We start from the raw sequence: 54,883 nt of genomic DNA, 5'->3' as shown, positions 1-54,883 counted from the left end.
ACCATGCCGTCGTCGACGGCGTTGAAGGCGTACTTGAGCATCCGGATCGCCGTCGGGGACTTGCCGAGGATCGTCTCGCCCCAGCGGATCGCCTCGCGCTCCAGGTCCTCGTGCGGCACCACCCGGTTGACGGCACCCATCTCGTAGGCGCGCTGGGCGGAGTACTCCTCGGCGAGGAAGAAGACCTCGCGCGCGAGCTTCTGGCCGATCTGCTTCGCGTAGTAGGCGCTGCCGTAGCCGCCGTCGAACGACCCGACGTCGGCGTCCGTCTGCTTGAACCTGCCGTGCTCGGCGCTGGCGATCGTCAGGTCGCAGATCGCGTGGAGGGAGTGACCACCGCCCGCGGCCCAGCCGGGCACGACCGCGATGACGACCTTCGGCATCATCCGGATCAGCCGCTGGACCTCGAGGATGTGCAGCCGTCCCATCGAGGCCTGCGCGGCAGCGGGATCGACGCCCTCGGGCGGAGCACCCTCGTCGCCGACGTACTGGTAGCCGCTCCGGCCCCGGATCCGCTGGTCGCCGCCGGAGCAGAACGCCCAACCGCCGTCCTTCGGGCTGGGGCCGTTGCCGGTCAGCAGCACGACCCCGACGCGCGGGTCCTGGCGGGCGTCGTCGAGGGCGCGGTACAGCTCGTCGACGGTCCGCGGACGGAAGGCGTTGCGCACCTCGGGGCGGTCGAAGGCGACGCGCACCATGCCGCCGGAGACGTGCTTGTGGTACGTGATGTCGGTGAACCGCTCGGCGATCGGAGCGGTGGTCCAGACGTCGGGGTCGAACAGGTCGGAGACGGCAGAGGGCATGCTCCGAACCTACCGCTGGGCTCCTGCCCGGGCCGTCGCGTGCGGGCTGTCTAGTCGCCGCCCATCCCGGAGAGCATCTCGGGAGCGACGATGACGAGCAGGACGATGAGGATCACCGGGTTGGCGAAGAACGCCAGGACCACGCCGATGACGCCGTACCAGCGGCCGAACGAGCCGACCGCGGCGATGAAGCCCAGGACCGCGGCGACCAGGGTGAGGAACACCACGACGAAGCAGATGCCGAACGCGAAGGTCGTGTCACCGCCCACGAACACCGCGAAGGCGCTCGCGTCCACCGCGGCGCCGACCACCGCGAGGCCGAGGGCGATCTTGCCGGTGATCGGGTTCTTCCGACCCCGAGCTGCGGGCTGCCGGGTGACGTCGACGGTGCCCTGACGCATCAGCCGCGCGAACTCGTCCGTCGCCACCGAGCCTCCTCGTCCGTCCCGACCGGCGATCCTGATCGGCGCCGGCACCGCCGACCGGTGGTCGACCGCAGCGATGCTAGTGCGCTGCCCTGGCGGTCCCCTCGGAGGAACCGTGAGGCGCCCTGGACGCTCCTGCGAAGATGGCCGGGTGCCCGATGTGACCCCGCCGCACCCGTCCGTCCCCGCCGACGTGCCCGAGCTCCGCGACCTGCTCGCCACAGCCCGGGTCGTCGCCCTGCCGATGCGGGTCCGGTTCCGCGGCATCACCGTCCGCGAGGCGCTCGTGTTCCGCGGACCCGCGGGCTGGACCGAGTTCTCCCCCTTCGTCGAGTACGACGACACCGAGTCGGCCGCCTGGCTCCGCGCCGCGGTCGACTTCGGCTGGACCCGGCACGATCCCGGCGCCGACAGCGTCCTCGTCAACGCCACGGTGCCCGCGATCGCCGCAGCGGACGTCGCGGACCTGCTCCGTCGCTACCCCGGCTGCACCACCGCGAAGGTGAAGGTCGCCGAACCCGGCACGACCATCGAGGACGACGTCGCCCGGGTCGCCGCGGTCCGCCGCGTGATGGGCGATGACGCCGACGTCCGGGTCGACGCGAACGGCCTGTGGTCGCTCGACCAGGCGACCACCGCCCTCGAGCAGCTGGCACCGTTCCGACTGCAGTACGCCGAGCAGCCCGTCGCCACCGTCGCGGACCTCGCCGCGCTGCGCACCCGGGTCGCCGGTCTCGGAGTCCGGATCGCCGCGGACGAGAGCGTCCGGAAGGCGTCCGACCCGCTCGCCGTCGCCCGTGCCGGCGCCGCGGACGTACTGATCGTCAAGGCGCAGCCCCTCGGCGGGATCACCGCGGCCCAGGCCGTGATGGCCGAGGCCGGACTGCCCTGCGTGGTCTCCAGCGCGATCGACACCTCGATCGGCCTGGGCATGGGGGCGTTCCTGGCGTCGCGGGCGATGGCACCCGGCTACGCGGCCGGACTGGGCACCGCGGCGATGTTCACCGGAGACCTCACCGCCGAGCCGCTGCTGCCGGTCGGGGGCCGCATCGCCGTGCACCGGATCGAGCCGGACCCCGACCTCCTCGACCGGTGGGCGGCCTCCCCCGAGCGGACCGGGTGGTGGCTGGCGCGGCTCCGGCGGGTGCACGCGCTGCTCGTGGGTCGGCCGTAGGTCCGCGGCACGGACGGACGGGAGGCCCGACACCAGCTGGTGTCGAGCCTCCCGTTCGTCTGCGGCCCGTCTGCCGAGCCGGGCCGTCCGGTCACAGACCGGAGTAGCTGTGCAGCCCCTTGAAGAAGACGTTGACCACCGAGAAGTTGAACATCACAGCGGCGAAGCCGATGAGCGCGAGCCACGACGACCGGGCGCCACGCCAGCCGCGGGTCGCCCGGGCGTGGATGTAGCCGGCGTAGAGGACCCAGATGATGAACGTCCAGACCTCCTTCGTGTCCCACCCCCAGTAGCGACCCCAGGCCCGCTCCGCCCAGATGGCACCGGCGATGAGCGTGAAGGTCCAGAGCACGAAGCCGACGAGGATGACCCGGTAGCTGAGCACCTCGAGCCGGTCGGCGTCGGGCAGCGTCTCCATGAAGCGGAGACCGCGCGAGACCGGACGGCCCTGGCGGTACGTCTGGACCAGCTGGGACACCGCGAGGCCCGCGCCGAGGGCGAAGAACCCGGTGCCGGCGATGGCGACGAAGACGTGGATGACGAGCCAGTAGGACTCGAGCGCGGGCACCAGCGGACGCACCGGCACGTAGTAGTTCACCGTCGCGATGCCGAGCAGGATGATCACCAGACCGGTGATGAACACCCCGAGGAACTTGAGGTCCTGCCAGAACTGCACGAGCAGGAACACGGCGATGATCAGGCCCGTGCCCGTCAGCGAGAACTCGAACATGTTGCCCCACGGCACACGGTCGGCCGCGATGCCGCGGAGCACGATCGCGCCGATGTGGACGACGAGGGCCAGGATCGTCATGGCCATGCCGACGCGCTCGAACTTCGAGCCACGCTGGCCACGGCCCCCGCCGACGTCGTCACGCTTCTGCTGGACACGCTCGAGGACGACGGTGCCGCCCTGGACGGTCGCGACCGTGGTGGCCGTCGCGTCGTCGCGGTCCGAGGACGAACCGCCGCGCGTGGTCTCGAGCCCGACGTCGCCGGCACGCTTCGCCATGTCGAGCGCGAAGGAGATGAACGCGATGACGTAGACCGCCATCGCGGAGTACGTCAGCACGACCGAGTAGGTCGCAAGGGTCGTCGTGTTCACTTGCTGATCCTAACGCCGAGGTCCGACATGTGCTTCTGGGCGATGTCCGCGACCGCGCGTTCGAGGTTGGGGTCCTCGCCGCGGGCGAGCCCGGCGTACTCGAGGTCGAACCCGCCGTCCTCGGCCCCGGTCCGGCGCACCGCCTTGACCCACACGCGACGGCGCGGGACGAACAGCGAGGTGAGCAGGCCGAGGACCGACAGGATCGCGAAGAACGCGACCCAGAGCTGCGACGGGTCGTGGTGCACGTCGAGGGACACGTACCGCTTGACCCCGTCGAACGTGATCGAACCGGCGCCGTCCGGCAGTTGCTTCGTCTGCCCGGGCTTCATCGCGATGCTCGCCGTGTCGGACTGCCGGCCCGCGATCTGCTGCAGGCCCTTCGTCGAGAGCTGGTAGACGCTCTGCGGCACGCCGTCGTCGAGGCCGAGGTCGCCGGTGTACACCTGCAACGACAGCATCGGGTTCTTGACGTCCGGGTAGTTCGAGGTGAAGGCGCCGGCGTTGGTGCCGCTGGTCTGCTGCACGGCGGTCGGGTAGAAGAACCCGATCATGCCGAGCTGGTCCGGCGACGCGTCCGGCACCTTGATGACACCGGTGGAGGTGTAGTTCCCGTCCTCGGGCAGGAACGGCACGACGTCCTGGAACGCCACGTTGCCCTTGCCGTCGCGGACGGTGACCTGCATCGCGTACCCGTTGCCGAGCAGGTAGACGTTCGTCCCGCCGATCGCCAGCGGCTCGTTCACGCCGAGGCGGCTCGTCTTCGCGGTGCCGTCCTTCGTGCGCGCCGTGACGGTCGCCGAGTAGTCGGTCGCCTGGCCGAGGGCGTCGAGGTTCGTCTCCTCGTACTTCGTCGTGAACCGGTCGAGGGTCAGGTTGTAGCCCTTGAGGTCCGACTGCGAGAACCACCGTCCGGGGTTGAACGAGTCGTACGAGCCGAGGACGTTGGTGAACGTCTGTCCCTCGACCAGGAGCCGCTGCCCGGTGTAGCTGAACCCGCCGCCCAGGCCGACCGCGAGCAGCACGCCGACGAGCGCCGCGTGGAACACCAGGTTGCCGGTCTCGCGGAGGTACCCGCGTTCGGCGCTGACCGAGTCACCGAACCGCTCGACGCGGTAACCCGACTTCCGCAGCTGCGTCATGGCCGTCGTGACCGCGTGGTCGACGGACGGGAGGCCCGTGGTCGCGCCCGCAGCGCCGCCGACGGTCTCGGGACTGATCGTCACGGACCGGTAGCCGGCCAGGCGGCCGAGTCGCGCCGGGGTCCTCGGCGGCCGGGTGCGGAGCGCCTGCCAGTGGTGCCGGGTGCGCGGCACGATGCAGCCGATGAGCGAGATGAAGAGGAGCAGGTAGATCGCCGAGAACCACACCGAGGTGTAGGTGTCGAAGACCTGCAGTTTCTCGAGCACCGGGGACAGCTGCGGGTGGCTGTTCTTGTACTGCACGACGCCGTTGGGGTCCGCCTGGGTCTGCGGCACGAGGGAACCCGGGATCGCCGCGAGGGCGAGGAGCATGAGCAGGAAGAGCGCCGTCCGCATGCTCGTCAGCTGCCGCCAGGCGAACCGGAGGGAACCGACCAGACCGAGCTTCGGCTGCGTGATGCCGTCGGTGTCGCCGGCCACGACGGGCGTGCCGTCGACGTGGTCGGACGGGCGCTGCGGGTCGGACGACCTGTCGGCACCGGTGGTGCCGGCGTCCGTCCGGCCGTCTTCGCCGAGGTCAGACCGCGGGGACATAGCTCTGGATCACCGCCCCGACGCTCGACATGACGGCCGACCAGATGCCGGTGACCATGAGCAGACCGATGACGATCAGGATCGCTCCTCCGATGATGTTGACGGTGCGCATGTGCCGCTTGACGACACCGATCGCGCCCGAGGCCCAGCCGGCGCCGAGGGCGACGAGCAGGAACGGGACGCCGAGTCCGATGCAGTACGCGATGCCGAGCACGACGCCCTGCCAGGCGCTGCCGGACTGGAAGCTGATGAGGTTGATGGCCGCCAGGGTCGGGCCGATGCAGGGCGTCCACCCGAGTGCGAAGACGATGCCGAGCAGCGGTGCGCCGAGCAGGCCGGTGCGGGGGGTGAAGTTCGTCTTGACGGTGCGCTGCAGGAACGTGAACCGGCCGATGAACACCAGGCCCATCGCGATCACGACGATGCCCATGAGCTGGACGATGAGGTCACGCCAGCGCACCAGCCAGAAGCCGACGGCGCCGGCGGCCGCGGACCCGAGGACGAAGACGACCGTGAACCCGAGCACGAAGAGGAGCACGCCGAGCAGCACCCGTCCCCGGGAGTGGCGGGTGCCGTCCGCGATGCCGCTGACGTAGCCGAGGTAGCCCGGCACGAGCGGCAGGACGCACGGCGACAGGAAGGACACCAGCCCGGCGAGCGCCGCCACCGGCAGGCCGATGAGGAGCTGCCCGCTGAAGATCGCGTCCGCGAAGGGGTTCCCGCTGGACACGGGTCAGGACGCCTTGCCGGTGAGCTCGTCGTCCACCAGGGTCTTCAGGATGCTCGGCCCGTCGACGGCTCCGAGCACGCGGGCCGCGACCCGTCCCTGCTTGTCGAGGACGATCGTGGTCGGCACGGCGTTCGGGGCGATCTCACCGGAGAGCGCGAGCTGCATGGTGCCGGTGCGGGCGTCGAGCACGGTCGGGTAGTGGACGCCGAACTTCCGCTCGAACGCCTTCGCGGTGCCGGCCTCGTCGCGGACGTTGACGCCGATGAAGTGGACGTCGTCGTCGGCGAACTCGTCCTGGACCGTGTTGAGGTGCCCGGCTTCGGCGCGGCAGGGCGGGCAGCCGGCGTACCAGAAGTTGATGACCACGACGTCGCCGCGCATGGCCTTCGCCGAGAGTTCGTCACCGTCCATCGACTTCGCGGTGAAGTCGATCGGGTCGGTCCGCTTGTCGACCGCGACCTCGGTGACCGCTCCGGTGCCGGAGATGTAGTTCTGGGTGCTGCCCTTGCCGTACTGCTGGGCGAGTGAACCGTCGGCCGAGGTGCACCCGACCAGCACGAGTGCGGCGGCGAGGGCGATCGCGGCGGCCCCGGTGGTCCGGAGACGTGCGGTGCGGACACGGCTCGATCGGGTTGTGCGGGTCACACTGCTCCTTCGTCGACGGCTGACCCGCGGAGGTCGGCCGCCGGGTCCGCGTACCCGACCTCGGTGAAACGACCGGCGGCGGTGTCGGGTACCCGCTGGAGGCTCGTGATGCTGGACAGGTCGCAGCGGCGCTTGCGCGGGTCGTGCCAGAGGGGTTCCCCCGCCAGGCGTCGGTGCACCATCCAGATCGGCAGTTGGTGGCTGACGAGGACGACGTCCCCGCTGTCGACGCTCTCCCACGCGGTGGCGACGGCGGCGAGCATGCGGTTCGCGATCGACTCGTACGCCTCCCCCCAGCTCGGTCGCCAGGGGTTCGCGATCCACGGCCACTCCGCCGGGCGGCGGACGGAGCGCTTGGTGAACCCGGGGGGCTGACCCTCGTACCGGTTCGTCGGCTCGATCAGGCGTTCGTCGAGACGGACGTCCAGGCCGTACGCGGCTGCCCATGGAGCGGCGGACTCCTGCGTGCGCTGCAGCGGCGAGGCGACGATCGCGCGGACGTCGACCCCGGCGTCCTTCCAGGCGGCGGCGGACGCCCCGGCCATCCGGGTGCCGAGCTCGCTCAGACCGAAGCCCGGGAGCCGCCCGTAGAGCACACGGTCGGGGTTGTGGACCTCGCCGTGGCGCACGAGGTGGATCGTGTTCGCGGGCATGGGTTCCAGTGTAGGTCGGTCCGGCTCACCCACCCGCCGCACAGCAGATCCACGGCTGCACGACCGTTCAGCGGGCCGTCACCCGAGGTGGCCGGAGAGCCGTCCGTGCAGGGCGATCGACGCGGTGTCCAGGTTGACGACCTCGACGCTCGAACCGTGCTTGGCGAACCGCTGCTCGACCCCGTCGAGGGCGGCCACGGTGCTGGCGTCGAAGACGTGCGCGTCGGTCATGTCGATGACCACGTGTTCGGGGTCCTCGGCGTACGAGAACCGGGTGACCAGGTCGTTCGACGACGCGAAGAACAGGGCACCGCGGACCCGGTAGCGGACCGTGTTCTCGTCGACGGGCTCGCGGACGACCTCGACCACGTGCGCGACCCGGCGGGCGAAGACGAGCGCGGCGACGACGACACCGGCCAGGACCCCGGTCGCCAGGTTGTTCGTCGCCAGGACCACCAGCACGGTGATGACCATCACGGCGGTCTCCCCCAGGGGCATCCGGCGGAGCGTGCGGGGCCGGATGCTGTGCCAGTCGAAGGTCGCGACGCAGACCATGAGCATGACGGCGGTCAGCGCGGCCATCGGGATCTCGGCGACCACGTCGTGCAGCACGATCGTGAGCACCAGGATCGCGGCCCCCGCGGTGAAGGTCGACACGCGCGTCCGGGCACCGGCGGTCTTCACGTTGACGACGGTCTGGCCGATCATCGCGCACCCGCCGGTGCCGCCGAAGAAGGCCGAGGCGATGTTCGCGATGCCCTGGCCCCACGACTCCCGCCAGGCGCTCGACCGGGTCTCGGTGACGGCGTCGACCAGCTGGGCGGTGAGCAGGGTCTCGATGAGCCCGACGATCGCGACACCGAACGCGTACGGCGCGATGAGCCGCAGGGTGTCGAGCGTGAACGGCACCGTCACACCGTTGAACCCGGGCAGCGCGGTCGGCAGCGCGCCCTCGTCACCGACGGTCGGGACCGCGACACCGAACAGGATCGTGATGCCGGTGATCACGACCACGGCGATGAGCGGTGCCGGGACAGCCCTGGTGAGGAACGGGACACCGATGATGAGCCCGATGCCGAGCGCGGTCAGCGGCCAGACGACGAACGGGACGTCGTCACCGAACAGGTTGGGCAGCTGCGCGGTGAAGATCAGGATCGCGAGCGCGTTCACGAAGGCGACGTTCACGCTCCGCGGGATGAAGCGCATCAGCCGGGCGACCCCGAGGAACCCGAGCACGAGCTGGAAGACGCCGCCGAGCACGATCGTCGGGACCAGGTAGGCGACGCCGTGGTCGCGCACGAGCGGGGCGATGACGAGCGCGACGGACCCCGCGGCGGCGGAGATCATCGCCGGACGCCCACCCACGATCGAGATGACGATCGCGAAGACCACGCTCGAGAAGAGCCCGACGGCCGGATCGACACCCGCGACGACCGAGAACGAGATCGCCTCGGGGATGAGGGCGAGCGCGGTGACGATCCCGGCCAGGACCTCGCGGGTCAGGAGGCGCGGCGAACGCAGGGCGGACAGGACGCTCGTCGCGCCGGGGACGGTGCTGGTCATCGACATCGGCGGCGACTCTACCGCCACGTGAGGGTTGCCGCGACCCGGGCACGCTCTCCACCGGCTCTGCCACGATGTCGACATGACCGCCCCCGACGCCCCCGCCACCATGCACATCGGCGAACTCGCCGAACGCACCGGGATGTCGCTCCGGTCGATCCGGCACTACGACGAGGTCGGGCTCCTGGTGCCGAGCGGTCGGACGTCCGGCGGGTTCCGGGTGTACACCGCCGGGGACCTCGAGCGCCTGCTCGTCATCCGCCGCATGAAGCCGCTCGGGTTCACGCTCGACGAGATGGCCGGACTGCTCAGGGTGGTCGACGGACTGGCCACGGCGGACCCCACCGAGGCACCGGCACTGGCAGCACGGCTCGACGAGTTCCTGGCCGACGCCCGAGCCCGGCACGCCAGGTTGCTGGAGCGGGCCGCGATGGCCGAGGAGTTCATCGGCACCCTCGGACGACTGCGCTCCTCGGTCTGAACTGCGCTCCTCGGTCTGATCCGTCCCGTCGGCTACTGCTGCCGGTGCGAGGTGGCCAGGCCGCAGCACCCGGGACCCTCCGTCATGGGTCCCTCCCCGTGTCGTTCCGCGACCTGGCCACGACGACGACGGTAGGAGCCTGGCGGAGCCGGGACGGGCCTCCCGTCCGTCCTTGTGGATGAGTGCTGCGACCCGTCCCGCTGTGCAGGAGAGGGCACCGACGAACCGCAGCACTCCCCGTCACCCCACGGACGTGCCCGGCCGGTAGACTCGACGACCGTGATCGAACGCACCCGCATCGCCGACCTCGCAAGCCTCCCCGACGGCCCCGTCTCCGTGGCCGGATGGGTCGAGACCGTCCGCGATCAGAAGAAGGTGCAGTTCGTCGTCCTCCGCGACGAGAGCGGCGCCGTCCAGCTGGTCAACCCCGCCACCCGTGAAGCCGTCGAGGGGGACGACACCTCCGCCGCGGCCCTCGCCACCACCGAGTCCGTCTCGGGCCTGGCGCACGGGTCGTTCATCCACGTGACCGGCACCCTCAAGCACGACGAGCGCGTCAAGCTCGGCGGGCTCGAGGTCAAGGTCGGCACCCTGACCGTGGTGAGCGCCGCGATCCCGGAGACGCCGATCGCCGACGACTCCTCGCTCGACAAGCGCCTCGACTGGCGCTTCCTCGACCTGCGCAACCGCAAGCAGAACCTGATCTTCCGCATCCAGACCACGCTGGAGCACGCCTTCCGCACGTACTGGGTCGAGCGCGACTACATCGAGATCCACACGCCGAAGCTGATGGCGTCGGCCTCGGAGTCCCGCGCCGAGCTCTTCCAGCTCGAGTACTTCGAGACCACCGCGTACCTCGCGCAGTCGCCGCAGAACTTCAAGCAGATGGCGCAGCCCGCCGGCTTCGGTGCCGTGTTCGAGATCGCGGACGCCTTCCGCGCGGACCCGTCCTTCACCTCCCGGCACGCGACCGAGTTCACCAGCGTCGACGCCGAGTTCTCGTGGATCGAGTCCCACGAGGACGTCATGGCGATGCACGAAGAGGTCCTGGTGGCCGGCATCACCGCCGTCAAGGAGAAGTACGGCGACGCCATCCAAGAGGTCTTCGGCTTCGAGCTGCAGGTCCCGTCCACGCCGTTCCCCCGCGTCACCCTGGCCGAGGCCCGGGAGATCGTCGCCGACAGCGGCTACGAGGTCGTCCGCGCCGACGGCGACCTGGACCCCGAGGGCGAGCGTCGCGTGTCGGCCTGGGCGAAGGAGCACCACGGCTCGGAGTTCGTCTTCGTCACCGACTACGACGCCTCGATCCGCCCGTACTACCACATGCGTCACGCCGACGACCCGACGCTCACGAACAGCTACGACCTGCTGTTCAACGGCGCCGAGATCTCGACGGGCGCCCAGCGTGAGCACCGGGTCGACGTCCTCACCGCCCAGGCGGAGGAGAAGGGCCTGGACCCCGCCGAGCTCGGCTGGTACCTCGACTTCTTCCGCTACGGCGTCCCGCCGCACGGTGGCTTCGGCATGGGTCTGGCCCGTGTGCTGATGCTCATGCTCGGCGAGCCGTCCATCCGCGAGGTCACCTACCTGTTCCGCGGCCCGACCCGTCTCACGCCCTAGGCACTCCGGCGGCGCGAACCGCCTTCGCACAACAGGAACCGGCTCGAACCACGCACATCCGTGGTTCGAGCCGGTTTCCGTTGTGCGGTGCCACGGCGCACCGCGCGGGGGCGTCGGCGCCGAACCGCCAGGGCCGGAGTCAGTCCTGCCAGTCGATGGCCGCGCGACTCGTCACCATCGCCCGGATCTCGGCAGCGGCGGCCTGGTGCTCGGGGTGGAACTGGTACTCGTCGAGCCCGGCGAGGTCGTCGAACGTCGCGACGACCGCCAGGTCCTGGTTCTTCCCCGGGTAGGCGACGTTCTCGACGACCTCGAGCGACCGGATCGACCCGATGACGCCGACCAGACCGGTCAGCAGCTCACGGACTCGTGCGACGGCCACCGCACGGTCCAGGTCCTCACGCAGGGTCCAGGAGACGACGTGACGGATCATGCGTGGGCCCCCGCGAGTTCGATCGCCCGGGCGAGTCGCTCGGCGTCGACGTGCCAGTTGCTGTGCACGCGGCCGTCGACGAGCACGACGGGGATGTCCTCCGCGTACTCCTCCCGGAGTGCGTCGTCATCGAGGATCGACCGCTCCTGGAGGGTCGTGCCGGGGTGGGCGGACACGACCTGTTCCACGACGGGTCGCGCGTCGTCACAGAGGTGGCATCCGGGCTTGGTCAGGAGCGTCACAGCGGGCATGGCACCAGGGTAGTCCGGCGGGACCTCCGGCTGCCGAGCAGCCCGGCATCCGCGGAACGGCAGGCATCGAGGCCGGTCCGGCCGGCGACGACCGGGCCCGGGAAATGCGAAAGCCCCGGCGAACCGGGGCTTCTGCGGCAAGTCTTGCGACTTACTTCTTGTTGCGACGCTGGTGACGCGTCTTGCGAAGGAGCTTGCGGTGCTTCTTCTTCGCCATGCGCTTGCGACGCTTCTTGATGACAGAACCCATGTGGACCTCGCTCGGACTGATGGTGATGTACGGACACCGGGCCGATGAAGCCGCGGAAAATCAACCTGCCCGAGTCTACCGGAGGGCTGTCGCGATGTCGAACGGCGCCGGGACGGACGATGGACGCCCGGGGCGGAGGGGTCGGGGTCAGCCGACGTCGGCGATGCCGCCGCGGAGGAGTTCCGCGACCGCCGACTCGGGGACCCGGAAGGAACGACCGAACCGGATGGCGGGGAGCTCACCGGCGTGCACCATGCGGTAGACGGTCATCTTGGAGACCCGCATCATCTCGGCGACCTCCGCGACGGTGAGGAATCGCACGTCGTCGAAACTGCCGGTCATGATCCGCCTTCGGGTGGCTTGCTTGTTGTGACCTGTGTGGTCTCTGGACACTGTAGAGGCGCGTGAGCCTCGCTGTCCAGCAGCTGCTCAGTCGTCCTCGGGCCGCTTCGTGAACCGGCGCCGGCTGCGGTCGACGACACGCTCCCAGCCCTGCTGTGCGCCGGTGAACGCGACGGTCGCGCGGTGCGACGCCTCGGCCATCACGCGGCCGAGTTCGGTGCCCACCTCGACGGTCGCCTTGCCGGCCGGACCGCTCCGACGGAAGGACACCGGCTGGCCGTCGAGCGTCCACGACGTCGTCGCCGGTGTGCCGTCGGCGTCCACCGCGTTCGTGAACGGGACCACCCACTCCTCGATGCCGAGCAGCGGTTCCGGGTCCAGGCGGTAGTAGCGGTGCTGGCCCTCTTCGCGGCTGGTGACGAGCCCGATGTCCCGGAGCACCCGGAGGTGCTTGGACACGGTGGGCTGCGTCACGCCGAGCCGCAGCACGAGTTGTCCGACACTGAGCTCGCCGCCGGTCGCGTCCGCCCCGTACGCGGTGAGCAGTTCGCCCAGCAGTGCACGCCGGGTCGGGTCCGCGACGACGCTGAAGATGTCGGCCATGGGGAGAGGCTAACCGCCGCGGTGCGGATGTACCATGACGCTCTGTCCCGCCCATGTCCTCGGAGGCATACGATGCTCGACCGCACCGAGCCGGTCCCCGCCCTGGGCACCGCGTCGGCCCGGCGACGCCCCGGCCGGATCACCACCGCGCTCCGATCGTCGCCCTCCCGCCTGGCGATCCTCGTCTTCATCGTGCTGATCTTCCTGTTCACGGTGCTGTTCATGACGCCGATGGCCGCGGCGGACGGCACGACGACGCACTTCTCCGACGCCCTGTTCACCGCGGCCAGCGTCGTCTGCGTCACCGGGCTCGCGACGGTCGACATGGCGACGCACTGGTCGGTGTTCGGCAAGGTCCTGGTCGTCATCGGGACCCAGATCGGTGCGCTCGGGGTGCTCACCTTCGCGTCGATCCTCGGCCTGGTCGTCACGCGGCGGCTGGGCCTCCGCGCGAAGCTCATCGCCGCCGGTGACTCGAACCCGCTGCGGACGCACCACGGCGCCGTCCCGGAAGGACAGGCGGTGCGGCTCGGTGACGTCGGCACACTGCTGCTCACCGTCGCGGTGAGCACCCTGTCGATCGAGATCGTCCTGGGCCTCCTGCTCCTGCCGAGCGTCCTGGTGACCGGCCTCCCGTTCTGGTCGGCGGTCGGCGACTCGTTCTACTACGCGGCGATGGCGTTCACGAACACCGGGTTCGCCCCGAACGCCGACGGACTCGACCCGTTCGCCCATGACTACTGGTTCCTCAGCCTGCTCATGGTCGGCGTCGTGGCCGGCTCGATCGGCTTCCCGGTGATCCGCACACTGACCAAGCAGCTGCGCTCCCCCAGGCGCTGGCCGATCCACGTGAAGCTGACACTGGTGACGAGCGGCATCCTGCTGCTCGGCGGTGCCGTCACGTACATCGCACTCGAGGCCTCGAACCCCGCCACCTTCGGTCGTGAGGGTGCGGGGCGCACGGCCTTCCAGGCGCTGTTCCTGTCGACGATGACCCGGTCCGGTGGCTTCTCGCTCGTCGACTTCGACGAGCTGCACGGGTCGAGCCTCCTGGTCACGGACATGCTCATGTTCATCGGCGGTGGCTCCGCCTCCACGGCCGGCGGCATCAAGGTCACGACGCTCGCGGTGCTCTTCCTGGCGGCCGTCGCGGAGGCCCGTGGCCGGCAGAGCATGGAGGTGTTCGGTCGCCGGATCCCCAGCGACGTCCTCCGCGTCGCCGTGGCGATCGTCCTGTGGGGTGCCACCATCGTCGCGGTCGCCACCGTCGTGCTGCTGCAGATCACACACGAGCCGCTCGACCGGGTCCTGTTCGAGGTGATCTCCGCGTTCGCCACGTGCGGGCTGTCCTCCGGGGTGTCCGGCGACCTGCCGGACTCCGGGAAGTACGTGCTCGCCGCCACGATGTTCCTCGGGCGGGTCGGTACAGTGACCATCGCCGCCGCGCTCGCAGCGAGTCAGAGCCGGCAGCTGTTCCGCCGTCCCGAGGAGAGGCCGATCGTTGGCTGACCGAAACCGCACGCACCACCAGCAGGGTCCTGTCAGCCACGACGCGCCCGTGCTGGTCATCGGCCTCGGCCGCTTCGGCGCCGCCACCGCCGGGCAGCTCGAGCGTCAGGGCCGGGACGTCCTGGTCGTCGACACCGACGCCGCCCTGGTGCAGAAGTGGTCGGACCGGGTCACCCACGCCGTGCAGGCGGACGCGACCGACATGGACGCGCTCAGGCAGATCGGCGCGCAGGACTTCGCGATCGCCGTCGTCGGGACCGGCTCGGACCTCGAGTCGAGCGTGCTCATCACGGCGAACCTCGTCGACCTCGGGGTGCCGCAGATCTGGGCGAAGGCGATCAGCCGGTCGCACGGCACGATCCTCAGCCGCATCGGCGCGAACCACGTGGTCTACCCGGAGCGCGAGGCCGGCGAGCGGACGGCGCACCTGGTGTCCGGCCGGATGCTCGACTTCATCGAGTTCGACGACGACTTCGCCGTGGTCAAGATGTTCCCGCCGCGAGCCGTCCGCGGCCGGGACCTGGCGACGACGGTGATCCGCACACGCTTCGGCCTGACGGTGCTCGGGATCAAGCCGCCCGGGCAGGCCTTCGTGCCGGCGAACCCGGACAGCGTCATCGGCGAGGACGACCTCATCATCGTCTCCGGCACCGAGACCGACCTCGAACGGTTCGCCGCGCTCGAGTAGCCCGGTCGGCTGGCCGCCCCGCCGTCAGAGCCGGGACAGCTCCTCGGCGCGCGCGACGGCGGCCCTGGCGGCGCGTTCGAGCGTCCCGGCCAGGTCCGCGTCCTGCAGCACGGCGATCGCCCGCTCCGTGGTGCCCTTCGGGCTCGTCACCGCCCGGCGCAGGTCCGCCGGCTCACTGCCGGAGCGGGCGAGGAGCTCGACGGCTCCCCGGACGGTGCCCTGCACCATGGTGCGCGCCTGCTCGTGGGTGAACCCGAGCGCCTCGGCGGCCTGCTGCCACTGCTCGACGAGCAGGAAGACGTAGGCGGGTCCGGAGCCGGACACCGCGGACAGGGCGTCCAGCTGCGACTCGGGGACCTCGATGACCTCGCCCGAGACGGCGAACACGTGCGCGGCCAGCGCCGTCGCGGCAACGTCCGCCGACGCTCCGGCGCTGATGCCGGTCACCCCGAGGCCGACGCCGATCGGGGTGTTCGGCAGCGCGCGCACCACCCGGACACCGGCGGGCACGTGGGCCTCCATTGTGGTCGTGGTCACGCCGACGGCGACGCTGACGACGACCGCGTCGGGCGCGAGGTCCGCTGCGACCTCGTCGAGCAGGTCCACGATGCCGAAGGGCTTCACCCCGAGCACGACGAGCCCAGCGCCGCGGACCGCTGCCCGGTTGGCGTCGGGATCGGTCTCGGTCGCGGTGGCGTCGAGCCCGGCGGCACGGTGTGCGTCGGCCGAGGACTCCGAGCGGGTGGTCACCACGACGGCGTCGGGCGCCACGCCGGCGGCCAGGAGGCCCTGCAGGACCGCGCCGGACATGGAACCGACGCCGAGCATGGCGACGCGGGGCAGTTCGATGGTCATGGCCCCCAACCTAGCGAGGACCGGCAGCCTAGGATCGTGGTCCAGGTCGGTGAGAGAAGGGGTCGGACAGCCACATGAGCGCTTCCGGAGGGACGAAGGCGATCTTCGCCGCACTCGGTGCGAACATCGGGATCGCGATCGTGAAGTTCATCGCCGCGGCGATCAGCGGATCCGCGTCGATGCTCGCGGAAGGGGTGCACTCCCTCGCGGACTCCGCGAACCAGCTGCTCCTGCTGCTCGGCGGCCGGAAGGCGAAGAAGGCCGCGGACGAGGAGCACCCGTTCGGCCACGGCCGTGAGCGCTACGTGTACGCCTTCGTCGTCTCGATCGTGCTGTTCTCGGTGGGCGGGGTGTTCTCGCTCTACGAGGGCATCGAGAAGTTCGCTCACCCGCACCCGCTCGAGAACTGGTGGCTGCCGATGGTGGTGCTCGTCATCGCGATCGGGCTCGAGGGCTTCTCGCTCCGGACCGCCCTCAAGGAAGCCGCACCGCACAAGGGCGGACAGTCCTGGATCCAGTTCGTCCGCCGCGCCAAGGCCCCGGAACTGCCGGTCGTCATGCTCGAGGACACCGCAGCCCTGATCGGCCTGGTCTTCGCGCTGTTCGGCGTCGGTCTGACGGCCCTCACCGGCAACGGGGTGTTCGACGCGATCGGCACGGTCCTCATCGCCGTGCTGCTCATCGCCGTGGCGCTCGTGCTCGGCGTCGAGACGAAGAGCCTGCTGGTCGGCGAGGGTGCCGGTCCCGGCGACGTCGCCCGCATCAAGCAGGCCGTGCTCGACGGCCCGGAGGTCGACTCGATCATCCACCTCAAGACCCTCTACCTCGGGCCCGAGGAGCTGATGGTCGGCATGAAGGTCGCCGTCGACGGGGACCGCCGTCTCGGTGACGTCGCCGCCGGCATCGACACGGTGGAGCAGCGCGTCCGTGCAGCCGTGCCGATCGCCCGGGTCATCTACATCGAGCCGGACGTCCGCCGAGACGGCCCGCACCCGTCGACCGAGGCGATCGTCCTGCGCGCAGCCGACTGACGGCGCTCATCGACGCGGGCTCAGCGCCGCTCGGCGAAGAACGCGTCGAGCACCGCGGCGCACTCGTCCTCGAGCACGCCGGCGACCACCTCGGCCCGGTGCGGCAGCCGACGGTCCCGCGCGATGTCGTAGACGCTGCCGCTCGCACCGGCCTTCGGGTCCCAGGCGCCGAAGACGATCCGGGGCACCCGCGCCGCGAGGGCCGCGCCCGCGCACATCGGGCACGGCTCGAGCGTCACGACGAGGGTGTGCCCGGCCAGGTGCCAGTCACCGGTGACCGCCGCGGCGGCGCGGAGCGCGAGGACCTCGGCGTGCGCGGTCGGGTCCTGGCGGGCCTCCCGCTCGTTCCGTCCGACCGCGACCACCGCACCGTCCGCGTCGAGGACGACGGCACCGACCGGGACGTCGTCGGTCGTGAGACAGGCGCGGGCCTCGTCCAGGGCGCGTTCCATCGCGGGGACGAAGGGCCGGTGCGCCGGGTGCTCCACGCGTGCTCCGATCGTGCGGTGGGACCGCGACCGCCGGGAGTGGTGCGGCACGGTACGCTCGACCCTATGCGAGTCCACGTCGCCGACCACCCGCTCATCACCCACAAGCTCTCGGTGCTCCGCGACCGGACCACTCCCTCCCCCACCTTCCGGGCCCTGACGGAGGAGCTCGTCACGCTCCTGGCGTACGAGGCCACGCGCAACGTCCGGGTGACGGCCACACCGATCACCACCCCGGTCGCGCAGACGATGGGCGTCGCGATCGCGAAGCCGCGTCCGCTCGTCGTACCGATCCTCCGCGCCGGCCTCGGCATGCTCGAGGGCATGGTCAAGCTCGTCCCCACGGCCGAGGTCGGGTTCCTCGGCATGGCCCGGAACGAGGTCACCTTCGAGCCGCAGACGTACGCCGAGCGCCTGCCCGACGACCTGTCGAACCGGCAGTGCTTCGTGCTCGACCCGATGCTCGCGACCGGTGGGACACTCGCCGCCGCGATCGACTTCCTGTTCGAGCGCGGTGCCGTCGACGTGACCTGCGTCTGCATCCTCGGCGCGCCCGAGGGTCTCGCCGCGCTCGAGAAGGCCGTCGGCGACCGTGACGTGACCATCGTCCTGGGTGCGCTCGACGAGCGTCTCGACGAGAACGGCTACATCGTGCCCGGCCTCGGCGACGCCGGCGACCGCCTCTACGGCCTGGCCGAGTAGCCACCGCACTGCTCCACCGACGGGAGGCCCCCACCGGACCGGTGGGGGCCTCCCGTCCGTCGTCTCCGCGACTGTCCACAACCGTCACCGTCCGCGCGGACGGTTGACACGGCGTTGGTATACCGCCGATACTCATGCCATGACTGCAACCGTGTCCACTCGCGCCCTCCACGAGGCCTCGGGGACCGTCGGCATCATGATGCCGACCACGGCGGTCATGCGTTGTCGAATGTGTGCCTGATCGGTACCCGTTCCAGCCGGATCCCCCGCGACACCACCCCCGTCGCGCGCGTGTGATCCCCCGGTGACGACCCCGTCGACGACGCGCACCACCGTCACGAGGTCGGACCCCGCTCCCCCGGATCCGCCCCGGTCCCCACGGACCGCAGGACGCCTCGGCGAACGCTGTCGCAGCGACCGCCGTCGTGGCCACGGCTGATCCGGCCGACGCATTCGACACCGGCCGAAGCACCACCACACCGCTCGGCCCCCGCACCACCCGGAGACCGCACCATGTCGCTCACCATCGCCCAGCCCCGCACCACCCCCGATCTCCGCAGCGCCGCGTCGACCACGACCGACCTCGGCAGCGTCACCCCGATCCGCGGCCGTCGCCCCGCAGCCCTGCCGACGCAGCCCGCCCGTCCGGTCACCGACCGCGCTGCCGTCCCGACCAGCCCGGTCGTCGCCCCGGCCCGCAACCGTGCGCTGCCGGAGGGCACGGAGGCCCGCGGGTTCGCCCTCTACGTCGGACTCGACGAGGCCGCGGCCGCTGCCGCCGGCACGACCCTGGCCGCCGTCGTCGAGCAACTGAAGGCGTTGACCGCCCAGCTCGTCCCGACCGCCGAGACGTACGCGGCGGTCGCCGTCGCTGCCGAGGGCTCCGGCGGGCGTGACGTCGACGTGGTCCGCCTGGCCCTGCAGGACCGCTCGGCGGTCGCGGCGCGCAAGCAGACCGAGAAGCCCGAGCCGGAGGAGACCGGGGTCGTCATCGACATCTCCCGGAAGCGCGTCGTCCTCGACGGCGAAGCGGCGCCGCTCACCTTCAAGGAGTTCGAGCTCCTGCAGTTCCTGGTCCTCCGCGAGGGCCGCACGGTGGACCGCTCGGCCATCATCGAGGGTCTGTGGTCCGACGGCGAGGACGAGACCCCGAACGAGCGCACCATCGACGTGCACGTCCGGCGCCTCCGGTCGAAGCTCGGCGCCTTCGAGGAGATCGTCCGGACGGTCCGCGGCGTCGGGTACCGGTTCGACCGCCACGCCGACGTCTCGGTCCGCTACGCCTCCACCCCCTCCCCCGACCTCTTCTGAACCTGCTCTCGTGCGCCGATCGGACAACTCGCAGGATTCGTCGGCGAGGCGCCCTTCCCCGGCGTTACCGCACCGTTATACAGTCGGTCGTGCAGACGGTGTTTGCTGTGGCATCGGCTGTGGAATGTGATTGCAGGAATCTCTTGGTGCAAGGGAGCGGGCCGGTCGTCCACCAGGACGGCCGGCCCGCGTTCTGTGTCCGACCCCGTCGGTAGGGTGGTGGTCCACCAGACGGAGGGAAAGACCCGTGAGCGATCACCGCAGCGAGAAGGCCACAGCGGTCGCGGCATGGGAGTCGTTGTTCCGCGCCCAGGTCACCGTCATGCGGAACCTCAACACCGAGTTCCCGTCGGCCGAGATCTCCTTCAACGAGTACGACGTGTGCTTCAACCTGTCGACGCAGCCCGGCCGTCGCTGCCGGATGCGTGACCTGACCGGTCACCTCCTGCTCACGCAGCCGAGTGTCAGCCGTCTGGTCGACCGACTCGCCGCGAAGGGCATCGTCGAGAAGCAGCCGGACCCGACGGACGCCCGCGGGGTGATCGTCGCCCTCACGCCGCACGGGTTCGACGTGTACCGCGCGGTCGCGGTGCAGCACGCCTCCACCATCGCGGCGCAGGTCGGCGCCGGGCTCGACGACGCCGAGCTCCGGACGCTCACCGAGCTCTGCACGAAGCTCCGCGTGGCCGCAGCGGCGACCACGACGACCCGTCGCTCGGTCGGGAGCCCGGCATGAGCGGCTCCGTCGTCTGGCTGCGCGACGACCTGCGACTGGCGGACAACCCGGCGCTCCGCTCCGCCACCGACCGCGACGGACCGGTGACGGTCGTCTACGTGCTCGACGAGCAGAGCGACGGCATCCGCCCGTTCGGTGCCGCGGCACGGTGGTGGCTCCACCAGTCCCTGAGCGCGCTCGATGCAGACCTCCGCGAGTACGGTTCGCGGCTCGTGCTCCGTCGCGGGCCGGCGGCCGAGGTCGTCCCCGCCCTCGTGACGGAGACCGGTGCGGACGCCGTGTTCTGGAACCGGCGGTACGGCCTGGTGGAGCGAGAGCTCGACGCGGGCATCAAGGCTGGCCTGATCGCCAGCGGTACCGAAGCGCACAGCGCCGCAGCCAACCTGCTCTGGGAACCCTGGACGGTCCTCAGCGGCAAGGGCGAGCCGTTCAAGGTGTTCACCCCGTTCTGGCGTGCGGCACAGGCGATGCCCGAACCCCGGCACCCGTGGGCCGAGCCGGACACCATCACGGCACCGCCGGACGTGGCGTCCGACGCCCTCGACGACTGGGCTCTGCTGCCGACGGCACCGGACTGGGCCGGCGGCATGCGGGACTCCTGGACCCCGGGTGAACACGGCGCGTCCGACCGGCTCGAGCGGTTCATCGACGAGGCCCTCGCCGACTACGACCAGCGGGACGAACCCGCGCAGGCCGCGACGAGCAGTCTGTCCCCGCACCTGCGCTGGGGCGAGATCAGCCCGTACCAGGTCTGGCACCGGATGCACGAGACGCTGGAGCCCGACCAGCGCCGGGCCGCACCCGCGTTCCTCCGGCAGCTCGCGTGGCGGGAGTTCAACTGGAACGAGTACTTCCACTGCGACGACATCGCGCGCACCAACGTCCGGCGGGAGTTCGACGCGTTCCCGTGGCGTGACGCCTCGGAAGCAGAGCTCGACCGCTGGCGGCACGGCACCACGGGCTTCGACCTGGTGGACGCCGGCATGCGGGAGCTCTGGCACACCGGCGCGATGCACAACCGGGTCCGCCTGGCCACGGCGAGCTTCCTCGTGAAGAACATGCTCGTCGACTGGCGCACGGGCGAGCAGTGGTTCTGGGACACCCTCGTCGACGCGGACGCTGCCAACAACGCGGCGAACTGGCAGTGGGTCGCGGGCTCCGGCTTCGACGCCGCGCCGTACTTCCGCGTGTTCAACCCGGACCGGCAACTCGAGCGCTTCGACCCGCACCGGGAGTACGTCCGCCGCTGGGTGCCAACCGACGAGGAGCGCCCGGAGCCGATGGTCGACCTCAAGGCCACACGGCAGCGTGCCCTCGACGCCTACGCCGAGATGCGGCGCGCATGACCCGGCCGTCACCCGCGGTGATCGACGTGGTCGACACGCTGCACCGGCAGCGCGTGGCGGACGGCATCGCACCGAGCAGTGTCTGGGGCGTGTTCGACCGGGACGGGCTCGTCGCCTCCGGTGGCGCCGGTGACCGCGGGGACGGCACGGTGCCGGACGCCGACACCGTGTACCGGATCGCGTCGTGCACGAAGAGCGTCACCGCGACGACGCTCCTCGGTCTCGTCAGGGAGGGGCTGCTCTCCCTCGACGACCCGGTCACCGACTTCGTGCCGGCGTTCCGCTCCGTCGTCCTGCCCACGGCGGACTCCCCCACCCCCACGGTCCGGATGCTCCTGACGATGTCGGCGGGCTTCCCCACCGACGACCCGTGGGGCGACCGTCAGGAGAGCATCTCCGACGACGACCTCGACGACGTGCTGCGCGCCGGACTGCTGTTCGACTCGGTCCCGGGAACGCGCTTCGCCTACTCGAACCTTGGGTACGCGCTGCTCGGCCGGGTGGTCGCCGTCGTCGCCGGAGCACCGTTCACCGCCGTCGCCACCGATCGGGTCCTCCGGCCCCTCGGACTCGACGACACGGTGTTCGCCGCACGGGACGCCCGGGGCCACGTGGTCACCGGGTACCGACGGCACGGCTCGGAGTGGGAAGCTCTGACGACCCCGGGACCGGGAGCGTTCTCAGCCATCGGTGGGCTGTTCTCCACGGTCCGGGACCTCGCTCGGTGGGGTTCCTGGCTCGCCGCCGCGTTCGAGGGCACGGCGCCGCCGTTCCCGGGACACCCTGCGGCAGCGGGCACGGCCACGGACGGCGACCAGGCCGGACCGCTGGGGACGGCCGAGCGCCGGGCGATGCAGCAGGCGATGCGGATGATCCCGGCCGAGGCCCTGCCGGGTTCGACGCGGGCGACCGGGTACGGCTCCGGCCTGTTCGTCGAGCACGACCCCGTCGTCGGGTCGATCGTGTCGCACTCCGGCGGCTACCCGGGGTTCTCGGCACACATGCGGTGGTCGGTGTCGACCGGCATCGGTGTCGTCGCCTTCGAGAACGCCACGCAGGCGAAGGTGTCCGCAGCGGCCGCCCAGGCGCACGACCTCGTCCTCGCGGACGTCCGGTCCGCCGGGGGTGCTGCGGCGACGCGGGTGCCACCGACCACGGTGTCCCCGGAGACGCGAGCGGCGCAGGCAGCCGTCCAGGGCCTCCTGGCCGACTGGGACGACGAGCGGGCCGCGACGATCTGCACGCCGAACGTCCCGATGGACGTGCCGTGGGACCGCCGACGTGCGGCGCTGGCCACCGCGGTCGAGGCGGTCGGCGCCGACCTGCGAGCGACACCCGTCGCCGAGGGGTCCAGCACGCCGACGCACCTGCGGTGGTGGCTGCCCGGAGAGCGTGGTCGCCTGTGCGTCGAGATCCGGCTCGCGCCGCTCGCCGCGGGACTGGTGCAGACGCTGACCGTCCGGGCGGAGCCGACGCCGGCCTGACCTCGGAGCCCTGAGGCGGGCCCGCAACCGGGAACACGGCGGTCGATACCGTCCGGTAACATGACACATGTCCGCTCGGTCCCCGTTGCGGTCAGCCGTCCCACCACCGCCCCGGAAGAGACCATGCCACGCAAACCGGACCCGACGCTCAAGCCCGCGATCGTCTGCAAGGTCACGGACCACCTCCACAGCACCCGGATCGAGGACGTCTCCGTCCGCAGCCTCGGTCGGGTCCTCGGGACCAGCGCGTACCCGATCGTCTACCACTTCGGCTCCCGAGACGGCCTGATCGACGCCGTCGTCGAGCACCTGAGCGGCCCGGTCCTCGCGGTCTGCCTCGATCCCACGTCGGACGAACGGGGGCTGGCCGAGTACGTCGTCCACGTGTTCGGCGCCCTGCACGTCAGGGAGCGCTTCCTGGCGGCACGCCTGACCTTCGAGCTCGGCGCGGTCGAGTACCTGTCGGGTCATGACCGGCACCGGCGCCTGCACCGGACGCACGTCGAGACGCTCACCGCGTGGTGCCGGGAGCACGGGGCATGCGACGACGAGGCGGTCCGGCTGGCCCGCGGCGCCGTCCTCGCCGCCCGGGGAGTCCAGTGGGGTGCGGTCCTCGACGGCGACGTCGTCCACACGGACGACGCCCTTCGTGGGGTCGCTCGGCGGCTGGCGGCCGAGATCGGCGTCGGTGTGCGCTGAGCCTCCGTCAGGACGTCACGCGATGACCGCATGACGGGAGGCCCGGTACCAGCTGGTACCGGGCCTCCCGTCATCAGGTGGTCGCCTCAGCGACCCGCGTCGGGGACGCTCAGAGCGTGACGAAGCTCTGCGACTTGGCGTTCTCGAAGCGCGCGGCGACGTTCTCCCAGTCGACGATGTTCCACACGGCCTTGACGTAGTCCGCCTTGACGTTGAGGTAGTCGAGGTAGAAGGCGTGCTCCCACATGTCGAGCATGAAGATCGGGACGAGACCGAACGGGATGTTGCCCTGCTGGTCGAACAGCTGGAACGTGGCGAGCTTCTGGCCCACGACGTCCCAGGCGAGGACGGACCAGCCGGAGCCCTGGATGCCGTTCGCGACGGCGGAGAACTGCGCCTGGAACTTCTCGAACGAGCCGAAGAACTCGTCGATGGCGGCGGCGAGCTCGCCCTCCGGGACCTTGGTGTCCGGGCCGAGGTTGGTCCAGAAGATCGAGTGGTTGACGTGGCCACCGAGGTGGAACGCCAGGTCCTTCTCGAGCTTGTTGATCGCACCGAAGTTGCCGGACTCGCGGGCTTCGCCGAGCTGCTGCAGCGCGGTGTTCGCGCCGGTCACGTAGGTCTGGTGGTGCTTGTCGTGGTGCAGCTGCATGATCTTGCCGCTGATGTGCGGCTCGAGGGCGGCGTAGTCGTACGGGAGCTCGGGCAGGGTGTACTCAGCCATGGGCGGTCCTTTCGATCGGTGGTGTGGGGTGCGGGGCTCCGCGGCTCACGAGAGCCGGGAACGATCGGTCAGGGAGTGGAATTCCCGGTTGTGGTAGACCAGCGGCTCACCGCGGTCGAGCCCGACGACGATGTCGAGCACCTCGGCGACGACGACGGTCGAGCCGCCGATCGGCGTGGTCGAGAGCGGTCGGCAGCGCAGTGCGCTGGCGGCGTCGGGCAGGTAGCGGTCACCCGAGGGGAGCCTGCCCCAGATCGGGTCGTCGGCGGCGGGACTGCCGGTGGAGGCGAAGCGCTTGGCGAGGGCGACACCGCGGGCGTCCATCAGGTGGACGACGAACAGCGGCGCGCCGAGCACGACCCCGGCGGACCCGGAGTTGGTCGAGAGCGAGAACACCAGGACGGGCGGGTCGACCGCGACCGAGGCGACGCTCGACGCGGTGAGGCCGGTCGGTCCGTCGGGTCCCTCGGCGGTGATCACGGCGACTCCGGCCGGGTGTCCACGGAAGGCGTCCTTGTACGCGGCGGTGATGTCGGCCGTGGTGGCGTCCACCTCGGGCGGGGCGGCGGGGGTGCCGGGCTGGGGGACGTCGACCGGAGCGGCGTCGGGCATGTCAGTCGTGGTCGTTCCTCGTTCGTGGGTTCGGCCGCGGTCGTCGCGGCCACCTCCCAACGTAGGACCTGCGCCCGGGTGCCGGTCCATGATTCACAGGATCGGCCCATCCCGGGCGTGCCGCGACGCCGGGGTCAGCGACGCCGCAGCATCACGACGGCTCCTGCTGCGGCGACGACCATGAGCGCCGCCGCGACGCCCGCCGTCGTCGTCACACCCGAGTCGAAGGCGGCACGGGCGGACTCCAGGAGCGCCTGCCCTGCGGACCCGCCGAGCTGCGTCGCCGCGGTGACGGCACCGCCGAGGGTCTCTCCCGCCGCGGTGTGCGCCGTCGAGGACAGTCCATCCGGCACGACGACGTGGGCTCGGTAGGCCGTGGCCAGGATCGTGCCGAGGACGGCGGTACCGAGCACGGCACCGATCTCGTACGCGGTCTCCGAGATCGCCGACGCCGCACCGGACTTGTGCGCTGGGGCGGTCGAGATGATGAGGTCGTTCGTGACGGTCTCGGACGCGCCGATGCCGATGCCGAGCAGCACGAACGCGAACGCGAGCGCGGCGATCGAGGCGTGGTGGCCGAGCACCGCGACGAGGGCGTACGCGGCGGCCGAGAACAGCAGCGACACGGACACGACCCAGCGCGGAGCGACACGCGCGACGACGGGCACCACGGCGAGGCCGGCGATGATCGTCAGCACCGCGCCGGGGACGAGCACGACGCCGCTGGCGAACGGGTCGAGCCCGGCCACGAGCTGCAGGTGCTGGGCGATGAAGAACAGGAACCCGGTGAGCGAGAACATCGCCGCCATGTTCATCAGCACGCTGCCGGTGAACGCGGTGCTGCGGAACAGGCGCATGTCGAGCATCGGCGTGCGGGAGCGCAGCTGCCGGCGGACGAACGCGATGCCGCAGAGCACGCCGACGGCGACCATCGCGATCGCCAGTCCCCGCTCCTCCGGGTGCACGAGGGACTTGATCGCCCAGACGGTCGGGGCGAGGGCGCCGAGGGACAGCAGCATGCTCGGGACGTCCACCGGCCCGGGCTCCGGGTCGCGGGACTCCGGCACGCAGAACGGCACGGCGACGAGCATCACGACGAGGATCGGCACGGCGACGAGGAAGACGCTGCCCCAGTGGAAGTGCGCGAGCAGCACGCCGCCGACCAGCGGGCCCAGGGCGTTGCCGGCGGCGAACATCGTCGACCAGACCGCGAGCGCCAGGCGTCGTTCGCCGGCGTCGGGGAACACGTTGCGGATGATCGACAGCGTCGCGGGCATGAGCATCGCGCCGAAGACACCCATCGCGAGCCGGGCCGCGACGAGCATCCAGGCCTCGGTGGCGAAGGCCGCCACGGCGGAGAGCAGCGCGAAGCCGGTCGCGCCGATCACGAGGATCCGGCGGCGTCCGACCCGGTCACCGATGCTCCCCATCACGACGAGCAGCCCGGCCAGGACGAGCGGGTACGCGTCGACCATCCAGAGCTGCGTCGTCGCATCCGGGTGCAGGGCGCGCGAGATCGAGGGCAGCGCGAAGCTCAGCACGGTGTTGTCGACCGAGATGAGCAGCACCGGCAGCATGAGCACCGCGAGCGCGGCGAACCGGGAGCCACGATTGGTGGTGACCCGGGTGGCGACGGGGCTGGTGAGCAGTGCGGACATGGCGGACTCCAGGACTTCGAGCGTGTCGCGCTGGCCGCCCCGCAGGGGCTGAGCGCAGACGAGACGGGACGCGGAAGTCGTCACGCGTCCCGTCAAGGTCCCGTTAGTGTACCGTCCAGACGGTTGTGGTTGCAAATGCAACCAACGCCGATCGGGAGGCGCGGAACCGGACCGCCCCGCGCCTCCCGTCCGCCAATCGGTTGATCGGTTGATCGGTTGATCAGCCGCTCACGCTGACTCGCCCACCACCAGTCGGTGCCGGACCACCCGCTCCACAGCCGGGCCGGACCGCGGCAGCGACCCGTCGAGCATGCCGAGCGCCAGGTCCACCGCGTGGCGGGCCACCTCGTCGAGGTCGACCGCGAGCGTGGTGAGGGTCGGCGCGACGAGCGTGCCGAGCGTCAGGCCGTCGATCCCGACCACGCGGACGCGGTCGGGGACCTCGACACCGGCTCGACGGCAGGCGGCGAGCACCCCGAGCGCCATCACGTCGTTGAACGCGACGACCGCGTCGAGACGGGCGTGCCGCGCGAGCGCTGCGGCGGTGCCCGCGGCACCGGCATCGGCGGAGGCAGCCTCGGCGTGCAGGTGCTCGGGCAGGTACCCCCGTCGGCGCAGGGCGTCGAGCAGGAGCGCACCGCGGGTGCTCGGCTCGCCCGGTGCCTCGGCGGAGGGCGGTGCATCGAGGACGAGCGGGTGCTTGACGCCGACCGCCACCAGGTGGTCCGCGAGGGCCTCCACCGCCCCCTCCGGGCCGAGCCGGACGGCACCGCGGGTGGGCGCGTCGTGCGGGTCGAGCTCGACGACCGGCACCGAGCCGAGCCGTTCGATCCACTCCCCAGCGCGGGTACCGAGGGAACCGATGACGACGTCGGTCTGCGCACCGAGGTCCTGCACCGACCGGTCGGAGTCACCGGCGAGACCGACGTCGGCGAGCATCACGTTCCAGCCGCGCGCGGCCGCCAGCCGGAGGACCGCGGCGGCGAGTTCCGGCGAGTACGGGTTCCGGAGGTCGTCGACGAGCAGCCCGAGCTGGTGGGTGCCGCCCGACACGAGCCCCCGCCCGAAGCGGGACGGGCGGTAGTCGAGCTGCTCCGCGGCGGCGAGGACCCGCCCCTTCGTGGCGTCGCTGATCCCCGGCAGGCCGTTCACCGCGCGGGTCACGGTCTGCCGGGACACCCCGGCGGCCGCCGCGACGTCGAGGATCGTCGCGCGACCGCTGGTGCCGGTCAGCTGCGGAGGTCGAGCCATGCCACCTGCTCGGGCGTGAGGTCGACGGTCAGGCCGAGCATCGACGAGCGGGCTTCGGCGATGGTCCGCGGGCCGAACAGCGGGAAGGTCGGGAACGGCTGGTGCAGCACGTACGCCAGGGCGATCGCTGTCGCCGGGACGCCGTACTGCCCCCCGAGTTCCTCGGCGCGGCGGAGGCGCTCGAAGTTCGCGTCCGAGTAGTAGCAGCGGACGAGTTCGGCGTCGCTCGTGTCGTCCGGACGGGCCCGACCGGTGAAGAAGCCGCGCGCCTGCGAGGACCACGGCAGCAGCGGGATCTGGCGCTCCTCGAGCCAGCGCTTCGACTCCGGGTCGGTGACGTGCTCGCACCCGGCCCAGGGGACGTCGAGGGCCTCCGCCAGACCGAAGTGGTTGCTGAGCACCTCGAACCCGTGCCTGCCGTTCGCCGCGGCCCAGGCGTTCGCCTCGTCGAACCGGGCGGGGGTCCAGTTCGACCCGCCGAAGACCCGGATGCGCCCAGCGCGGCGGTGTTCGTCGAGGACGTCGACGAACTCCCCCACCGGGATGTCCGGGTTGTCCCGGTGCATCATGTAGACGTCCGCGTAGTCGGTGCCCTGGCGCTCCAGGCTCTCGAGCAGCTGACGGGTGAGTGACTCCGGGTCGCAGTACGGCGTGTGTGCGCCCTTGGTGATGACGACGACGTCCTCGCGGATGCCGCGGTTGCGGACCCAGGCGCCGAAGCGGCCCTCGAGCACGCCGCCGCCGTAGACGTACCCGGTGTCGAAGACGGTGCCGCCCTGTTCCACGAAGTGGTCGAAGATCGCGCTCGCGTGGGCCAGGTCCGGCTGGTTGTCGACGCCCATCACCAGGCGCGAGACGCGCTTGTCGATGCCGGGCAGCTCGCCGTACGTCATCGGGGCGTCGGGCGCGACGGTGAGCGGGCGGCCGCTGACCGTCGGGATGTCGGCGGTCTCGGCCTCGAACGGGTAGCGCAGGCCGATCGCCGCGCGCCAGCGGTCGAGGGTGCGGGCGGCGGCCAGGCTCTCGTCGGTGGTCATCTGCGGCGCGTCGACCCGGCCGGCGCGCAGGGCGTCGATGGTGGCGTCGGCCTCGAGCCCGTAGGGGGCGGCACCGGCGAAGGAGGTCTCGGCAGGTGGGGCGTCGACGGTCCGGACCTCGATGACCGGGTCGCCGCCGATGGTCCACGGGTCGCGGAGCACGATCGTGCCGCGGGTGCCGTGCACGACGACCGCGTTCGTGTCCTCGACGCGGACGCCGGTCCGGAGGCTCGCGGTGATGCCCGACGCGTACGTCGCGCTGGCGACGGTCCACTCGTCGACGCCCGTCGGACCGAGCGTCCCGACGGCGTGCAGCTCGACGGGTTCGGCGACCGCGACCCCGGTCGCGGCCTGCACGACCGCCGCGGTCATGGTGACCGGGTAGCAGCCGACGTCGAGGATCCCGCCGCCGGCGGTCTCGACGTCGAAGAGCCGGCCGGAGCGCTCATCGGTGCGGAACGCGAACGACGCGTCGACGTGGGTGACGGTGCCGACCGTGCCGTCGCGGACCAGGTCGAGGAAGGCGGCGGTCTGCGGGTGGAAGCGGTACATGAACGCCTCGACCAACGGCAGTCCGGCCTGTCGTGCGGCGTCGACGAGCACCATCGTCGTGCCGTGGTTCGGCGTGAGCGGCTTCTCGCAGAGCACGGCCTTGCCTTCCCGCAGTGCGGCGAGGACGAGGGCCGCGTGCCCGGTGTGCACGGTCGCGACGTAGACGGCGTCCACCCGGGGGTCGGCGAGGACGTCGTCGTAGGTGCCCGCCACCACGTCGGGGAACCCGTGCTCGGCGGCCTCGTCCGCGAAGGCCTGCGCCCGCTCGACCGACGAACTGCCGGCGGCGACGAGTCGGCCGCTGCTCGTCGACAGCTGCGAGAGGAACCGTCGGGCGATCCCCCCGGGGCCGAGGACCGCCCAGCCGGGGGTCGTGTCGTTCGTGGTGGGCGTGGGGGTCGCGGTCTGCGCTGACATGCGGATCCTGTTCGTCGTGAACCTTCACGGTCGCGGCGAGGCTATCCGGTACAGACCCGCGGAACAAGGGACCGTGAACGTTCACGGAGCACACTGCCCCCGGCGTGTCCCTAGACTCGTGCGCATGGCCAGTGCTCGCGACCGCGTCCTCGACAGCTTCGTCGCCATCGTGTGCGAGGAGGGCGAACGTCCCGCCACCCTCGACGCCGTCGCCGCGCGCGCCGGTGTCTCGAAGGGCGGACTGCTCTACCACTTCGGTTCCAAGGCCGCCCTGGTCGAGGGACTGTGCGAACGGCTCGCCGACCTGTCCGCCCTGGACATCGAACGGATGCGCGCTGCCGAGGACGGCCCGGCGCGCTACTTCGTCGAGAACTGTCAGTTCGTCGGCAGCGAGCTCGACCTCGCCCTGCTCGCGGCCTCGCGCCTGCAGCAGGCCGGGTACGAAGAGGCCGGCCGGACCCTGGACGAGACCGAGAACGCCTGGCTCGCCACCCTCGTCGACGCGCTCGACGACGTCCCCACGGCGCAGGCGGTCAAGCTCCTCGGCGACGGGCTCTACCACGCGGCGTCGCTCGGGGCCGCGAGCGACGTCCGTCCCGACCGGGCCTCGGTCGACATGGCGGCACTGCTCCAGGTCGTCGACCGCCTGATCGCGACGAAACCGGCTGCGTGAACGGTCGCTCCCGGTCCTGGGGATAGACTGGGCGCGATCCACCCGCTCGATTCCCGGAGGTACCACCGTGGGCCGCGTCCTCGCTGCTGTTTTCTCGATCCTGCTGCTGCTGGTGTCGATGTACCTGTTCGGGTTCGCGTTCCAGGTCGACTCCGGTCAGGCCTTCGTGTTCATCGCCGGTGTGCTGCTGATGAGCCTCTCCTTCTTCCTGCCGATCCACGTGTTCGGCAAGCGGTAGCCACACACCGCCACACGCAGGACGGCCCCGCACCTGATGGTGCGGGGCCGTTCTGCGTCGTACCGATGCACGACGGTGGACGAACGCCGTCCCGCTACACGGAGGCGCGCAGCCCACGCAGCGTGACGGCCGTGGCGATCGCCGCGTGTGCGGCCTCGGCGCCCTTGTCCTCCTTCGACCCGGGCAGTCCGGCGCGGTCGAGCCCCTGCTGCTCGTCGTCCAGGGTGAGCACGCCGAAGCCGACGGGCTTGCCGGTGTCGATCGCGACCTTGGTCAACCCGCTCGTCGCCGCGTCCGAGACGTACTCGAAGTGCGGGGTCCCGCCGCGGATGATCACGCCGAGGGCGACCGCTGCGTCGAAGCCGGACTCGAGGGCGGCCTTCGCGACCACCGGGAGCTCGAAGCTGCCCGGGACGGGGACGACCTGCGCGGTGGCACCGAGGCGTTCGATCTCGCGCTGCGCCCCAGCGAGCAGTCCGTTCGCGATGACGTCGTGCCACTGTCCGGCGATGACCGCGACCCGGATGCCGCTGCCGTCGACGAGCTCGCGCTCCGCCGCTCCTGCTCCGCTCATGCGTGTGTCCCTTCGGTGCGGGCGACGTCCGTCGCCCGGTCGGCCGCGTCGAGCCAGGCGGCCAACGCGGCGATGGTGATGACGGGCACGCCCTCGCGTGCCCCGAGTCCGACGAGTTCCGGCAGGCGCATCATGCCGCCGTGCTCGTCGACGATCTCGCAGATCGCCGCCGCGGGCCGGAGTCCGGCGGCGGTGACGAGGTCGATCGCGGCTTCGGTGTGCCCCGCGCGCTCCCGGACGCCACCCGGGCGTGCCCGCAACGGGACGACGTGCCCCGGACGGTGCAGGTCGCCGCGGACCGAACCCGGGTCGGCGAGGACCCGGAGCGTCCGTGCGCGGTCGTGGGCGCTGATGCCGGTCGTGACACCGACGGCCGCGTCGACCGTGACGGTGTAGGCGGTGCCGCGGACGTCCTCGTTGTGCTGGACCATCGGCGGCAGGTCGAGGGCGTCGGCGATCTCGGCGCTGACCGGCGCACAGATGAACCCGGACGAGTGCGCGACCGTCCACGCGATCCACTCCGGCGTCGCGAGTTCCGCGGAGAGGACGACGTCGCCCTCGTTCTCGCGGTGCTCGTCGTCGGCCACGATGACCGGACGGCCGGCGGCGATGGCGGCGATCGCCTGCGCGACCGAGGACAGGCCGAGGTCGTCGGCGAGGGTCGGCACGACGGGAGCGGTGTCGGCGACCATCAGCGGGCCTCCGCCCCGACGGGAGCACCGACGGCACCGGCAGCAGCGGCAGCAGCGGCAGCGGCAGCAGCAGCGTCGAGCCGCAGCATCCGGCGGACGTGCCGGGCCAGGACGTCGGTCTCGATGTTGACGCGGTCCCCCGGCACCCGTGCACCGAGCGTCGTGGCGGCCAGGGTCTCCGGGATCAGGCTGACCTCGAACCAGGCGGCGTCCGGCGCGACGGACTCCGGCGACACCGCGCTGACGGTCAGCGAGACACCGTCGATCGCGATCGAGCCCTTGTCGACCACGAGCGGGCTGAGCTCCGGCGTCAGCGCGAACCGCACCCGCCGCCAGCCGTCCCCGTCGTCGGTCAGGAGGACCGTCGCGGTGCCGTCGATGTGGCCCTGCACGATGTGACCGCCGAGCCGGTCCCCGACCGAGGCCGCGCGCTCCAGGTTCACCCGGTCGCCGGCCCGCAACGACCCGTGCGCGCTCATGTCGAGGGTCTGCTTCATGACGAATGCCGTGAAGGTCTCCGGGCTCTGCTCGACGACGGTCAGGCAGACGCCCGAGACCGAGATGGAGTCGCCGTGCTGCGCGTCGGAGACGACGAGCGGGCCACGGACGGTGAGCGCGACGGAGTCGCCTCGTTCGTCGACGGCGGTGACGGTGCCGAGTTCCTCGATGATGCCGGTGAACACTGGTGTCCTCTCAACGGGACTCCGGGTGCGCGCGACGGTCGTCGGCGGACGGCAGGCGGGATCGCGGAACGACCATCACCTTCCGTCAGCGCTTCCTCCCGTCCGGACTCTCACCGTCGGTCCTGGGATTGCACCAGGTCAACCCCGCACCGGGCGGACCCGGCGCGGCGCTCGTGGACTGTCACCACCGGTTCGGACTTGCACCGACCCCGGAGCGCTTGCGTGTCACCGACGATACCCCAGCACCCCGACCGTCGTGGGCGGATGGTCCGCCGGGCGTCACGCGGCGTCTCGGGGGTGCAGCGGGCCTCCCGTCCGGCGGCTCAGCCGCGTCCGCGGACCAGTGCCAGCGCCTGCCGAAGCGACAGGTCGGGCAGGTAGGCGCGGACCACCGCGACGCCGATGGCGGGCAACGCGACCGGGTCCGGGTAGGCGAGGACGAGTGGCTCGAGTCCCGGGCCGAACTTCCGCTTGAACCGGAGCAGCGAGCGGAACCCGTAGACCGGCTCGAGGACCCCGCCGACGAGTTCGAGCAGGGTCTCGACGCCGTCGCCGGTCGATGCGCCACCGGGCGTGCGGGCGAGCGGCGCGGCGGAGAGGCCGAGTCGTTCGACGCCCTCGTCGCGCATCACCTCGGCAGCGGAGGCCACCAGGAACTCCATCACGCCGTTCGGGGCGTCGCTCCGGCGCCGCATGACGTCGAGCGTCCAGCCGACCACGCGGCCCGCACGGTGGGACGGCAACCAGCTCGTGACCCCGAGGACCGTGCCCTCGGCGTCCTGCGCGACGAGGGTCCGGACGGCCGGGTCCCGCATCTCGTCGAGGCTGCCGAGCGTGAAGCCCATCTCGGGGAGTTCACGATCGGCGACCCATTCCTCGGAGATGGCCTCGATCTGCCGGGTGGTGGCCACGGGCAGGTCCTGCCACGACGACCAGGTGGCGGTGGACCCGGAGCGACGGGCCTTGTTGACGGCGGTGCGGACGTCCTGCTTCCGGCTGCCGCTCGTGGTCCAGGCACGCGGGTCGAACGCGGCGTCCTCGGCGACCGGCAGGGTGCGCCAGCCGAGCCGGGTGAGGGCCGCGGCGCTGGTCGTGTCGATGCCGTGGAAGACCGCCGTCCAGCCGTTGTCGTCGCAGTACCGGGCGAACTCGGTGAGCGCCGGTCCGCGCGCGTCCGGCCAGCCGAACGGGCCGAGGGCGACCGCGACGGCACCGGTCCGTCGGTAGGCGACGCCGGCGCGACCGTCCGCGCTGAACCAGTGCGCGTTGCCCGGCCACGTCGCCATCCAGCCGAAGGTGTCGCCGCCACCCGCCACGAGCAGCGCGCGGGCACGCTCACGGTCCGCGGCGGACACGTCGGAGTCGGCTGCGCCGGGTGTCGCACCGGCCGGACGGATCGCGGCGACGGCCACGACGGCCCACAGCAGCGGGCCGACGAGGCCCAGCACCGTCCGGAGACCGGGATCCCGGATCGGCAGGTCACGGTGGTGCACGACCGGTGACAGCGGTCCGAGGACGGCGACGACCAGGCCGAGCGGGCCGTGCACCCGCACCGGTGACGCGTCGGCGACGACGAACACGACGGCCGCCAGGACAGCGGCCGCGACCAGGACCGTCACGCTGAAGGTGACGACGCGGCTGCGGGCGACCGCGACCGTGAACGACCGCCGCAGCAGCAGCAGGACGAGCCCGGTGAGGAGCGGGACCGCGATCGACGCGGCGATCGACAGGACCACGACGACGTGGTCCTCGGACCCGCGGAGTTGCTCGACCCGTCCGGGTACGTGGGTGTACGTCACGGCGGCGGCGATCCCGGTGACGGTGTCGACCACCACGACGAGCCACACCGCGAAGCGGCTGCCACGGAACAGACCGACCGCCCCGACGACGAGCACGAGCAGTGGTGCGATCGCGAGCAGCAGGGACCAGGGGTCCGTCGCGCGGTAGGTCAGCAGGCGGTGCAGGCACTCACCCGCGACGCCGTCGGCGCGACAGGCGGAGGGCTGGTCTGCTGGGCCCGTCCCGACGACCGCGGCGAGCGGCGCGAGCAGACCGACCCGGGCGCGCGACACCAGCGCGATCACCGGTCCGACCGCCGACACCAGGACCACCGTCCCGAGCAGCACCCGGGTCTCGCGGTGGGAGCTGCGGGTCCAGCCGGTGCGCTTCGGGGTGCGTCGGAACACCTCGCCGAGTCCCCAGCCCGCGGCCGTGGCGACGACGGCGGACAGGTCGGCGGTGTGTCCGGCGTAGAGGAAGAGCGTGAGGACGACCGCCAGCGCGTTGACCCGGATCCGACGACGCCAGAGCGGGCCGGCGAAGGCACTCGCCGTCATGACCGTGCCCAGGATCGCCGTCCACGGGTCCAGGCCCTCGGCCCCGGAGAGCAGGGCGGCACCACGGCGGCCGTCCGGGTCGACGAGACCGACGACGGCTGCGGCCGCCGCCCCGATGACGCTCGTCGCCAGGAAGGCGGAGACGGTGCGCCGCGAGCCCATCAGCCGTTCAGAGGCACCGACCAGCACGACGACACCGGTGAGCGTCAGGACCAGCGCGAGGACACCGGTGGTGACGGCGAACACCCGGAAGGGCACGAGGGCGTCCGGCACCTGTCGGCCCTGGGCGAACCGCAGCGACGCGGCGGTGATCGACGCCAGCAGCACCAGGACCAGGACGACGGCCGTGACCGGCTGTCGCGTGACGGCGTGCCGGACCGACCGGGAGGCCCGCCCCACGTCGCGCAGGACGCGCGCGGCGGCCTCGTGGCCGACCTCATGCGGCGGGGCCGCGGGCTGTTCCGGAGCGGCGGTGTCGGGTGCGCCCTTCGCGGTCATCGACGGACCCCGTCCACGGGCAGCCCGAGGTGGGCGATCACGATGGGGAGGCCGTGGCCCAGGACGTACCGGACGGTGTTCCAGTCGTGGGCCGAGCCGGGCGAGACGATGAGAGTGGTGGCGATCCCGGCGCGTTTCGACGCGGCCCGGAGCGCGAGCGTCGAGGCCTCGTAGGGAGCGTCGTCCTCGCCGTAGCCGAACACGGTGAGGTGGTCGTGGTACGGCGTGTGGGCGGCGAGCAGGGCCTCCGGGGTGGCCCGGAGGTAGGCCGGACGCGAGCCGCCGAACCCGACCGCGACGGTGTGCCGGAGGTCCCCGTTCGCCGGGGCCATCTCGCTGGAGATGGCCAGGGTCGTGCCGAACACCTCCGGGTACGCGCTCGAGAACTGCATGGCGCAGGTCGCCCCCTGCGAGAAGCCACCGATGCCCCATGCCGCGCTGCCCGAGGCCACGTCGAGGTGCTGGTGGATCCACCGGACCGTGTCGGTCATCACGTAGGTCGCACTCCGCCCGAGACGACGGCTGTCGACGCACATCGGGTTGTGGCCCGGTGCCCCCAGTTGGTCGGGCGAGACGACGATCGGCGCGATGCCGTGGTGCGCCGCGGCGTAGTGGTCGAGGAAGGACCCGAGCCGCCCGGTCTGGAACATGTCGGCCGGCTGCCCCGGCTGCCCGGAGAGCGCGACGAGGACCGGCAGGGTCGGCGGGTCCACGACCTGCGCGGCGGGAGGCAGCCACACGACGGCGCGACGGGCGTGGAAGTGCGAGACCGTCGCGGGGATGCGGACAGCGATGGCACGGCCGTGATCGGGCATCCCCTCCGGTGCGGTCCACGTCGCCGCGTCGACGACCCGTGTGCCGGGCCTGGCCGCGTGCTGGTGGTCGAGGGTGCCCGTCGGGTAGGGGTTCGGCGTGACGGCCTCGCCGATGGTCCGGTACGCCCCGAAGTCGACGTTGATGCCGAGGCCCGCGGTGAGGGCGACCGCCAGGGCAGCTCCGAGCCCGACGACCCGGCGGCCGTTGCCGCCCTGGACCAGGACGACCAGGAACAGGAGGACGGCAGCCGCCGTGAACGCGACCCACATGCGCGTGACGGGCGTGAAGGACACGCCGAAGCGGTCCTGGACGTCACCGAACCACCAGACGGCGACCAGGCCGATGCCGGCGCCGACCGCGATCGCCGTGATCCGGACGAGCACGGCCAGGAGGCCCCGGTTCCACCGTCGCCTCGCCGGGTGGTCGGTCACGCCGGCGTCCTTCGCCCGACCGCGTGGTCCGAAGACCGTCAGGAGGACGAGGACGACGGCGACCACGTCCACCGGCACGAGCACGGCCGGGAGGACGATCGGGAGCTGGAGCACATCGGATGGCACGGGTTCATCGTGCTGCCGCCCAGCTGACGCACAGCCATTGGTCGGCTGCCGCTGTGTTCAGCAAGGGTTGACGGCCGCCCAGGAGGCGTACAGCACTCCCACAGGAGGGTCCTGATCAGGACTCGTCGCCTCGGGTCCGCCCCGTTCGGGCCAGCTCGTCCGGGTCTGCTCGCCCGGGCAGGGGCTGCGGAGCACCGGGGACCCCGGTGCTCCGCAGCCGTTCAGCGGGTCGGCGTCAGTGGCGGCGCCGCAGGGTCATCGTCCCGAGGCCGGCCAGGAGCAGCAGCAGTGCCGCGAGGGCCGGGAGGACCGGCCGGTCCGCTCCCGTGTAGGCGAGCGTGCCGGTGGTACCGGTGGTCGTGCGGGTCGTGCTGACCCCGTTGCCCGTCGACGTGGAGTCGACCGCGGTGGCTGCGGCAGGGGGCGTGCCCTCTGCCACCGGGGTGACCAGCGCGGCCGGGGTGGCCGGGACGGTCGTGACCGGGGTGGTCACCGGGGTGGTGGCACCGGGAGTCGTACCCGTCTCCGGGGTGATTCCGGTGCCGGGATTCGTGGTCCCCGGCGTCGTGGTGCCCGGGTCGGTCGTGCCCGGCGTCGTGGTGCCCGGCGTCGTGGTGCCCGGGTCGGTCGTGCCCGGCGTCGTGGTGCCCGGCGTCGTGGTGCCCGGGTCGGTCGTGCCCGGCGTCGTGGTGCCCGGCGTCGTGGTGCCCGGGTCGGTCGTGCCCGGCGTCGTGGTGCCCGGCGTCGTGGTGCCCGGGTCGGTCGTGCCCGGCGTCGTGGTGCCCGGCGTCGTGGTGCCCGGGTCGGTCGTGCCCGGCGTCGTGGTGCCCGGCGTGCTGCTGGAACCGTCGCCGATGACGCCGACGCCGTTCCCACCGACGGTGACCGGGATGGTGATCACCGGGATGATCTGCGTTCCGGAGCCGATGCCGCCCTCACCAGAGGTCGTCCCGCCCGAGACCGGCGTCGTGCCGGTGCTCGTGCCGGAGCCGGTGGTCGAGTCACCGGTGCTCGTGCCGTCACCGATCACACCGATGCCGTTGCCACCGGTGGTGACGGGGACGTCGATCACCGGGATGACCTGCGTGCCGGAACCGACACCGTCCTCGCCGGAGGTCGTGCCCCCGGCGACGGGCGTCGTGCCGGGCTCGTGCCGAGCCGGTGGTCGAGCCACCGGTGCTCGTGCCGTCACCCACGACGCCGATGCCGTTCCCACCGACGGTCACCGGGATCGACACCACCGGTGAGACCTGCGTGCCGGAGCCGACACCGTCCTCACCTGAAGTCGTCCCACCCGAGACCGGCGTCGTGCCGGTGCTCGTGCCGGAGCCGGTGGTCGAGCCACCGGTGCTCGTGCCGTCACCGATCACACCGATGCCGTTGCCACCGATGGTGACGGGGACGTCGATCACCGGGATGACCTGCGTGCCGGAACCGACACCGTCCTCGCCGGAGGTCGTGCCCCCGGCGACGGGCGTCGTGCCGGTGCTCGTGCCGGAGCCGGTGGTCGAGCCACCGGTGCTCGTGCCGTCACCCACGACGCCGATGCCGTTCCCACCGACGGTCACCGGGATCGACACCACCGGTGAGACCTGCGTGCCGGAGCCGACACCGTCCTCACCTGAAGTCGTCCCACCCGAGACCGGCGTCGTGCCGGTGCTCGTGCCGGAGCCGGTGGTCGAGCCACCGGTGCTCGTGCCGTCACCGATCACACCGATGCCGTTCCCGCCGATGGTGACGGGGACGTCGATCACCGGGACGACCTGCGTGCCGGAACCGACACCGTCCTCGCCGGAGGTCGTGCCCCCGGCGACGGGCGTCGTGCCGGAGCCGGAGGTCGAGCCGCCGGTGCTCGTGCCGTCACCGATGACGCCGATGCCGTTCCCGCCGATCGTGACGGGGATCGACACCACGGGAGCGACCTGGGTGCCGGAACCGACACCGTCCTCCCCCGAGGTCGTCCCGCCCGAGGCCGGAGCGGTACGGGTCCCCGTTCCGGTGGTCGAGCCGCCGGTGCTGGCGCCGTCACCGAGGACCCCGATGCCGTTGCCGGTCACGGTGATCGGCACGGAGACGGTCCCGAGGAGCTCTGTCCCCGAGATGAGACCGTCGGAGCCCGACGTCGTCGGGGAGGGCGCGCCTCCCGTCGAACCGGAACCGACCGGAGTGCCGGAGGCCGACGGACCGGCGGTCGCGGCACCGTCCCCGAGGAGCCCGATGCCGTTGCCCGACACCGTGACCGGGATCGAGACGTCCGGCAGGATCTGTGTGCCGGACAGCAGGCCGTCCGTGCCCGAGGTGGATGCGGCCGTTTCTGCCGGAGCCGCGGTGGCGGGCGCGGACGCCGGACCCGCCGTGCTCGAGCCGGTGCTGGCGGCGTCCCCGGCGACGGCGACGGCGTTGCCGCCGACGGTCACGGGGAGGTCGACGTCGCCCGCGACCTGGGTGCCGGAGAGGACGCCGTCCTCGCCACTGGTCGTCGGAGCCGGAACAGCAGGTGCAGCAGGAGCAGCAGGAGCTGGTGCGGGTGCCGCCGGTGCCGCTGGTGCGGGAGCAGCCGCCGCGTCGCCGAGCACGCCGACGGCGTTGCCGGAGACGTCCACCGGAGCCGTGACCTCCGGCACCACCTGGGTGCCGGAGGCGACGCCGTCAGCACCGCTGGTCGTCGGCGCGGCGGGTGCCGGCGCAGGGACCGGAGCCGCAGGGACCGGAGCCGCGGGGGCCGACGCAGCCGCCGGGCTCGTGGCGGTCGAGACCGCGTCGCCGACGATGCCGAAGGCGTTGCGGGTGACGGAGACCGGGGCGTCGACGTTCGGCGCGATCTGGGTCCCGGAGGCGATGCCGTCCGCTCCGGTGGTCGTCGCCGCGTTCGCCGCGACGGCTCCACCGAGCGTCAGCCCGCCCACGCAGAGGGCGAAGAAGAGCCCTCGGGTGACGTTCTTGTTCATGGTCGTTCACTCCTGATCGAGATGGTCGGTCGACCGCACGGGAGCGGTCGATGGCGCGTCCTGCCGTGGCGGGCAGGTGCGCCGATCTCAATCGGGAGCGACGTCGTGGTCGCCGACGAGCGAGGCCGGGAGGGCCTCGTCGGTGACCGGGCCACGGTTACCCGTGGCGAGGGGGGAGGTCTTTGCGTCGGCACCGACGGTGCCGATCGGGGTCGCGCCGGCCGAGCCGCCCGCGGCGGATCCGCCTGCGGTGCCGCCGGTGGCGCCCTCGAACGGTGCGTGCGTCGGCGCGCCGCCGTCCGGGAGGACGAGGCCCTCGCCGCCGAAGGTCGCGGCAGCGAGGGAGGTCGACGCCGTCACGGCAGCGAGCGGACCGGCGACGACCGCCGAGGTGCTCGCGCGGACGGCGGACGGGGTGGTCGTCGCAGCCGGCTGGCCCGCTGCGCCCGTGATCGGTGCAGCCAGCGCGGCTGCCGGACCGCTGGTCGTCCCCGCGGGTCGCACGGCGGCGGTGGCTGTGGGCGACGCGGGGACCGATCCTCCCGGGACCGTCGGCACGATCGCGCCACCGGTGCCGGGGGTGCCCACCACGGGGACCGAGGGGACGTCGACGACGGGGAGGGAGCCTCCCGGCAGGAGACCGCCACCGACGCCGGGCAGGCCGCCGACGACGTCGGGCACCTCGGCCACGACGCCCGGTACAGCGCCCACGACGTCACCGACGGAGCCGAGGGTGTCGTCCACCACGCCCGTGACGGGCGCCGTGACGGTGCCGAGCGTGTCGTCACCGAGCAGTCCGCCGACGACCGGGAGGCTCCCGACCACCCGGTCGACGACGGCCACGATCGCGGTCACCGGACGGTCACCAGCGAGGTCCTGCACGGCCCCGGTGACGGGGTCGAGGACGGTGACGACGGTGTCGGTGACGGGCCGGGAGGCGCCGCTCACGGCCGACACGACGCCGCCGACGAGCGAGGTGTCCGGGCGGGTCGTCGGCGTGGCTGCGGGCGCTCCGGCTGCGATCGCCGGTGCGGCGGCGGAGTGCGACGGCTCGCCGGCCGAGGTCGGCGCGGGGGCTGCGGCCGGGTCGGTGTGCGTGCTGGCCGGAGCTGTGGCGACCGGGGCCGGTGCAGCCGCTGGGACCGCGGGAGTCGCTGCGGGTGCGGAGGCCGGAGCGGGGACTGCGGCAACCGGGGCGGGTGCTGCGGCGGTCGGAGCGGGAGCAACCGGCGCCGGCGCGGCCGGGACCGGCGCGGGGGCCGGTGCTGCCGGGACCGGCGCGGGGGCCGGTCGGACCGGGGTGACGACGCTCCCGACGGCCCGCCCGACTCCCTCGACCGTGCCACCGACGCCCGAGACGACGCCGCTCAGCAAGCCGTCCGAGCGCTGCGACGAGTTCGTCTGCGAGCCGCTCGGAGACGCCCCACCCAGTCCGAGGACCCCGGCGGCCGCAGCGGGTCGAGCACCGAAGAAGAGCGAGAGCAGCACCAGCGCCACCGCGATCCCGGAGGCCATGAGAGCCCAACGGATGACCGCGTTCAGGGGTGCACGCATCGATGCGTCCATGCGCTCACCTCCTGATCTCGGCTGCGCACGTAGAGTGGTTGACCGGCACGGTACGCCTCGACGGGTGCGGTGCGGAACCCATTCACAAGAAAAAGTCAGGAAACGTCGTGCCCTCGACCTTCAGCGCCCCGACCCGCAACCTTGACGTCGTCACCCTGCACGAGATCTTCCGCCTGCGACAGGACGTGTTCGTGGTGGAGCAGGCATGCGCCTACGACGACATCGACGGCCGCGACCTCGAGCCCGGCACGGTGCAGTTCTGGGCCGGCAGCGGTTCGGTCGACGCGACCCTGCGGCTGCTCCGCGAACCCGACGGCACCGAGCGGATCGGCCGGGTCGCCACCGCAGCGCACGCCCGTGGCAAGGGCCTCGGCGCCGCGCTGATGCAGGCCGCGATCGCCGAGAGCCGTTCGGAGCGGATCAGCATCAACGCTCAGGCACACCTCGGCGAGTGGTACGCACAGTTCGGTTTCGTGCGCTCGGGTGAGGACTTCCTCGAGGACGCGATCCCGCACACCCCGATGGTCCGAATCCGCTGACGGACCGCGCTCGCTGCGCTCAGGCCTGCCAGCGGCGCAGTTCGCCGTAGGAGCGGGCCTGGTGTTCCCGGTCCGCCACCAGCCGCTCGAACACGATCGACGTCTGCGTCGTCGCGACCGACGGGTCCCCGCTCAGCTCGTCGGCGACGAAGTCCCGCAACTGCTCGGTCGACGTGCACGCGATGTGCACGAGGAAGTCCTTGTCCCCGGCCAGGAACGACACGTCGAGCACCACCGGCACCCGGAGCAGGCGTTTCGCGAACTCCCGCAGCTCGTGCCGCGCGGCAGCGTGCACCCGGACGGAGACCATCGCCTCGATCGAGAACCCGAGACGAGCGATGTCGACCTCGGCCCGGTAGCCGGTGATGATGCCCGCGTCCTCCAGCGCTCGGACGCGCACCAGACAGGTCGACGGCGCGATGCCCACCGCGGCGGCGAGCCGGTTGTTCGGGATCCGGGCGTCCGAGGCGAGGACCCAGAGGATCCGTTCGTCGACCTCGTCGAGGCGCGGCGGTGGAGCGTCGGGTCGGCGGACGATGCGGTCGGACACGGCCCCACCGTAACGCCGGTCACATCGCCAGGGTCATCCCGACCACGGCGACGGTCATCGCGAAGACCTCGCCGCTGCGGACCGCGCGACGGTCCTCCCGTGCCCACTCGTACCGGAGCAGCCAGCCGCTGAAGGCGCAGTAGCCGATCACCCCGGCGCCGAGCACCACGGTCAGGACCAGGGCGTGGACGTGGACGCCGGTGCCGGGGAGCTCGGCAGTGTGCCCCATCAGGAGCATCCCCGCCATCACGACGGCGGAGAGCGCCCGGTGCACGTCCATCGGCTCGGCGCGACGCCCGTCCCGCCGACGGCGGCGCACCACGGGCATCGGCGCGAGGACCAGCAGCAGTGCCGCGGCGAGGATCGTCCACGACGGACCGGCCTGCACGACGGGCATGAGCATCGCGACGAGCATCACGGCTGCGGGCACGATCACGCCGGGGCGCGGGCGGTACCGGTCACCGACGATGCAGCACACCGACGCGAACTGCGGCACGACGAGCATGGCGTCGGCGACGGTCCCGTGCACGGGTGGGATCAGCCTTCGGTGCGGGCCGCGCGCTCCTGCTTGACGCGCACGTTCTCGGTGCGGACCGCGGCCTGGGTGGATCGCTCCTGCACGAGCCACGCGGGCATGTCCTGCAGGAGCTGCTTGATCTGCTCCGTGGTGAGGACGTCGTCCACGCCGGCGCGGGCGAGTCCGGAGATCGACACCCCGAGGCGCGCGGCGACGACCGGTCGGGGGTGCGGACCGTCGCGACGGAGGTCCTGCAGCCACGTCGGCGGCTCGCTCTGCAGTTCATCGAACGTCGTGCGAGCGATCGGGCCCGCACGGAACGACTCGGGCGTCGCCGAGAGGAGGATGCCGAGCTTCTTGGCAGCGGTCTCGGGCTTCATGGTCTGTTCCTGGGCCATGGTGACCAGAGTACGGCCCGTATGCTCGGGTGCATGACCGCGCTCTCCATCGCCTTCGTACCCGGGGTCTCCCCCGCCAAGTGGGTGCGGGTCTGGCGCGAGCGCCGACCGGACGTCGACCTGGTCCTCATGCCCGTCGGCGCGGACGGGGTCCTCGACGCGATCGAGGGCGACGCCGACATGGTCTTCGCCCGGATGCCGGTGCCCGAGCGGGCCGACGGCGAACAGCCGCACGCGATCCCGCTGTGGACCGAGACGGCGGTCGTCGCCGCCCCGAAGGACTCCCCCCTCGCCGACCTCGACGAGGTCACCGACGCGGACCTCGCCGCCGTCACCGTCCTCGACGCGGGCCCCGTGCCACCCGACGTCGCGGCAGCGCTCGACCTGGTCGAAGCCAACGTCGGCGTGGTCGTCCTCCCCCAGTCCCTCTTCCGGGCCGAGAGCCGCAAGTCCCTGGTCTCCCGACCGCTCGCCGGCTCCCCCGGCACCCGTGTCGCGCTCGTCTGGCGTGACGAGGACGCCTCGGAACTCACCGAGGAGTTCATCGGCGTCGTCCGCGGCCGGACCGCGAACAGCTCCCGGCAGCAGCCGGACCAGCCGGGAGGCACGGATCCCGACGAGCAGGACGACCCACGCCAGAAGACCGGCGGCAAGGCGGCCGGCGGCAAAGCCATCAGCAGCAAGGCGGCCGGTGGCAAGGCCACGGCGGCGAATGCGAAGACGGTTGCGAAACGCAGCGCCACGAAGGGCACGGGTGCGAAGAGCGGCGGTGGGAAGAACTCCACCGGTCGCGGCCGGACCCCGCGCGGCATGTCCGGCAAGCCCAAGCGCGGCTCGAAGGGCAACCGTTGACCATGGACCCGGCAGACACGGGCAGGACCGCGGCGCGGAGCGAGCTGCGGCTCGTGCTGACGCCTGGGGAACGCCTGCCGGGCTGGCTGGACCGCTCGATGGCGGAGTACGTCGCGTCGCGCATGCGGTCGGGCGAGAGCCGCGAGCAGGCAGAGGCGAACATGCGGCAGTCCCTCGAGAAGTGGTTCCCGGGCGGTTCGCCGGCGACGGGCCACCACGTGTGGGAACTGACGCTCGGTGCGGACACCGTGGTGGGGCACCTCTGGATCGGCCCGTTCACTCCGGGCAGCGCCGACTGGTGGGTCTTCGAGGTCGAGGTCGACCCGGCCCACCGCCGGCAGGGTCACGCCCGACGAGCGCTCGAGCTCGCGCACGAGGTCGCGAGGGCGGAGGGCGCGACCAGCATCGGCCTCAACGTCTTCGGGTACAACACCGGCGCGCGCCACCTGTACGAGGAGCTCGGGTACGAGGTCGCCTCGGTGCAGATGCGGCTGCCGCTGGACTGACGACAGCCGTCCCGGCGGTGGGCGCCGGTCGTCAGTCGGGCCAGACGCCGGACGAAGCCCGCCGGTGGCTGCCGAGCAGGTGCGTGTCGACGATCCCCAGCGCCTCCATGAGCGCGTGCATGGTGGTCGGTCCGACGAACGCGAACCCGCGCTTCCGCAGCGCTTTCGACAGCGCGGTCGACTCCGGGCTGGTCGTCGGGACCTCGGCGGCGGTGCGCGGCCTCGGCGTGTCGGTCGGCCGGAAGGACCACACGAAGTCGGCGAGTCCCCCGTCCGCCCGCAGCGTGACGGTGGCGTTCGCGTTGGTGATCGTCGCGGCGATCTTCGCGCGGTTCCGGACGATGCCCGCGTCGCCGAGCAGCCGGGCGACGTCGTCGTCCCCGAAGCGGGCGACCACGTCCGGGTCGAAGTCGGCGAACGCGGCCCGGAACGCGGGGCGCTTCGCGAGGATCGTGCGCCACGACAGCCCGGACTGGAACGCCTCGAGCGAGAGGCGCTCGAACACGCCCCGCTCGTCGCGGACCGGCATCCCCCACTCGGTGTCGTAGTAGGCGCGGAGCATCGGGTCCGTCGACGCCCAGAGCGGCCGGGCGAGGCCGTCCGCGCCGGTCACGAGGTCGTCGGTCATCCCCCCATCCTGCCGTGGCCACCGTCGCAGGACGCAACCCCGGCGTTTCCTCGCAGCGGTACTCCGTTGCGCGGTGCCGCCGGGGTTGCGTGTTGCGAGGGGTCAGCCGGCGTGCGGGCCGTCCTCGGCGGCGGCGGGGTCCATCCAGACGTACTCCCAGCGGTGGCCGTCGGGGTCGGTGAAGCTCCGCTGGAACATGAAGCCCAGGTCCATCTCCGGCCGGTCCTCGGCCCCACCGGCCTCGACGGCCGCGTCGACGATCCGGTGCACCTCCTCCTTCGTCTCGGCGGTGAGGGAGTTGATCACCTCGATCGTGTCGGGCGCGGCGATCGTCTTGTCGGTGAACTCGGTGAACTTCGCGTGCGTCAGGAGCATCACGTACACGGTGTCGCTGATGACGATGCTCGAGGCGGTGTCGTCGCTGAACACCGGGTTGAGGGGGTACCCGAGCGCCTGGTAGAACGCGGTCGCCCGCGCCAGGTCGGACACCGGCAGGTTGATGAACACCATGGTCGACATGTGGGGTCCCTTCCGTCGTGACCAACCTGGCCTCCTCCGGCAGCGCGCGCAACCGTTCCGTGGCGGAACCAGGCTTCGGAGGACGCGGCCGCACCGCACGACGGACGGGAGGCCCGGTACCAGCTGGTACCGGGCCTCCCGTCCGATCGTGGTCGCGTGGGCGACCGGCCGTCGGCTACGCGAGCTCGCGGCCCTCGCCGGCGGCGCGCTGGTGCGCCTCCGCCTCGGCCTGGCCGACGATGTCCTCTGCCGGGACCGGCGCGAGGCGGTCCCAGAGGAAGAAGAGCAGGCCGGCGGCGAGCATCGCGAGCCCGACCCACAGGTTGATGTGGATGCCGCCGGTCATCTTCGGGTCGCTGTCCCAGTGCACGATGCCGACGATCGTCGTGATGACGCCGTAGAGCAGGAACAGACCGCCGAGGATGCGACGCAGGTCCAGGCGGCGGGTCGAACGGACGAGTGCCGCCTTCTCGTCCTCGGTCATCGAGCCCGAGGTGTTCGTGGTGTCAGCCATGGGGTGTCTCCTTCGGGGTCGGGATCAGAGGAACGGCAGGTAGAGGACGACGCAGAGCACGAGGGCGACCGTGCCGAGCAGCGCCGGCGAGCGGTACCAGGCGGTGTCGGTGGCGACGGCGCCCGCGCTCATGTCGATCTTGCCGATGCCGTAGACCAGGCCGCCGAGTTCCGAGACGGGCTTCGGCTTCGTGAACATCGAGACCGCGACGGCGACGACGATCACCGTGACGAACGAGATGATCGCGCCGTACATGGTCTCGGCCGTGGCGGTCGAGAACAGGTCGGGGTCCACCAGGTACGCGATCCAGGTGATGGTCGGCGTGATGATCCCGAGGACGTACCCCCAGAGCGCACCCTGCGTGGTCATCCGCTTCCAGAGCAGACCGAGGATGAAGACGGCGAACAGCGGCGCGTTGAAGAACGAGAACAGCGTCTGCATGTAGGTCATGATGTTGCCGGCCTGCGCGGCGAGGAACGCGGTGCCGACGCCGACGACGACACCCACGACGGTGACCCAGCGACCGGTCTTCAGGTAGTGCAGGTCGGGCATGTTCGGCTTGATGTAGCGCTGCCAGATGTCGTAGGTGAAGACGGTGTTGAAGCTCGACACGTTGGCCGCCATCCCGGCCATGAAGGACGCCAGGAGGCCCGTGACGGCGACACCGAGGACACCCGTCGGCAGGTACATCTGGATGAGCTTCGGGATCGCGTCGTTGTAGGTCAGCGTGCCGTCGGCGAACTGGTTGCCGACGACGGCCGCGGCGATGAGGCCGGGCACGACGACGATGAACGGGATGAAGAGCTTCGGGATCGCGGCGATCAGCGGGGTGCGGCGGGCGGCCGACATGTTCTTCGCCGAGAACGCGCGCTGTACCTCGGTGAAGTTCGTCGTCCAGTACCCGAACGACAGCACGAAGCCCAGGCCGAGCACGATCGCGAGCCAGTTCGCCCCGATCGGGTTCGTGACGTTCCCGATGCCGGTGCCGGCCCAGGTCTGCAGGTGCTGCACACCCTGGGTCTGCTTGATGGCCTCGGTCAGGCCGCTCCAGCCGCCGACGCGGTGGAGGCCCACGATCGTCAGCGGGATGAGGCCGGCGAGGATCACGAAGAACTGCATGACCTCGTTGTAGATCGCGCTGGAGAGTCCACCGAGGGTGATGTAGGCGAGGACGAAGCCGGCGGACACGATGATCGCGAGCCACTCCGGCCAGCCGAGCATCGCCTCGATGACGATCGCCATCGCGTAGAGGTTGATGCCCGCGATGAGGACGTTCGACACCGCGAAGGCGATGGCGTTCACCAGGTGCGGCGCCTTGCCGAACCGGCGGAGCATGAACTCCGGCACGCTCCGGACCTTCGAGCCGTAGTAGAAGGGCATCATCACGAGGCCGAGGAAGACCATCGCGGGCACCGCACCGATGAGGTAGTAGTGCAGCGTCGCCATGCCGATCTGGGCACCGTTCGCGGCCATGCCGAGGATCTCGGTGGCGCCGAGGTTCGCGGACACGAACGCCAGGCCCGTGATCCACGCGGGCATGGACCTGCCCGAGAGGAAGAAGTCCATGCTCGTGCGGACCTGCCGCCGAGCCGTGAACCCGATCCAGATGACCACCCCGAAGTACACGAGGATCATCAAGTAGTCGACCCAGCCCAAGTCGAGCCGGATCCCGCTGTTCGCTGCTGCGAGGACCATTCACACTCTCCGTCGATGTGTTGCAGTCGACAACCGCGCCGACCCGGACGAAGACGTTACACGCCGTGTGACCGTTCACATAGCCGAGGCATGCATTCCGCGCGATCGCGTGCTCGGGTCGCTCGCTAGGCTCGGCGCATGCGCATCCTCGTCCTCAACGGCCCGAACCTGGACATCCTCGGCCGTCGCGACCCGGAGCAGTACGGCACGGTGACGCTCGCCGAGATCGAGGCGATCGTCCACACCGAGGCCGCGGTGCACGAGCTCGAGGCCGACTTCCGACAGAGCAACCGCGAGGGCGAGCTCGTCGAGTGGCTGCACGAGGCGCTCGACGACCACGACGCCGTCGTCATCAACCCCGCCGCGTACGCGCACACGTCGGTGGCACTGCACGACGCGGTCGAGGCGCTGAGCGTCCCCGTGGTCGAGGTGCACCTGTCCAACACGTGGAAGCGCGAGCCGTTCCGGCACGTCGACCACGTCGCCACGGCCGCGACGGCGGTCATCGCCGGTGCGGGCGCGGACGGGTACCGCCTGGCCGTCGCCCACGTCGCGGCGCTCCTGCGCGGCTGACCCCGCGGCGAGACGCCGGCGTCGACCCGAGACGCCGCGATGCCGTCGAGACGCCGCCGAGTACCGCGGCGTCTCGCGCACACGGGGGCGTCTCGCGCCACGCGCGCGGCCCACGCCGGCGTCCGGCCGGGAGGCCCGTCAGAACTCCGCGGGCCGCCGCACCTCGTCGACGCCCGCCGCCACGAACCCGCCGCGGATGATCGGCAGCGCCCGACGGACGGCCTGGTCGATCCGCAGCTCCAGGTCGATGCTCGCGATGTCGTAGCCCCCGACGCGCTTGTCGAAGTCCCGTTCGTTGCCGAACACCGCCAGTGGCAGCGTCGTCGACTGGAAGAAGCCGAACAGCGGGCGCATCTGGTGCTCGACGAGGAGCGCGTGCCGGTCGCTGCCCCCGGTCGCGGTGAGCAGCACCGGGGTGTCGACCAGGTCGTACTGCCCGATCCAGTCGAAGAAGAGCTTGAACGCGCCGGAGTACGCGGCGCGGAAGGCCGGACTCCCGACGACCAGGACGTCCGCCGCCTCGACCGCCTCGAGCGCGGCGCGGGTGGCGTCGGACATGTGCTCCCGGTCGACGGCGGCGCCGAGGTCCGCCAGGAGCGGACCGATCTCGACGAGGACGGTCTCGGCGTCCGGCAGCTCGGCGGCGAGCCGGTCGACGGTCGCGGCGACGAGGGTCGAGGTGCGGGACGGGTCGGACGGGCTGCCGCTGACCCCGACGACGAGGGAACTGCTCATGCCGTCGATGCTCACACGCCCCGTCGGGCCCGGTGACGATGTGACGACATGTGTCGCCGCGACGACCCGGGCGCTCCCGGGCACTCCGGCGTACCGTCCGGCAGATGCAGACCTTCCTGCCGTTCGCCGACTTCCGCGCCTCCGCCGAGGTCCTCGACGACAAGCGCCTCGGCAAGCAGCGGGTCGAGACCCTGCAGGTGATGCGGGCCCTGACGCTGCCGGACTACGGCTGGCAACACCACCCGGTCACCGCGATGTGGCGGGGCTTCCGGCCGGCGCTGATGGCGTACCAGGACGCCACGTGCCGGGTGTGGCTCGAGCGCGGGCACGCGGACACCTGCCTCGAGAAGACCCTGGCGGACCTGGCGCTCGTCCCCGAGGACCTGGAGGCGTACGAGCGTGGCGACTTCGAGGTGCCCTCGTGGAACACCGACGAGCGCGTGCACCTGTCACACCGGTCGAAGCTCGTGCAGAAGGCACCGGAGCACTACCGCCCGCTCTTCCCCGACGTGCCGGACGACCTGGACTACCTCTGGCCGGGCACCGTGGAGCACCGCACGACCGCCTGAGCGGGACCGGGCCCGCCGCGCCTCAGGGGGAACGGGACACATCGTTCAGGGGTCGATGGTCCCGAAGGCCACGGCGGACCCGGTCGTTCCGGGACGGCCCGGCAGGGGCCGGCGTCCCGGCCGGACGCGTATCAGGGGTCGCGTCCGGTCCAGTGCACCGCCGGGAGGGGCGGTGCAGGTCTCGAGGTCAGTTCCGGTCCCGGTCCCCCCGGTACCGGTCGGATTCCGCCGGCACCGGCATCGGGCGCCCGGCACGCGCGAGCTGCGCGGGCAGGAGCGCGCTGGCGAGCGTCGCGAGGACACCGACGGCGGCGACGACCGCGAGCGGGCCGGCGTCGAGGCCGTGCCCGGAACCGACGGCGAGCGCCAGGACCGTCGCCGGTGCGGGCAGGAGCTGGACCGCTCGGAAGCGGTCGCCCTGCGTCACCGATGAGGTCGTCGCGTTCGCCATGCCTCCACTCTGGACGACCGCGCGTGTCCGCAATAGGGGGGACACGGCCCCAGACATGGAGTAGAACGTCTAGTACACCCGGTCAGGCGAGGGACCGGACAGCCGTGACGGCGGCGACCACGGCCTCCACGACGGCCGTCGCGTCGTCCGTCGTGAGGGACGCGTCGAACGTCAACCGGACGGCGGAGCGGGCCAGGTCCTCCGGGAGGCCCAGTGCCAGCAGCACGTGCGAGGCCTCGGTGCTGCCGGCGGCACAGGCGCTGCCGGAGGAGGACACCACGTCCCGTCGTTCCAGCTCGAGCAGCACCGTCTCGCCGTGCACGCCCGGGAAGCAGAAGGAGGCGTGTCCCGGCAGGCGGTGGTCGGCCGATCCGGTGAGGAGCGCGCCCGGCACCCGGTCGAGCACCCCGGCGACGACGACGTCGCGGACGGCCGTCGCGTGCGCTGCGGCGTTGTCCCGCTCGGCGAGCACGGCCCTCCAGGCCGCGGCGAGGCCGACCGCACCCGCGACGTCCTCGGTGCCCGAACGTCGTCCGCGCTCCTGTCCCCCGCCGTGGACGAGCGGTTCGAGCTGGACGCCCGAACGGACGGCGAGGGCACCGGTCCCCTTCGTCGCGCCGAGCTTGTGCCCCGACACCGAGACCGCGTCGACACCCAGGACGTCGAGCCCGACGGGCAGCCACGGGGCGGACTGCACGGCGTCGGTGTGGAAGCGGGCGCCGACCTCGTGCGCGATCGCGGCGAGCCGGGGGACGTCCTGCACCGTGCCGATCTCGTTGTCGGCGTGCGCGATCGAGACCAGCGTGGTGTCCGGTCGGAGGGCGGCACGCAGGGTCTCCGGCGCCACCGTGCCGTCCGGCTCCACGGGCAGCACCGTCACGTCGAAGCCGTGGAACCGTTCCAGGTAGCGGCAGCTCTCGAGCACGGCCTCGTGCTCGACGGCGCTCGTGACGACGTGGCGGCCGCGCGGTGCGGCGAGCGCGATGCCCTTGACCGCGGTGTTCGCGCCCTCGGTGCCGCCGCTGGTGAAGACGACCTCGCCCGGACGACAGCCGAGCGCGCCGGCGATGACCGCCCGTGCGTCGGCCAGGCCCCGGGCAGCCGCGTCCCCGATGCCGTGGGTCGACGACGGGTTGCCGAAGGTCCCGGTCAGGTAGGGCCACATCGCCTCGAGGACCTCGCGGCGGACCGGCGTGGTCGCGGCACGGTCCAGGTAGAACACCGCCGTCCTCAGACGTCGACGTCGACGTCGAGCCCCAGGTCGAGCGCGCGTGCTGAGTGGGTCAGTGCACCGACCGAGACGATGTCGACCCCGGTGGCGGCGATCGCGGCGACCGTGTCGAGCGACACGCCACCCGAGGCCTCGACGAGCGCCCGGCCGGCCACGAGTGCGACGCCTTCCTGCAGCATCGGCACGGAGAAGTTGTCGAGCATGATCGTGTCGACGCCTGCACTGACGACGGGCTCGATCTGGTCGATGCGGTCGACCTCCACCTCGAGGTGCACGGTGTGTCCGAGCCGGGCGCGGGCGGCGCGGATCGCGTCCCCGATGCCGACGCCCTCGGCGAGCAGCACCGCCAGGTGGTTGTCCTTGGCGAGCACTGCGTCGGACAGCGACGTGCGGTGGTTGTGACCGCCGCCGCAGCGGACCGCGTGCCGTTCGAGGGCGCGGAGCCCGGGCGTCGTCTTCCGGGTGTCGACGATCCGCGCCCCGGTGCCGACGGTCGCGTCGACGTAGCGGGCCGTCAGCGTGGCGATGCCGGACATCCGCTGCACCAGGTTGAGCGCCACCCGCTCGGCCCGGAGCACCGAACGCGCCGAGCCGGTGACGCTCGCGATGACGTCCCCGGCGACGAAGGCCGCACCGTCGCGGAGCGCGAGCGCGACGACGAGGCCCGGGTCGACGGCGTGCATCACCGCGACGAAGACGTCCCCGCCCGCCAGCACGCCGGGTTCGCGGGCGGCCAGGGTCGCGGTCGCGGTGGCCGAGGCGGGGATGAGGGTCTCGCTCGTGACGTCACCCCAGGGGGCGTCCTCCTCCAGGGCGGTGTCGATGACCCGGCGGAGTGCGTGCGGCGGGATCGTGCCGGGGTCGAAGGCCACCGCAGTCGGTGACGCGGTGGTGGTGGTGGTGGGCGTCGTGCTGGCTGGTGTCGTGCCGGTCATGCGAGTGCTCCCTGTCGGGCGGACGGTCGGAGGGGCTTCAGCCCGGGGACGCCGGTGGGCGCGGCGGTGCCGGTGGGCGCGGGCGCCGCAGTGACCCAGGCGATCGTCACGGGTGCGGTCGGGTCGGTCTCCGGGTGGTCGGTGCGCGCGTGGGCACCGCGCGACTCCGTGCGAGCCTCGGCCGCGAGGACGGTGAGCCGGGCGAGGTCGAGCAGTGCGCGGTCCTCGGCGTCCCGGACGGTGGTCGGGGCGGGTGCGGACAGTGCGGCCAGGGCAGCTCGGGCCCCGGCGAGCCCGGCCGCGTCGCGGAGCAGGCCGACGTGGTCGGTCATGACGGACTGCAGCGACTGCCGGACGGAGGTGCCGGGATCGAGCCGGGCCGGGCCTCCCGTCCGGTCGCTGCCCGAGCGGACGACGGTCGGGACGAGCGTCGCGTCGCCGCGCAGCCGCAGCCGACCGGGCCGGGGTGCCCCGAGCGCGTCGGCCGCGCGGACCGCGAAGACGAGCCCTTCGAGCAGCGAGTTCGAGGCCAGCCGGTTCGCGCCGTGGACCCCGGTGCAGGCGGCCTCGCCGACCGCGAGGAGACCCGGGAGACTCGTGCGGCCCTCCGTGTCCGTCGCGATCCCGCCCATCGCGTAGTGCGCGGCCGGGGCGACGGGGACGCCCTCCCGGGTCCAGTCGAAGCCGGCCGCCCGGGTGTCGCGGCTGAGCCCCGGGAAGCGGCGGACCAGGAAGTCGGCGTCGAGGCCGGTCGCGTCGAGGAGGACGGGTCGACCTCCTTGCGAACGCATGGCAGCCGCGATGCCGCGCGCGACGACGTCCCGCGGGGCGAGCTCGGCGTCGGGGTGGACGTCGGTCATGAACCGGTGACCGGTCGCGTCGCGGAGGACGGCCCCCTCGCCGCGGACGGCCTCGGAGACCAGGCCGCCCTCCGGGACCGCGAGCCGGGTCGGGTGGAACTGGACGAACTCCAGGTCGGCGAGCACGGCTCCCGCGCGCCAGGCCGCGGCCGTGCCGTCGCCGGTCGCGGCCAGGGGGTTCGTGGTCTCGCGGTACAGGTGCCCGGCGCCCCCGGAGGCGATCAGCACGGCGTCGGCGTCGAGCCGTCGGGGTTCGCCGAGCAGGTCCAGGACCTCGACGCCGACGACCTGGCCGTCCCGGACGACGAGGTCGGTGAGGCAGGTGCGCTCGAGGATCGTGACGTGTCGGCGGTGCAGGGCGGCGACGAGCGTCCGCTCCACCGCGGCCCCGGTCGCGTCGCCGTCCGCGTGCAGCACCCGCCAGCGGGCGTGCGCGGCCTCCCGCCCGCGGGCCAGGTCGTCCCCGTACCGGTCGAGGGTCGCCGGGTCGGTGCTGCGGTCGAAGGGCACGCCCAGCGCGAGCAGGTCCCGGACGCGGGCGGGGCCGTCGGTGCAGAGGACGTCCACGGCACGGGCGTCGGCGCTGCCCGCCGCGGCGACGTGGGTGTCGTGCTCGTGCAGGGCGGCGGAGTCGTCCGCCCCGAGCGCCACCGCGATGCCACCCTGGGCGCGCGCGGTGGCGCCGTCGGCGAGGGCGCCCTTCGTGACGAGGGTGACGTCGTGCCGGGCGCTGGCCCGGATGGCGGCGGTCAGGCCGGCGATGCCCGACCCGACGACGACGACGTGCATCCTCAGGCCCGCGCGTCCGTGGTCGTGGCCGGGCCGGTGGCGGTCGGGCCGGTGGCAGTCGGGCCGGTGGCGGCCGGACCCGGGTCCCGCTGGCCGGCGAGCGGGCGGGGCTTGGCCGCGAGCATCCGCTCGAGGGCGACCTTCGCGTCGGCCTGCACGGCGGCGGGCACCACGATCTCGTTGAGGACCTCACCGCGGACGAGCGCCTCGAGCACCCACGCCAGGTACCCCGGGTGGATCCGGTACATGGTCGAGCAGGGGCAGACGACCGGGTCCAGGCAGAAGATCGTGTGCTGCGGGTACTCGGCTGCCAGGCGGTTCACCATGTTGATCTCGGTGCCGATCGCGAACGTCGTCGGCTCGGTCGCCGCGGCGACGGTCTTCCGGATCAGGTCCGTGCTGCCCGCGACGTCGGCGGCGTCGACGACGGCCATCGGGCACTCCGGGTGCACGATGACCTGGACGCCCGGGTGATCCCGGCGGGCCTGCTCGATCTGGTCCACGGTGAAGCGCCGGTGCACCGAGCAGAA

General features: G+C 72.1%; 59 protein-coding genes, 1 pseudogene and 1 riboswitch (2 of these 61 cut by a window edge). Of the genes and pseudogenes, 19 read left to right on the top strand and 41 right to left on the bottom strand.

All coding sequences use genetic code 11. From position 1 onward, the window contains the following. Together DEI89_RS03285 and DEI89_RS03280 are read right to left on the bottom strand one after the other, a co-directional pair. Positions 1-803, bottom strand: partial view of a 1,4-dihydroxy-2-naphthoyl-CoA synthase gene (locus tag DEI89_RS03285; RefSeq protein WP_110902617.1) — the 5' portion only. Its footprint begins 127 nt before the window's first position; 803 of the gene's 930 nt are visible here — the first part of the coding sequence; its start codon is at positions 801-803; its stop codon lies off the left edge, out of view. Positions 804-853: 50 nt separating this feature from the next. Next, positions 854-1,231, bottom strand: a complete 378-nt coding sequence (locus DEI89_RS03280; protein ID WP_110902616.1) for a hypothetical protein — start codon at positions 1,229-1,231, stop codon at positions 854-856. Between the two features lie 148 nt (positions 1,232-1,379). On the opposite strand from DEI89_RS03280, the gene DEI89_RS03275 reads away from it, so the two are divergent. After that, the gene (locus tag DEI89_RS03275) at positions 1,380-2,402 is read left to right on the top strand and encodes an o-succinylbenzoate synthase (RefSeq protein WP_258368680.1); all 1,023 of its coding nucleotides are present in this window, start codon (positions 1,380-1,382) and stop codon (positions 2,400-2,402) included. Positions 2,403-2,493: 91 nt separating this feature from the next. Here DEI89_RS03275 and ccsB read toward each other — a convergent pair whose 3' ends face one another. The 6 genes from ccsB to DEI89_RS03245 form a co-directional block, all read right to left on the bottom strand. Next, positions 2,494-3,504, bottom strand: a complete 1,011-nt coding sequence (ccsB, locus tag DEI89_RS03270; protein ID WP_375537762.1) for a c-type cytochrome biogenesis protein CcsB — start codon at positions 3,502-3,504, stop codon at positions 2,494-2,496. Next, on the bottom strand, positions 3,501-5,240 hold the full coding sequence (locus DEI89_RS03265; RefSeq protein WP_110902614.1) for a cytochrome c biogenesis protein ResB: 1,740 nt from the start codon (positions 5,238-5,240) through the stop codon (positions 3,501-3,503). Before DEI89_RS03265 ends, ccsB begins: the two co-directional genes overlap by 4 nt. Further along, positions 5,224-5,970, bottom strand: a complete 747-nt coding sequence (locus DEI89_RS03260; protein WP_110902613.1) for a cytochrome c biogenesis CcdA family protein — start codon at positions 5,968-5,970, stop codon at positions 5,224-5,226. Before DEI89_RS03260 ends, DEI89_RS03265 begins: the two co-directional genes overlap by 17 nt. Before the next feature lie 3 nt (positions 5,971-5,973). Continuing rightward, the gene (locus DEI89_RS03255) at positions 5,974-6,615 is read right to left on the bottom strand and encodes a TlpA disulfide reductase family protein (RefSeq protein WP_110902612.1); all 642 of its coding nucleotides are present in this window, start codon (positions 6,613-6,615) and stop codon (positions 5,974-5,976) included. Further along, positions 6,612-7,268 carry a histidine phosphatase family protein gene (locus DEI89_RS03250; protein ID WP_110902611.1) on the bottom strand — a complete coding sequence of 219 codons (657 nt, stop codon included), beginning with the start codon at positions 7,266-7,268 and terminating at the stop codon, positions 6,612-6,614. The genes DEI89_RS03255 and DEI89_RS03250 overlap by 4 nt, the downstream gene beginning before the upstream one ends. 78 nt (positions 7,269-7,346) lie before the next feature. Next, entirely contained in the window at positions 7,347-8,831 is a 1,485-nt protein-coding gene (locus tag DEI89_RS03245) for a SulP family inorganic anion transporter (RefSeq protein ID WP_375334552.1), read from the bottom strand. An 82-nt stretch (positions 8,832-8,913) separates the two neighbouring features. Here DEI89_RS03245 and DEI89_RS03240 point away from each other — a divergent pair, with 82 nt between their 5' ends. Then, positions 8,914-9,312, top strand: a complete 399-nt coding sequence (locus DEI89_RS03240; RefSeq protein ID WP_110902609.1) for a MerR family transcriptional regulator — start codon at positions 8,914-8,916, stop codon at positions 9,310-9,312. A gap of 279 nt (positions 9,313-9,591) precedes the next feature. Next, on the top strand, positions 9,592-10,932 hold the full coding sequence (gene aspS / locus DEI89_RS03235) for an aspartate--tRNA(Asn) ligase (protein ID WP_110902608.1): 1,341 nt from the start codon (positions 9,592-9,594) through the stop codon (positions 10,930-10,932). 139 nt (positions 10,933-11,071) lie between these two features. On the opposite strand, the gene DEI89_RS03230 is transcribed toward aspS, so the two are convergent. The 5 genes from DEI89_RS03230 to DEI89_RS03210 all read right to left on the bottom strand — a co-directional run bounded on the left by DEI89_RS03230 (position 11,072) and on the right by DEI89_RS03210 (position 12,811). Continuing rightward, positions 11,072-11,365 carry a Dabb family protein gene (locus DEI89_RS03230; protein WP_110902607.1) on the bottom strand — a complete coding sequence of 98 codons (294 nt, stop codon included), beginning with the start codon at positions 11,363-11,365 and terminating at the stop codon, positions 11,072-11,074. Then, positions 11,362-11,616: a glutaredoxin family protein gene (locus DEI89_RS03225; RefSeq protein WP_110902606.1), complete on the bottom strand. Its 255-nt coding sequence runs from the start codon at positions 11,614-11,616 to the stop codon at positions 11,362-11,364. The genes DEI89_RS03230 and DEI89_RS03225 overlap by 4 nt, the downstream gene beginning before the upstream one ends. Before the next feature lie 151 nt (positions 11,617-11,767). Then, positions 11,768-11,866, bottom strand: a complete 99-nt coding sequence (locus tag DEI89_RS03220; protein ID WP_003792170.1) for a 30S ribosomal protein bS22 — start codon at positions 11,864-11,866, stop codon at positions 11,768-11,770. 147 nt (positions 11,867-12,013) lie between these two features. Then, on the bottom strand, positions 12,014-12,208 hold the full coding sequence (locus DEI89_RS03215; protein WP_058729786.1) for a helix-turn-helix domain-containing protein: 195 nt from the start codon (positions 12,206-12,208) through the stop codon (positions 12,014-12,016). A gap of 87 nt (positions 12,209-12,295) precedes the next feature. Continuing rightward, complete coding sequence (locus DEI89_RS03210; RefSeq protein WP_110902605.1) at positions 12,296-12,811, bottom strand: helix-turn-helix transcriptional regulator; 516 nt, start codon at positions 12,809-12,811, stop codon at positions 12,296-12,298. 72 nt (positions 12,812-12,883) lie between these two features. Between DEI89_RS03210 and DEI89_RS03205 the strand changes: the two genes are divergently transcribed. Together DEI89_RS03205 and DEI89_RS03200 are read left to right on the top strand one after the other, a co-directional pair. Then, on the top strand, positions 12,884-14,320 hold the full coding sequence (locus DEI89_RS03205; protein ID WP_110902604.1) for a TrkH family potassium uptake protein: 1,437 nt from the start codon (positions 12,884-12,886) through the stop codon (positions 14,318-14,320). After that, on the top strand, positions 14,313-15,008 hold the full coding sequence (locus DEI89_RS03200; RefSeq protein ID WP_181421470.1) for a TrkA family potassium uptake protein: 696 nt from the start codon (positions 14,313-14,315) through the stop codon (positions 15,006-15,008). Before DEI89_RS03205 ends, DEI89_RS03200 begins: the two co-directional genes overlap by 8 nt. Positions 15,009-15,032: 24 nt before the next feature. On the opposite strand, the gene proC is transcribed toward DEI89_RS03200, so the two are convergent. Next, complete coding sequence (proC, locus tag DEI89_RS03195) at positions 15,033-15,863, bottom strand: pyrroline-5-carboxylate reductase (RefSeq protein ID WP_110902602.1); 831 nt, start codon at positions 15,861-15,863, stop codon at positions 15,033-15,035. A 74-nt stretch (positions 15,864-15,937) separates the two neighbouring features. Between proC and DEI89_RS03190 the strand changes: the two genes are divergently transcribed. Then, positions 15,938-16,894 carry a cation diffusion facilitator family transporter gene (locus tag DEI89_RS03190; protein WP_110902601.1) on the top strand — a complete coding sequence of 319 codons (957 nt, stop codon included), beginning with the start codon at positions 15,938-15,940 and terminating at the stop codon, positions 16,892-16,894. A gap of 20 nt (positions 16,895-16,914) precedes the next feature. Here the strand turns inward: DEI89_RS03190 and DEI89_RS03185 are convergent, their stop codons facing one another. Further along, positions 16,915-17,346 carry a nucleoside deaminase gene (locus DEI89_RS03185; protein WP_110902758.1) on the bottom strand — a complete coding sequence of 144 codons (432 nt, stop codon included), beginning with the start codon at positions 17,344-17,346 and terminating at the stop codon, positions 16,915-16,917. 102 nt (positions 17,347-17,448) lie between these two features. Between DEI89_RS03185 and upp the strand changes: the two genes are divergently transcribed. The 6 genes from upp (at position 17,449) to DEI89_RS03155 (ending at position 23,660) form a co-directional block, all read left to right on the top strand. Further along, entirely contained in the window at positions 17,449-18,084 is a 636-nt protein-coding gene (upp, locus tag DEI89_RS03180; RefSeq protein ID WP_110902600.1) for a uracil phosphoribosyltransferase, read from the top strand. Positions 18,085-18,597: 513 nt separating this feature from the next. Beyond that, a complete protein-coding gene (locus DEI89_RS03175) occupies positions 18,598-19,395 on the top strand; it encodes a winged helix-turn-helix domain-containing protein (RefSeq protein ID WP_110902599.1) in 798 nt (265 codons plus the stop codon). A gap of 247 nt (positions 19,396-19,642) precedes the next feature. Beyond that, a complete protein-coding gene (locus DEI89_RS03170) occupies positions 19,643-20,131 on the top strand; it encodes a MarR family winged helix-turn-helix transcriptional regulator (protein WP_258366293.1) in 489 nt (162 codons plus the stop codon). Next, positions 20,128-21,477, top strand: coding sequence for a deoxyribodipyrimidine photo-lyase (locus tag DEI89_RS03165; protein ID WP_110902598.1), 1,350 nt, complete (start codon positions 20,128-20,130; stop codon positions 21,475-21,477). The genes DEI89_RS03170 and DEI89_RS03165 overlap by 4 nt, the downstream gene beginning before the upstream one ends. Beyond that, the gene (locus tag DEI89_RS03160) at positions 21,474-22,961 is read left to right on the top strand and encodes a serine hydrolase (RefSeq protein WP_110902597.1); all 1,488 of its coding nucleotides are present in this window, start codon (positions 21,474-21,476) and stop codon (positions 22,959-22,961) included. Before DEI89_RS03165 ends, DEI89_RS03160 begins: the two co-directional genes overlap by 4 nt. 123 nt (positions 22,962-23,084) lie before the next feature. Beyond that, positions 23,085-23,660 carry a TetR/AcrR family transcriptional regulator gene (locus DEI89_RS03155; protein WP_110902596.1) on the top strand — a complete coding sequence of 192 codons (576 nt, stop codon included), beginning with the start codon at positions 23,085-23,087 and terminating at the stop codon, positions 23,658-23,660. 109 nt (positions 23,661-23,769) lie between these two features. Here DEI89_RS03155 and DEI89_RS03150 read toward each other — a convergent pair whose 3' ends face one another. The 5 genes from DEI89_RS03150 to DEI89_RS03130 all read right to left on the bottom strand — a co-directional run bounded on the left by DEI89_RS03150 (position 23,770) and on the right by DEI89_RS03130 (position 29,911). Then, positions 23,770-24,384: a superoxide dismutase gene (locus DEI89_RS03150; protein ID WP_110902595.1), complete on the bottom strand. Its 615-nt coding sequence runs from the start codon at positions 24,382-24,384 to the stop codon at positions 23,770-23,772. A gap of 45 nt (positions 24,385-24,429) precedes the next feature. Then, entirely contained in the window at positions 24,430-24,996 is a 567-nt protein-coding gene (locus DEI89_RS03145; RefSeq protein WP_258366451.1) for a flavin reductase family protein, read from the bottom strand. A gap of 134 nt (positions 24,997-25,130) precedes the next feature. Then, on the bottom strand, positions 25,131-26,654 hold the full coding sequence (locus DEI89_RS03140) for an MFS transporter (protein WP_110902594.1): 1,524 nt from the start codon (positions 26,652-26,654) through the stop codon (positions 25,131-25,133). A gap of 228 nt (positions 26,655-26,882) precedes the next feature. Next, positions 26,883-27,905, bottom strand: coding sequence for a LacI family DNA-binding transcriptional regulator (locus DEI89_RS03135; RefSeq protein WP_110902593.1), 1,023 nt, complete (start codon positions 27,903-27,905; stop codon positions 26,883-26,885). After that, positions 27,884-29,911, bottom strand: a complete 2,028-nt coding sequence (locus tag DEI89_RS03130; RefSeq protein ID WP_110902592.1) for an aldo/keto reductase — start codon at positions 29,909-29,911, stop codon at positions 27,884-27,886. The genes DEI89_RS03135 and DEI89_RS03130 overlap by 22 nt, the downstream gene beginning before the upstream one ends. A 124-nt stretch (positions 29,912-30,035) precedes the next feature. Between DEI89_RS03130 and DEI89_RS03125 the strand changes: the two genes are divergently transcribed. Both DEI89_RS03125 and DEI89_RS17560 read left to right on the top strand, forming a co-directional pair. Next, complete coding sequence (locus DEI89_RS03125) at positions 30,036-30,584, top strand: TetR/AcrR family transcriptional regulator (RefSeq protein WP_110902591.1); 549 nt, start codon at positions 30,036-30,038, stop codon at positions 30,582-30,584. A 67-nt stretch (positions 30,585-30,651) separates the two neighbouring features. Then, a complete protein-coding gene (locus tag DEI89_RS17560) occupies positions 30,652-30,822 on the top strand; it encodes a hypothetical protein (RefSeq protein ID WP_181421469.1) in 171 nt (56 codons plus the stop codon). 94 nt (positions 30,823-30,916) lie between these two features. Here the strand turns inward: DEI89_RS17560 and ribH are convergent, their stop codons facing one another. From ribH to DEI89_RS17555, 8 genes and pseudogenes are all read right to left on the bottom strand, one after another. Then, positions 30,917-31,396 carry a 6,7-dimethyl-8-ribityllumazine synthase gene (gene ribH / locus DEI89_RS03120; RefSeq protein WP_110902590.1) on the bottom strand — a complete coding sequence of 160 codons (480 nt, stop codon included), beginning with the start codon at positions 31,394-31,396 and terminating at the stop codon, positions 30,917-30,919. 38 nt (positions 31,397-31,434) lie between these two features. Continuing rightward, positions 31,435-32,088, bottom strand: a pseudogene (gene ribB / locus DEI89_RS03115) (3,4-dihydroxy-2-butanone-4-phosphate synthase); the annotation flags it as partial. Beyond that, on the bottom strand, positions 32,088-32,771 hold the full coding sequence (locus DEI89_RS03110; protein ID WP_110902588.1) for a riboflavin synthase: 684 nt from the start codon (positions 32,769-32,771) through the stop codon (positions 32,088-32,090). The pseudogene ribB and the gene DEI89_RS03110, both read right to left, overlap by 1 nt. Positions 32,772-32,857: 86 nt before the next feature. After that, positions 32,858-32,991, bottom strand: a riboswitch (FMN riboswitch). A gap of 103 nt (positions 32,992-33,094) precedes the next feature. Continuing rightward, positions 33,095-35,605: a DUF2156 domain-containing protein gene (locus DEI89_RS03105; protein WP_110902587.1), complete on the bottom strand. Its 2,511-nt coding sequence runs from the start codon at positions 35,603-35,605 to the stop codon at positions 33,095-33,097. Next, entirely contained in the window at positions 35,602-36,978 is a 1,377-nt protein-coding gene (locus tag DEI89_RS03100) for an esterase family protein (RefSeq protein ID WP_146236663.1), read from the bottom strand. Before DEI89_RS03100 ends, DEI89_RS03105 begins: the two co-directional genes overlap by 4 nt. 235 nt (positions 36,979-37,213) lie before the next feature. Further along, complete coding sequence (locus DEI89_RS17280; protein WP_146236662.1) at positions 37,214-38,050, bottom strand: hypothetical protein; 837 nt, start codon at positions 38,048-38,050, stop codon at positions 37,214-37,216. Next, positions 37,998-39,926: a cell wall anchor protein gene (locus DEI89_RS03095; RefSeq protein WP_110902585.1), complete on the bottom strand. Its 1,929-nt coding sequence runs from the start codon at positions 39,924-39,926 to the stop codon at positions 37,998-38,000. The genes DEI89_RS17280 and DEI89_RS03095 overlap by 53 nt, the downstream gene beginning before the upstream one ends. Before the next feature lie 87 nt (positions 39,927-40,013). After that, entirely contained in the window at positions 40,014-41,480 is a 1,467-nt protein-coding gene (locus tag DEI89_RS17555) for a hypothetical protein (protein WP_110902584.1), read from the bottom strand. A gap of 119 nt (positions 41,481-41,599) precedes the next feature. Between DEI89_RS17555 and DEI89_RS03085 the strand changes: the two genes are divergently transcribed. Continuing rightward, on the top strand, positions 41,600-42,031 hold the full coding sequence (locus DEI89_RS03085) for a GNAT family N-acetyltransferase (protein WP_220034507.1): 432 nt from the start codon (positions 41,600-41,602) through the stop codon (positions 42,029-42,031). Between the two features lie 19 nt (positions 42,032-42,050). On the opposite strand, the gene DEI89_RS03080 is transcribed toward DEI89_RS03085, so the two are convergent. Genes DEI89_RS03080 through DEI89_RS03070 form a run of 3 tightly spaced genes read right to left on the bottom strand, consistent with a single transcriptional unit; the run spans position 42,051 to position 43,496 of the window. Then, on the bottom strand, positions 42,051-42,581 hold the full coding sequence (locus tag DEI89_RS03080) for an Lrp/AsnC family transcriptional regulator (protein WP_110902582.1): 531 nt from the start codon (positions 42,579-42,581) through the stop codon (positions 42,051-42,053). 19 nt (positions 42,582-42,600) lie between these two features. Continuing rightward, positions 42,601-43,110 (bottom strand): hypothetical protein, encoded by a 510-nt coding sequence (locus DEI89_RS03075; protein ID WP_110902581.1) that lies wholly within the window; start codon positions 43,108-43,110, stop codon positions 42,601-42,603. 8 nt (positions 43,111-43,118) lie between these two features. Next, positions 43,119-43,496 (bottom strand): DUF5997 family protein, encoded by a 378-nt coding sequence (locus DEI89_RS03070; RefSeq protein ID WP_110902580.1) that lies wholly within the window; start codon positions 43,494-43,496, stop codon positions 43,119-43,121. Between the two features lie 33 nt (positions 43,497-43,529). Here DEI89_RS03070 and DEI89_RS03065 point away from each other — a divergent pair, with 33 nt between their 5' ends. Beyond that, on the top strand, positions 43,530-44,348 hold the full coding sequence (locus tag DEI89_RS03065; protein WP_220033190.1) for a LysR family transcriptional regulator substrate-binding protein: 819 nt from the start codon (positions 43,530-43,532) through the stop codon (positions 44,346-44,348). Between the two features lie 2 nt (positions 44,349-44,350). Continuing rightward, entirely contained in the window at positions 44,351-44,854 is a 504-nt protein-coding gene (locus DEI89_RS03060; protein ID WP_110902578.1) for an N-acetyltransferase, read from the top strand. A 31-nt stretch (positions 44,855-44,885) separates the two neighbouring features. Here the strand turns inward: DEI89_RS03060 and DEI89_RS03055 are convergent, their stop codons facing one another. From DEI89_RS03055 to DEI89_RS03040, 4 genes are all read right to left on the bottom strand, one after another. Next, complete coding sequence (locus DEI89_RS03055) at positions 44,886-45,482, bottom strand: DNA-3-methyladenine glycosylase I (RefSeq protein WP_110902577.1); 597 nt, start codon at positions 45,480-45,482, stop codon at positions 44,886-44,888. Between the two features lie 102 nt (positions 45,483-45,584). Beyond that, positions 45,585-46,001 carry a VOC family protein gene (locus tag DEI89_RS03050; protein WP_110902576.1) on the bottom strand — a complete coding sequence of 139 codons (417 nt, stop codon included), beginning with the start codon at positions 45,999-46,001 and terminating at the stop codon, positions 45,585-45,587. Positions 46,002-46,176: 175 nt separating this feature from the next. After that, positions 46,177-46,515, bottom strand: coding sequence for a hypothetical protein (locus DEI89_RS03045; protein ID WP_220033191.1), 339 nt, complete (start codon positions 46,513-46,515; stop codon positions 46,177-46,179). 24 nt (positions 46,516-46,539) lie between these two features. Continuing rightward, the gene (locus DEI89_RS03040; RefSeq protein WP_110902575.1) at positions 46,540-48,210 is read right to left on the bottom strand and encodes a sodium:solute symporter family protein; all 1,671 of its coding nucleotides are present in this window, start codon (positions 48,208-48,210) and stop codon (positions 46,540-46,542) included. Between the two features lie 138 nt (positions 48,211-48,348). On the opposite strand from DEI89_RS03040, the gene aroQ reads away from it, so the two are divergent. Further along, positions 48,349-48,783 (top strand): type II 3-dehydroquinate dehydratase, encoded by a 435-nt coding sequence (aroQ, locus tag DEI89_RS03035; protein ID WP_110902574.1) that lies wholly within the window; start codon positions 48,349-48,351, stop codon positions 48,781-48,783. Positions 48,784-48,921: 138 nt separating this feature from the next. On the opposite strand, the gene DEI89_RS03030 is transcribed toward aroQ, so the two are convergent. Further along, positions 48,922-49,518: an NAD(P)H-dependent oxidoreductase gene (locus tag DEI89_RS03030; RefSeq protein WP_181421468.1), complete on the bottom strand. Its 597-nt coding sequence runs from the start codon at positions 49,516-49,518 to the stop codon at positions 48,922-48,924. Between the two features lie 104 nt (positions 49,519-49,622). Between DEI89_RS03030 and DEI89_RS03025 the strand changes: the two genes are divergently transcribed. Continuing rightward, the gene (locus tag DEI89_RS03025) at positions 49,623-50,087 is read left to right on the top strand and encodes an MSMEG_6728 family protein (protein ID WP_110902572.1); all 465 of its coding nucleotides are present in this window, start codon (positions 49,623-49,625) and stop codon (positions 50,085-50,087) included. 187 nt (positions 50,088-50,274) lie between these two features. Here the strand turns inward: DEI89_RS03025 and DEI89_RS03020 are convergent, their stop codons facing one another. The 5 genes from DEI89_RS03020 to nadA all read right to left on the bottom strand — a co-directional run. Beyond that, positions 50,275-50,538 carry a hypothetical protein gene (locus DEI89_RS03020; protein ID WP_110902571.1) on the bottom strand — a complete coding sequence of 88 codons (264 nt, stop codon included), beginning with the start codon at positions 50,536-50,538 and terminating at the stop codon, positions 50,275-50,277. Positions 50,539-50,620: 82 nt separating this feature from the next. Next, positions 50,621-51,760, bottom strand: a complete 1,140-nt coding sequence (locus DEI89_RS03015) for a cysteine desulfurase family protein (RefSeq protein WP_110902570.1) — start codon at positions 51,758-51,760, stop codon at positions 50,621-50,623. An 8-nt stretch (positions 51,761-51,768) separates the two neighbouring features. Beyond that, positions 51,769-52,704 carry a carboxylating nicotinate-nucleotide diphosphorylase gene (gene nadC, locus DEI89_RS03010; protein ID WP_110902569.1) on the bottom strand — a complete coding sequence of 312 codons (936 nt, stop codon included), beginning with the start codon at positions 52,702-52,704 and terminating at the stop codon, positions 51,769-51,771. After that, positions 52,701-54,353: an L-aspartate oxidase gene (gene nadB / locus DEI89_RS03005; RefSeq protein ID WP_110902568.1), complete on the bottom strand. Its 1,653-nt coding sequence runs from the start codon at positions 54,351-54,353 to the stop codon at positions 52,701-52,703. Before nadB ends, nadC begins: the two co-directional genes overlap by 4 nt. A 2-nt stretch (positions 54,354-54,355) precedes the next feature. Beyond that, a protein-coding gene (nadA, locus tag DEI89_RS03000) for a quinolinate synthase NadA (protein ID WP_258368674.1) crosses the window boundary here: on the bottom strand, positions 54,356-54,883 show its 3' end. 840 nt of this gene lie beyond the right edge of the window; only the last 528 of its 1,368 coding nucleotides appear in the window; its start codon lies beyond the right edge, outside the window; the stop codon is at positions 54,356-54,358.

Origin of the sequence: Curtobacterium sp. MCBD17_030, from assembly GCF_003224255.1 — a bacterium.
In the GTDB taxonomy this organism is placed as follows: Bacteria; Actinomycetota; Actinomycetes; order Actinomycetales; family Microbacteriaceae; genus Curtobacterium.
Note: the sequence above shows the minus strand (reverse complement) of the source record. Positions and strands in the feature narration are given on the sequence as shown.

Bases quoted from the DNA above. Each gene is read 5' to 3' on its own strand.
- DEI89_RS03265 (WP_110902614.1), bottom strand. From the start codon at position 5,240: ATGTCCCCGCGGTCTGACCTCGGCGAAGACGGCCGGACGGACGCCGGC.
- DEI89_RS03250 (WP_110902611.1), bottom strand. From the start codon at position 7,268: ATGCCCGCGAACACGATCCACCTCGTGCGCCACGGCGAGGTCCACAAC.
- DEI89_RS03245 (WP_375334552.1), bottom strand. From the start codon at position 8,831: ATGACCAGCACCGTCCCCGGCGCGACGAGCGTCCTGTCCGCCCTGCGT.
- DEI89_RS03240 (WP_110902609.1), top strand. From the start codon at position 8,914: ATGACCGCCCCCGACGCCCCCGCCACCATGCACATCGGCGAACTCGCC.
- DEI89_RS03230 (WP_110902607.1), bottom strand. From the start codon at position 11,365: ATGATCCGTCACGTCGTCTCCTGGACCCTGCGTGAGGACCTGGACCGT.
- DEI89_RS03225 (WP_110902606.1), bottom strand. From the start codon at position 11,616: ATGCCCGCTGTGACGCTCCTGACCAAGCCCGGATGCCACCTCTGTGAC.
- DEI89_RS03220 (WP_003792170.1), bottom strand. From the start codon at position 11,866: ATGGGTTCTGTCATCAAGAAGCGTCGCAAGCGCATGGCGAAGAAGAAG.
- DEI89_RS03215 (WP_058729786.1), bottom strand. From the start codon at position 12,208: ATGACCGGCAGTTTCGACGACGTGCGATTCCTCACCGTCGCGGAGGTC.
- DEI89_RS03210 (WP_110902605.1), bottom strand. From the start codon at position 12,811: ATGGCCGACATCTTCAGCGTCGTCGCGGACCCGACCCGGCGTGCACTG.
- DEI89_RS03205 (WP_110902604.1), top strand. From the start codon at position 12,884: ATGCTCGACCGCACCGAGCCGGTCCCCGCCCTGGGCACCGCGTCGGCC.
- proC (WP_110902602.1), bottom strand. From the start codon at position 15,863: ATGACCATCGAACTGCCCCGCGTCGCCATGCTCGGCGTCGGTTCCATG.
- DEI89_RS03190 (WP_110902601.1), top strand. From the start codon at position 15,938: ATGAGCGCTTCCGGAGGGACGAAGGCGATCTTCGCCGCACTCGGTGCG.
- DEI89_RS03185 (WP_110902758.1), bottom strand. From the start codon at position 17,346: ATGGAACGCGCCCTGGACGAGGCCCGCGCCTGTCTCACGACCGACGAC.
- upp (WP_110902600.1), top strand. From the start codon at position 17,449: ATGCGAGTCCACGTCGCCGACCACCCGCTCATCACCCACAAGCTCTCG.
- DEI89_RS03175 (WP_110902599.1), top strand. From the start codon at position 18,598: ATGTCGCTCACCATCGCCCAGCCCCGCACCACCCCCGATCTCCGCAGC.
- DEI89_RS03165 (WP_110902598.1), top strand. From the start codon at position 20,128: ATGAGCGGCTCCGTCGTCTGGCTGCGCGACGACCTGCGACTGGCGGAC.
- DEI89_RS03160 (WP_110902597.1), top strand. From the start codon at position 21,474: ATGACCCGGCCGTCACCCGCGGTGATCGACGTGGTCGACACGCTGCAC.
- DEI89_RS03155 (WP_110902596.1), top strand. From the start codon at position 23,085: ATGCCACGCAAACCGGACCCGACGCTCAAGCCCGCGATCGTCTGCAAG.
- DEI89_RS03150 (WP_110902595.1), bottom strand. From the start codon at position 24,384: ATGGCTGAGTACACCCTGCCCGAGCTCCCGTACGACTACGCCGCCCTC.
- DEI89_RS03145 (WP_258366451.1), bottom strand. From the start codon at position 24,996: ATGCCCGACGCCGCTCCGGTCGACGTCCCCCAGCCCGGCACCCCCGCC.
- DEI89_RS03140 (WP_110902594.1), bottom strand. From the start codon at position 26,654: ATGTCCGCACTGCTCACCAGCCCCGTCGCCACCCGGGTCACCACCAAT.
- DEI89_RS03135 (WP_110902593.1), bottom strand. From the start codon at position 27,905: ATGGCTCGACCTCCGCAGCTGACCGGCACCAGCGGTCGCGCGACGATC.
- DEI89_RS03130 (WP_110902592.1), bottom strand. From the start codon at position 29,911: ATGTCAGCGCAGACCGCGACCCCCACGCCCACCACGAACGACACGACC.
- DEI89_RS03125 (WP_110902591.1), top strand. From the start codon at position 30,036: ATGGCCAGTGCTCGCGACCGCGTCCTCGACAGCTTCGTCGCCATCGTG.
- ribH (WP_110902590.1), bottom strand. From the start codon at position 31,396: ATGAGCGGAGCAGGAGCGGCGGAGCGCGAGCTCGTCGACGGCAGCGGC.
- DEI89_RS03105 (WP_110902587.1), bottom strand. From the start codon at position 35,605: ATGACCGCGAAGGGCGCACCCGACACCGCCGCTCCGGAACAGCCCGCG.
- DEI89_RS03095 (WP_110902585.1), bottom strand. From the start codon at position 39,926: ATGAACAAGAACGTCACCCGAGGGCTCTTCTTCGCCCTCTGCGTGGGC.
- DEI89_RS17555 (WP_110902584.1), bottom strand. From the start codon at position 41,480: ATGCGTGCACCCCTGAACGCGGTCATCCGTTGGGCTCTCATGGCCTCC.
- DEI89_RS03070 (WP_110902580.1), bottom strand. From the start codon at position 43,496: ATGGCCCAGGAACAGACCATGAAGCCCGAGACCGCTGCCAAGAAGCTC.
- DEI89_RS03065 (WP_220033190.1), top strand. From the start codon at position 43,530: ATGACCGCGCTCTCCATCGCCTTCGTACCCGGGGTCTCCCCCGCCAAG.
- DEI89_RS03060 (WP_110902578.1), top strand. From the start codon at position 44,351: ATGGACCCGGCAGACACGGGCAGGACCGCGGCGCGGAGCGAGCTGCGG.
- DEI89_RS03055 (WP_110902577.1), bottom strand. From the start codon at position 45,482: ATGACCGACGACCTCGTGACCGGCGCGGACGGCCTCGCCCGGCCGCTC.
- DEI89_RS03050 (WP_110902576.1), bottom strand. From the start codon at position 46,001: ATGTCGACCATGGTGTTCATCAACCTGCCGGTGTCCGACCTGGCGCGG.
- DEI89_RS03045 (WP_220033191.1), bottom strand. From the start codon at position 46,515: ATGGCTGACACCACGAACACCTCGGGCTCGATGACCGAGGACGAGAAG.
- DEI89_RS03040 (WP_110902575.1), bottom strand. From the start codon at position 48,210: ATGGTCCTCGCAGCAGCGAACAGCGGGATCCGGCTCGACTTGGGCTGG.
- aroQ (WP_110902574.1), top strand. From the start codon at position 48,349: ATGCGCATCCTCGTCCTCAACGGCCCGAACCTGGACATCCTCGGCCGT.
- DEI89_RS03030 (WP_181421468.1), bottom strand. From the start codon at position 49,518: ATGAGCAGTTCCCTCGTCGTCGGGGTCAGCGGCAGCCCGTCCGACCCG.
- DEI89_RS03025 (WP_110902572.1), top strand. From the start codon at position 49,623: ATGCAGACCTTCCTGCCGTTCGCCGACTTCCGCGCCTCCGCCGAGGTC.
- DEI89_RS03020 (WP_110902571.1), bottom strand. From the start codon at position 50,538: ATGGCGAACGCGACGACCTCATCGGTGACGCAGGGCGACCGCTTCCGA.
- nadC (WP_110902569.1), bottom strand. From the start codon at position 52,704: ATGACCGGCACGACACCAGCCAGCACGACGCCCACCACCACCACCACC.
- nadB (WP_110902568.1), bottom strand. From the start codon at position 54,353: ATGCACGTCGTCGTCGTCGGGTCGGGCATCGCCGGCCTGACCGCCGCC.